This window comes from Paraburkholderia sp. UCT70 (assembly GCF_050434085.1).
GTDB classification, from domain to species: Bacteria; Pseudomonadota; Gammaproteobacteria; order Burkholderiales; family Burkholderiaceae; genus Paraburkholderia; species Paraburkholderia tuberum.
Map to the genome: position 1 here is coordinate 3,266,889 of NZ_JBNPVZ010000002.1, position 57,493 is coordinate 3,324,381.

Annotated in this window: 50 protein-coding genes and 2 pseudogenes; 26 read left to right on the forward strand and 26 right to left on the reverse strand. The window is 61.8% G+C overall.

Features of this window, described 5'->3' with window-relative positions:
* Positions 1–1,386, reverse strand: coding sequence for a sensor histidine kinase (locus tag OKW41_RS17395; protein WP_429444292.1), 1,386 nt, complete (start codon positions 1,384–1,386; stop codon positions 1–3).
* Between the two features lie 2 nt (positions 1,387–1,388).
* Positions 1,389–2,066, reverse strand: a complete 678-nt coding sequence (locus tag OKW41_RS17400) for a response regulator (protein ID WP_018423692.1) — start codon at positions 2,064–2,066, stop codon at positions 1,389–1,391.
* 268 nt (positions 2,067–2,334) lie between these two features.
* Here OKW41_RS17400 and OKW41_RS17405 point away from each other — a divergent pair, with 268 nt between their 5' ends.
* From OKW41_RS17405 to OKW41_RS17435, 7 genes and pseudogenes are all read left to right on the forward strand, one after another.
* A complete protein-coding gene (locus OKW41_RS17405) occupies positions 2,335–3,354 on the forward strand; it encodes an ABC transporter substrate-binding protein (RefSeq protein ID WP_018423693.1) in 1,020 nt (339 codons plus the stop codon).
* Positions 3,355–3,393: 39 nt separating this feature from the next.
* Positions 3,394–4,188, forward strand: coding sequence for an ABC transporter ATP-binding protein (locus tag OKW41_RS17410; RefSeq protein WP_026226392.1), 795 nt, complete (start codon positions 3,394–3,396; stop codon positions 4,186–4,188).
* A gap of 16 nt (positions 4,189–4,204) precedes the next feature.
* Positions 4,205–5,068: an ABC transporter permease gene (locus OKW41_RS17415; protein WP_429444293.1), complete on the forward strand. Its 864-nt coding sequence runs from the start codon at positions 4,205–4,207 to the stop codon at positions 5,066–5,068.
* Between the two features lie 285 nt (positions 5,069–5,353).
* Positions 5,354–6,829 (forward strand): tetratricopeptide repeat protein, encoded by a 1,476-nt coding sequence (locus tag OKW41_RS17420; protein WP_429573289.1) that lies wholly within the window; start codon positions 5,354–5,356, stop codon positions 6,827–6,829.
* A 54-nt stretch (positions 6,830–6,883) separates the two neighbouring features.
* Positions 6,884–7,367: pseudogene (locus OKW41_RS17425) on the forward strand (glycoside hydrolase family 108 protein).
* Complete coding sequence (locus OKW41_RS17430) at positions 7,367–8,059, forward strand: hypothetical protein (protein WP_429573432.1); 693 nt, start codon at positions 7,367–7,369, stop codon at positions 8,057–8,059. Before OKW41_RS17425 ends, OKW41_RS17430 begins: the two are co-directional and overlap by 1 nt.
* A 152-nt stretch (positions 8,060–8,211) precedes the next feature.
* Entirely contained in the window at positions 8,212–9,756 is a 1,545-nt protein-coding gene (locus OKW41_RS17435; protein ID WP_429573290.1) for an alkaline phosphatase family protein, read from the forward strand.
* 1,201 nt (positions 9,757–10,957) lie between these two features.
* Here OKW41_RS17435 and OKW41_RS17440 read toward each other — a convergent pair.
* Together OKW41_RS17440 and OKW41_RS17445 are read right to left on the reverse strand one after the other, a co-directional pair.
* Positions 10,958–13,906 (reverse strand): bifunctional diguanylate cyclase/phosphodiesterase, encoded by a 2,949-nt coding sequence (locus OKW41_RS17440; protein ID WP_429573291.1) that lies wholly within the window; start codon positions 13,904–13,906, stop codon positions 10,958–10,960.
* Positions 13,903–15,138 (reverse strand): ABC transporter substrate-binding protein, encoded by a 1,236-nt coding sequence (locus OKW41_RS17445; RefSeq protein WP_429573433.1) that lies wholly within the window; start codon positions 15,136–15,138, stop codon positions 13,903–13,905. The genes OKW41_RS17440 and OKW41_RS17445 overlap by 4 nt, the downstream gene beginning before the upstream one ends.
* 737 nt (positions 15,139–15,875) lie before the next feature.
* On the opposite strand from OKW41_RS17445, the gene OKW41_RS17450 reads away from it, so the two are divergent.
* Entirely contained in the window at positions 15,876–16,190 is a 315-nt protein-coding gene (locus OKW41_RS17450) for a DUF4148 domain-containing protein (RefSeq protein ID WP_184024579.1), read from the forward strand.
* Positions 16,191–16,464: 274 nt separating this feature from the next.
* On the opposite strand, the gene OKW41_RS17455 is transcribed toward OKW41_RS17450, so the two are convergent.
* Positions 16,465–16,713, reverse strand: coding sequence for a hypothetical protein (locus tag OKW41_RS17455; protein ID WP_129961873.1), 249 nt, complete (start codon positions 16,711–16,713; stop codon positions 16,465–16,467).
* 184 nt (positions 16,714–16,897) lie between these two features.
* On the reverse strand, positions 16,898–17,944 hold the full coding sequence (locus OKW41_RS17460) for a phytoene/squalene synthase family protein (RefSeq protein ID WP_429573292.1): 1,047 nt from the start codon (positions 17,942–17,944) through the stop codon (positions 16,898–16,900).
* A 507-nt stretch (positions 17,945–18,451) separates the two neighbouring features.
* Here OKW41_RS17460 and OKW41_RS17465 point away from each other — a divergent pair.
* The 3 genes from OKW41_RS17465 to tehA all read left to right on the forward strand — a co-directional run bounded on the left by OKW41_RS17465 (position 18,452) and on the right by tehA (position 21,532).
* Positions 18,452–19,972, forward strand: coding sequence for an RAD55 family ATPase (locus OKW41_RS17465; RefSeq protein ID WP_429573293.1), 1,521 nt, complete (start codon positions 18,452–18,454; stop codon positions 19,970–19,972).
* A gap of 6 nt (positions 19,973–19,978) precedes the next feature.
* Entirely contained in the window at positions 19,979–20,329 is a 351-nt protein-coding gene (locus OKW41_RS17470) for a response regulator (RefSeq protein ID WP_429573294.1), read from the forward strand.
* A 180-nt stretch (positions 20,330–20,509) separates the two neighbouring features.
* Positions 20,510–21,532 (forward strand): dicarboxylate transporter/tellurite-resistance protein TehA, encoded by a 1,023-nt coding sequence (gene tehA, locus OKW41_RS17475; protein WP_429573295.1) that lies wholly within the window; start codon positions 20,510–20,512, stop codon positions 21,530–21,532.
* Between the two features lie 65 nt (positions 21,533–21,597).
* Here tehA and OKW41_RS17480 read toward each other — a convergent pair whose 3' ends face one another.
* The gene (locus OKW41_RS17480) at positions 21,598–22,089 is read right to left on the reverse strand and encodes a DUF4126 domain-containing protein (RefSeq protein ID WP_429404199.1); all 492 of its coding nucleotides are present in this window, start codon (positions 22,087–22,089) and stop codon (positions 21,598–21,600) included.
* A 340-nt stretch (positions 22,090–22,429) separates the two neighbouring features.
* Here OKW41_RS17480 and OKW41_RS17485 point away from each other — a divergent pair, with 340 nt between their 5' ends.
* Entirely contained in the window at positions 22,430–23,308 is an 879-nt protein-coding gene (locus tag OKW41_RS17485; RefSeq protein WP_429444301.1) for a LysR family transcriptional regulator, read from the forward strand.
* A 4-nt stretch (positions 23,309–23,312) separates the two neighbouring features.
* On the opposite strand, the gene OKW41_RS17490 is transcribed toward OKW41_RS17485, so the two are convergent.
* From OKW41_RS17490 to OKW41_RS17500, 3 genes are all read right to left on the reverse strand, one after another.
* Positions 23,313–23,564 (reverse strand): hypothetical protein, encoded by a 252-nt coding sequence (locus tag OKW41_RS17490; RefSeq protein WP_429573296.1) that lies wholly within the window; start codon positions 23,562–23,564, stop codon positions 23,313–23,315.
* Between the two features lie 40 nt (positions 23,565–23,604).
* The gene (locus OKW41_RS17495) at positions 23,605–24,129 is read right to left on the reverse strand and encodes a lecithin retinol acyltransferase family protein (protein WP_429573297.1); all 525 of its coding nucleotides are present in this window, start codon (positions 24,127–24,129) and stop codon (positions 23,605–23,607) included.
* A 246-nt stretch (positions 24,130–24,375) separates the two neighbouring features.
* On the reverse strand, positions 24,376–24,507 hold the full coding sequence (locus OKW41_RS17500; protein WP_429573298.1) for a hypothetical protein: 132 nt from the start codon (positions 24,505–24,507) through the stop codon (positions 24,376–24,378).
* A gap of 71 nt (positions 24,508–24,578) precedes the next feature.
* On the opposite strand from OKW41_RS17500, the gene OKW41_RS17505 reads away from it, so the two are divergent.
* Both OKW41_RS17505 and OKW41_RS17510 read left to right on the forward strand, forming a co-directional pair.
* On the forward strand, positions 24,579–24,866 hold the full coding sequence (locus OKW41_RS17505) for a hypothetical protein (RefSeq protein WP_090807566.1): 288 nt from the start codon (positions 24,579–24,581) through the stop codon (positions 24,864–24,866).
* Between the two features lie 5 nt (positions 24,867–24,871).
* Complete coding sequence (locus tag OKW41_RS17510; protein ID WP_184005175.1) at positions 24,872–25,642, forward strand: PP2C family protein-serine/threonine phosphatase; 771 nt, start codon at positions 24,872–24,874, stop codon at positions 25,640–25,642.
* 45 nt (positions 25,643–25,687) lie between these two features.
* Here OKW41_RS17510 and OKW41_RS17515 read toward each other — a convergent pair whose 3' ends face one another.
* The 9 genes from OKW41_RS17515 to OKW41_RS17555 form a co-directional block, all read right to left on the reverse strand.
* Positions 25,688–27,043: a sigma-54 interaction domain-containing protein gene (locus OKW41_RS17515; RefSeq protein WP_429573299.1), complete on the reverse strand. Its 1,356-nt coding sequence runs from the start codon at positions 27,041–27,043 to the stop codon at positions 25,688–25,690.
* Positions 27,040–30,108, reverse strand: a complete 3,069-nt coding sequence (locus OKW41_RS17520) for a peptidase domain-containing ABC transporter (RefSeq protein ID WP_429573300.1) — start codon at positions 30,106–30,108, stop codon at positions 27,040–27,042. The genes OKW41_RS17515 and OKW41_RS17520 overlap by 4 nt, the downstream gene beginning before the upstream one ends.
* A 39-nt stretch (positions 30,109–30,147) precedes the next feature.
* Positions 30,148–30,900, reverse strand: coding sequence for a peptidylprolyl isomerase (locus OKW41_RS17525; RefSeq protein ID WP_429573301.1), 753 nt, complete (start codon positions 30,898–30,900; stop codon positions 30,148–30,150).
* Between the two features lie 37 nt (positions 30,901–30,937).
* Positions 30,938–32,311, reverse strand: a complete 1,374-nt coding sequence (locus OKW41_RS17530) for an HlyD family efflux transporter periplasmic adaptor subunit (protein ID WP_429444307.1) — start codon at positions 32,309–32,311, stop codon at positions 30,938–30,940.
* The gene (locus OKW41_RS17535; protein ID WP_429573302.1) at positions 32,289–34,901 is read right to left on the reverse strand and encodes an FHA domain-containing protein; all 2,613 of its coding nucleotides are present in this window, start codon (positions 34,899–34,901) and stop codon (positions 32,289–32,291) included. The genes OKW41_RS17530 and OKW41_RS17535 overlap by 23 nt, the downstream gene beginning before the upstream one ends.
* A 239-nt stretch (positions 34,902–35,140) precedes the next feature.
* The gene (locus tag OKW41_RS17540) at positions 35,141–36,517 is read right to left on the reverse strand and encodes an efflux transporter outer membrane subunit (protein WP_429573303.1); all 1,377 of its coding nucleotides are present in this window, start codon (positions 36,515–36,517) and stop codon (positions 35,141–35,143) included.
* 349 nt (positions 36,518–36,866) lie between these two features.
* Positions 36,867–37,148 (reverse strand): hypothetical protein, encoded by a 282-nt coding sequence (locus OKW41_RS17545; protein ID WP_429444309.1) that lies wholly within the window; start codon positions 37,146–37,148, stop codon positions 36,867–36,869.
* 251 nt (positions 37,149–37,399) lie between these two features.
* Entirely contained in the window at positions 37,400–37,837 is a 438-nt protein-coding gene (locus tag OKW41_RS17550) for a DUF4399 domain-containing protein (protein ID WP_429444310.1), read from the reverse strand.
* Between the two features lie 46 nt (positions 37,838–37,883).
* Complete coding sequence (locus OKW41_RS17555) at positions 37,884–38,387, reverse strand: DUF4399 domain-containing protein (protein WP_429444311.1); 504 nt, start codon at positions 38,385–38,387, stop codon at positions 37,884–37,886.
* A gap of 311 nt (positions 38,388–38,698) precedes the next feature.
* Here OKW41_RS17555 and OKW41_RS17560 point away from each other — a divergent pair, with 311 nt between their 5' ends.
* Positions 38,699–40,741, forward strand: coding sequence for an SUMF1/EgtB/PvdO family nonheme iron enzyme (locus tag OKW41_RS17560; RefSeq protein WP_429573304.1), 2,043 nt, complete (start codon positions 38,699–38,701; stop codon positions 40,739–40,741).
* Between the two features lie 28 nt (positions 40,742–40,769).
* Here the strand turns inward: OKW41_RS17560 and OKW41_RS17565 are convergent, their stop codons facing one another.
* Positions 40,770–42,959, reverse strand: coding sequence for a protein kinase domain-containing protein (locus tag OKW41_RS17565; protein ID WP_429573305.1), 2,190 nt, complete (start codon positions 42,957–42,959; stop codon positions 40,770–40,772).
* A 433-nt stretch (positions 42,960–43,392) separates the two neighbouring features.
* Between OKW41_RS17565 and OKW41_RS17570 the strand changes: the two genes are divergently transcribed.
* The 6 genes and pseudogenes from OKW41_RS17570 to OKW41_RS17595 all read left to right on the forward strand — a co-directional run.
* Positions 43,393–43,659: a hypothetical protein gene (locus OKW41_RS17570; protein WP_429444313.1), complete on the forward strand. Its 267-nt coding sequence runs from the start codon at positions 43,393–43,395 to the stop codon at positions 43,657–43,659.
* 91 nt (positions 43,660–43,750) lie between these two features.
* Positions 43,751–44,053, forward strand: a complete 303-nt coding sequence (locus OKW41_RS17575) for a hypothetical protein (protein ID WP_090807592.1) — start codon at positions 43,751–43,753, stop codon at positions 44,051–44,053.
* 195 nt (positions 44,054–44,248) lie between these two features.
* The gene (locus tag OKW41_RS17580) at positions 44,249–44,467 is read left to right on the forward strand and encodes a hypothetical protein (protein WP_429573306.1); all 219 of its coding nucleotides are present in this window, start codon (positions 44,249–44,251) and stop codon (positions 44,465–44,467) included.
* A 346-nt stretch (positions 44,468–44,813) separates the two neighbouring features.
* Positions 44,814–45,020 (forward strand): hypothetical protein, encoded by a 207-nt coding sequence (locus OKW41_RS17585; protein ID WP_429573307.1) that lies wholly within the window; start codon positions 44,814–44,816, stop codon positions 45,018–45,020.
* Positions 45,021–45,244: 224 nt separating this feature from the next.
* Entirely contained in the window at positions 45,245–45,400 is a 156-nt protein-coding gene (locus OKW41_RS17590; RefSeq protein WP_429444316.1) for a DUF3309 family protein, read from the forward strand.
* 105 nt (positions 45,401–45,505) lie between these two features.
* Positions 45,506–45,730 (forward strand): annotated as a pseudogene (locus tag OKW41_RS17595) (SDR family NAD(P)-dependent oxidoreductase); the annotation flags it as partial.
* 219 nt (positions 45,731–45,949) lie between these two features.
* On the opposite strand, the gene OKW41_RS17600 reads toward OKW41_RS17595, so the two are convergent.
* The 4 genes from OKW41_RS17600 to OKW41_RS17615 all read right to left on the reverse strand — a co-directional run bounded on the left by OKW41_RS17600 (position 45,950) and on the right by OKW41_RS17615 (position 49,222).
* Positions 45,950–46,663, reverse strand: coding sequence for a LysE family translocator (locus OKW41_RS17600; RefSeq protein WP_429573434.1), 714 nt, complete (start codon positions 46,661–46,663; stop codon positions 45,950–45,952).
* A 403-nt stretch (positions 46,664–47,066) separates the two neighbouring features.
* Positions 47,067–47,414, reverse strand: coding sequence for a DUF4148 domain-containing protein (locus OKW41_RS17605; RefSeq protein WP_429444317.1), 348 nt, complete (start codon positions 47,412–47,414; stop codon positions 47,067–47,069).
* Positions 47,415–47,454: 40 nt separating this feature from the next.
* A complete protein-coding gene (locus tag OKW41_RS17610; protein ID WP_429573308.1) occupies positions 47,455–47,802 on the reverse strand; it encodes a DUF4148 domain-containing protein in 348 nt (115 codons plus the stop codon).
* A 376-nt stretch (positions 47,803–48,178) separates the two neighbouring features.
* Positions 48,179–49,222 carry an alpha/beta fold hydrolase gene (locus tag OKW41_RS17615; RefSeq protein WP_429573309.1) on the reverse strand — a complete coding sequence of 348 codons (1,044 nt, stop codon included), beginning with the start codon at positions 49,220–49,222 and terminating at the stop codon, positions 48,179–48,181.
* Between the two features lie 302 nt (positions 49,223–49,524).
* On the opposite strand from OKW41_RS17615, the gene OKW41_RS17620 reads away from it, so the two are divergent.
* The 3 genes from OKW41_RS17620 to OKW41_RS17630 all read left to right on the forward strand — a co-directional run bounded on the left by OKW41_RS17620 (position 49,525) and on the right by OKW41_RS17630 (position 51,934).
* On the forward strand, positions 49,525–50,496 hold the full coding sequence (locus tag OKW41_RS17620) for a LysR family transcriptional regulator (RefSeq protein WP_429573310.1): 972 nt from the start codon (positions 49,525–49,527) through the stop codon (positions 50,494–50,496).
* Between the two features lie 180 nt (positions 50,497–50,676).
* Positions 50,677–51,393, forward strand: a complete 717-nt coding sequence (locus tag OKW41_RS17625; protein ID WP_018423741.1) for a cytochrome c biogenesis CcdA family protein — start codon at positions 50,677–50,679, stop codon at positions 51,391–51,393.
* 1 nt (position 51,394) lies between these two features.
* On the forward strand, positions 51,395–51,934 hold the full coding sequence (locus OKW41_RS17630; protein ID WP_018423742.1) for a thioredoxin family protein: 540 nt from the start codon (positions 51,395–51,397) through the stop codon (positions 51,932–51,934).
* An 84-nt stretch (positions 51,935–52,018) separates the two neighbouring features.
* On the opposite strand, the gene OKW41_RS17635 is transcribed toward OKW41_RS17630, so the two are convergent.
* A complete protein-coding gene (locus OKW41_RS17635; protein WP_429573311.1) occupies positions 52,019–52,885 on the reverse strand; it encodes a MipA/OmpV family protein in 867 nt (288 codons plus the stop codon).
* A 510-nt stretch (positions 52,886–53,395) separates the two neighbouring features.
* Between OKW41_RS17635 and OKW41_RS17640 the strand changes: the two genes are divergently transcribed.
* Both OKW41_RS17640 and OKW41_RS17645 read left to right on the forward strand, forming a co-directional pair.
* Positions 53,396–54,628 carry an amidohydrolase family protein gene (locus tag OKW41_RS17640; protein WP_429573312.1) on the forward strand — a complete coding sequence of 411 codons (1,233 nt, stop codon included), beginning with the start codon at positions 53,396–53,398 and terminating at the stop codon, positions 54,626–54,628.
* Positions 54,600–54,863: a hypothetical protein gene (locus tag OKW41_RS17645; RefSeq protein WP_429573313.1), complete on the forward strand. Its 264-nt coding sequence runs from the start codon at positions 54,600–54,602 to the stop codon at positions 54,861–54,863. Before OKW41_RS17640 ends, OKW41_RS17645 begins: the two co-directional genes overlap by 29 nt.
* A gap of 60 nt (positions 54,864–54,923) precedes the next feature.
* On the opposite strand, the gene OKW41_RS17650 is transcribed toward OKW41_RS17645, so the two are convergent.
* Positions 54,924–57,140, reverse strand: a complete 2,217-nt coding sequence (locus OKW41_RS17650; RefSeq protein WP_429573314.1) for a beta-glucosidase — start codon at positions 57,138–57,140, stop codon at positions 54,924–54,926.
* Positions 57,141–57,493 lie beyond the last annotated feature (353 nt).

Genomic DNA, 57,493 nt, shown 5'->3' on the forward strand with positions numbered 1-57,493 from the left:
TCACTTCGGCGTCGCGCGCGGAAACGTCACGGCGATATGCACACCCTTGCCGCCCTCGCCCGCCTTCAGCGTGATCTCGCCGTGATGGGAGTCCGCGATTTCGCGCACGATCGCAAGACCGAGGCCCGTGCCCTCGGTATCCGTCGACGCACGAAAGAACGGCTCGAACACGCGGCCGCGCGATTCGGCCGGAATGCCGGGGCCGTTGTCGGTCACGCTGACCGTCACCGCATTGGCCGCGGTATCAGCGTTCACGGCGACCGTCACGTGACCACCGCTGCCCGTATAGCGAATCGCGTTCTCGGCGAGATTCGCGATCAGTGCCTGCAACAAGCCGCGATGTCCGAGCACCGGCGCCGCGCCGTGCAATTCCGCGCCCAGATCGATTTCACGTGCCTGCGCGAGCAGGCCGAGATCTTCGACGACCTCCATCGCGAGCGGCACCAGATCGACGCGTTCCATTGCAAGTTGCGAGTTGTCGGCGGCCTCGGCCTGCGCGAGCAAAAGCAGCTTGTTGGTGAGCCCGACCATCGAGCGGTTGCTTCGATGCATCGCGGCAAGCGCTTCGTCGAGCGCGGGATTGAGGCCTTCCTGCTGCCGCGCGAATTGCAGTTGCGTGCCGAGCAGCGTGAGCGGCGTGCGCAACTGATGCGCGGCGTCGGCGATAAAGCGCCGCTGCGCCGCCACCTGCACGCCGAGCCGCGCGATGCACTGGTTGATCGCATCGACGATGGGCCGCAGTTCCGTATGCAGACGCTCGACGCGAATCGGTTCGAGCTGCATCGGATCGCGGTCGGCCACCTCGTCTTTCACCTTCATCAACGGCCGCAACTCGAACGTGAGCCCGATGCAAACGAGCGCCACCGCCAGAGCGATCATTTCGAGCTGGCGCACGAGTTGCGGCCGCCACAGCTGTTGCGTCATCGCATCGCGCGAGCGCACGGTCTTGCCGACCGTCACGCGCACGGGCCGCGTCGCGCCGTTGTCGTACATAAGCCGCACGATGTCGACAGCGCGCACCTGCTGGCCGTGCAACTGCGTGTAGTACGAATCCGGCACGTCGGGCGCCCGCAGCGGACGCGGCGGAAAATCAGGCGTACCCGCGAGCAGCCGCCCATCGTCGACACGCACGCTATAGAACACCTGGTCGCGATATGGCGATGCGAAGATCTCGAGCGCGGCGGGCGGCACATCGACACGCAGAAAGCCGTCGCTCCATTCGACCTCGCCCGCGATCATCCGCGCCGACGCGACCAGCTGATTGTCCTGCACCAGATTCGCGGTGTGCCGCGCGTTGTCGTACTCGGTCTTGCCGGTCACGAACACGTAAAGCGCAAGCGGTACGAGCAGCCACCACAGCAGGCGTATGCGTAGGCTATTGGCCATCGTTACTGGTCGTCTTCCCGCTTGCGCAGCAGATAGCCGAGCCCGCGAAGCGTGACGATCGCGGCCGAGCTGCCATCGAGCTTCTTGCGCAGACGCGAAATGTAGATCTCGACCGCATCCTCGCTCGGCTCGTCGGCGAGCGTGAAGATCGCATCGACGAGCGCCGGCTTCGTCACCGTCTTGCCGAGGCGCAGGATCAGCGCTTCGAGCACCGAACGCTCGCGCGGCGTCACGTTCAGCGGCGCGCCCTTCAGCGTGAACTGGCGCGTGTCGATGTCGAACGACAGATCGCCGCACACCACCTCGCCCGCTTTCGACGGCGACTGCCGCCGAATCGCCACCTTGATGCGCGCGATCAGCTCGCGCACTTCGAACGGCTTCACCAGATAGTCGTCGGCGCCGGCGCCGAGCAGCTCCACCTTCTCGTCGATCGAGCCGCTCGCGGTGAGGATCAGCACCGGCGTCGCGTCGCCACGCTGACGCAGCCGGCGCAGCACGTTCTTGCCCGACAGCTTCGGCAGGTTCAGGTCGAGCAGGATCACGTCGTAGTGATTGGTGCGCAGCAGGCGGTCCGCTTCATCGCCGTCCTGCACGGCGTCGAGCGCGAAGGCTTCCTGCTCCAGCATCTTCGCGAGCCAGTGCGCAAGCGTGGGGTTGTCTTCGATCAGCAGCAGCTTCATGGCGGCAACGGCAAAAGTCAGGTCGTCGATTGTGCCTTAAAACAAGGGGGCTGCGCGCATACCGTGTGGTTTGCCGCATACGTCCAGTGCCCGCCACGAGCGCAGTGCCGATCCGCGCGCAATTTCGGCGCATTTTCGGGTTAACACCCATGTTTTGCGCCAAACCCCGAAAGCTGGCAGAAGGTTTAGCGTTTCTATAATCACCCCCATTGACCCAGAAAAGCGCCGCGCACCACGGTCGCGGCGACCCACCTAAGGAGACTGCTTCATGCGTACCTTGCGCCAGATTGCCGCTGTATCAGGAGTTGCGTTCGCCCTTGCCGCCGCTTCGGCCGCCGCTCACGCCGAGAAGATCACGATCATGGTCGGCGGCGCCACCAAGATCATCTATCTGCCGGCCAAGCTCACCGAGCAGCTCGGTTACTTCAAGGACGAAGGCCTCGACGTCGAGATCCTGTCGCAGCCGGCCGGTGTCGATGCGGAGAACGAACTGCTCGCGGGCGCGGTGCAAGGCGTGGTCGGCTTCTACGATCATACGATAGACCTGCAGAGCAAGGGCAAGGAAGTGCAGGCGCTCGTCGTCTTCGGGCAAGTGCCGGGCGAAGTAGAAATGGTCTCGACGAAGGCGGCCGATTCGCTGAAGAGCATGGCCGACGTCAAAGGCAAGACGCTCGGCGTGACCGGCCTCGGTTCGTCGACCAGCTTCCTCACGCAGTACCTCGCGCAGCGCGCGGGCGTGCCGTCGACGCAATACACGATGTTGCCGGTCGGCGCGGACAACAGCTTCATCGCCGCCGTCAAGCAAGGCCGCATCGACGCCGGCATGACCACCGAGCCGACCGTCTCGCAACTGCTGAAGACCGGCGACGCGAAGGTTCTGGTCGACATGCGCAACGTGGACGGCACCCGCGCCGCGCTCGGCGGCACCTACCCCGCTTCGAGTTTCTACGTGCAGCGCGCGTGGGCCGAAGCGCACAAGGACGAGGCCGCGAAGCTCTCGCATGCGTTCGCGAAGACGCTGAACTACATCGCGACGCATAGCGCCGAGGACATCGCCGCGCAGATGCCGAAAGACTACTACGGCAACAACAAGGACCTGTACGTGAACGCGCTGAAGGCGTCGCTGCCGATGTTCACGAAGGACGGCAAGATGCCCGCCGACGGCCCGGATACGGTGCTGAAGGTGCTGTCAGCATTCAATCCGTCGGTGAAGGGCAAGCATATCGATCTCGCCAAGACCTACACCAACGACTACGTGTCGGCGCCGGTCAAGACCGCGTCGAAGTAACGCTTCTTTCATATTCACAGAACTGCGAGGCACCCGCCGATGAATCAACCTATGTCACGCGAGACGCCAGCGATCGAAATGCGCAAAGTGTCGTGCCGTTTCATTTCCCCGGACGGCAAGGCCACGATCGCGCTGCGCGACTTCAGCATGTCGGTGGCACGCGGCGAATTCGTCGCGGTGGTCGGCCCGACCGGCTGCGGCAAGTCCACCACGCTCAGCATGATCACCGGCTTGCTGAAGCCAACCACCGGCGAAGTGCGCGTGATGGGCGCGCCGGTGGACGGCATCGATCCGCGCATCGGTTTCGTGTTTCAGGCCGATGCGGTGTTTCCGTGGCGCTCGGTGCTCGACAACGTCGCGGCGGGTCCGCTGTATCGCGGCCGCTCGAAATCGGCCGCTTACGACGAAGCGAACGAATGGCTGCGCCGCGTGGGCCTCGACAAGTTCGGCAAGCACTATCCGCATCAACTGTCCGGCGGCATGCGCAAGCGCGTCGCGCTTGCACAGACTTTCATCAACAAGCCGGAAATCCTGCTGATGGACGAGCCGTTCTCGGCGCTCGACATGCAGACGCGCACATTGATGCAGGACGAGTTGCTGCAATTGTGGGGCGGCGCCGGCTCGGTCGTGTTCGTCACGCACGACCTCGAAGAAGCGATTGCGCTCGCCGACCGCGTGTTCGTGCTAACTGCCCGCCCCGCCACGCTGAAGAAAGTCTACGAAATCGATCTGCCGCGACCGCGCGTCACATCGGAGGTCCGCTACGACTCACGCTTCATCGAAATTTCGCGCGATATCTGGCATGACCTGCGCGAAGAAGTGCAGATCGGTTAATCAAGGAACGGCAAACATGTCTACAACCTCTCAACAGATGATGCCCTCGGGCATCGACGCCGCGTCGCTCGCTCACGTCGAGCGTATTGCGCAGAAGAAGATCCGCCAGCGCCAGGTTCTGGTGATCTCGCTGCGCATTCTCCTGCTCGTGGTCGTGCTCGGCGGCTGGGAACTGTCCGCGCGCCTGAAGTGGATCGACCCTTTCTTTTTCTCGATGCCGAGCGAGATCTTCGCGCAGATCGTCGACTGGTTCGTGAACGGTACCTCGCAAGGACCGCTGCTCACGCAGGTGTGGGTCACGCTCGAGGAAACGGGGCTCGGCTTCATCATCGGTTCGATCGGGGGCATCTTCTGCGGCATCGTGCTCGGCCGCAACAAGCTGCTCTCCGACGTGTTCAGTCTCTACATCAAGATCGCCAACTCGATCCCGCGCGTCGTGCTCGGCTCGGTGTTCGTGATCGCGCTCGGGCTCGGCATGGCATCGAAAGTCGCGCTCGCGGTCGTGATGGTGTTTTTCGTCGTGTTCGCCAACGCGTTCCAGGGTGTGCGCGAAGCGGATCGCTACATGATCGCGAATGCGCAGATTCTCGGCGCGTCGCGCCGTCAGGTGACGACTTCGGTCGTGATTCCGTCGGCGCTCAGCTGGATTCTCGCGAGCCTGCACGTGAGCTTCGGCTTTGCGCTGGTCGGTGCGGTGGTCGGCGAGTTTCTCGGCTCGAAGCAGGGCATCGGCTTGCTGATCTCCACCGCGCAGGGCGCGTTCAATGCGGCCGGCGTGTTCGCGGCGATGATTGTGCTGGCGGTGGTCGCGCTTGCCGCCGACTACCTGCTGACCGCGGTGGAGAATCGATTGTTGAAGTGGCGGCCGAGTTCGGTTTAAGCCACGGCAGCGCAGAGACCACAAACAGTAGTTCGCTTCACCGATGCCGCTCAGTCTTGTGGACTGAGCGGCATTTTTATTTGCTAACGCACATCCTGTCTCCCGCCAGCGAACTGTTTTTCGCAATACGTTGGCCACCTCGCAACACTTTCTTCTTTCAATCCCCCACCAGAAGCCAACATCCGGCTGCCAGCCCGTTCCATGCGCTATGGCACGCTCGATGCATACCCACCGCGCAAGTCAGGCGATTGCCAACATCGAACGCGGATCGAAGCGAGGTGAGTCATGTCGAGTGCACAGAGTCAACGCCGGTCAACCAACGGGTACGGCGGCCCGTTCATGCGCGCCAACACCGCGAATCGCCGCGATCGTCGTCATTCGAGCGGATTCGTGCTGTTCGGCTTGCACACCGCCGGCGTGATCGGTCGCGGACCGAAACGCCTCTGGCCGTATGTCCTGCCCTGGTTGTTCATCCTACTGACGATCGGTTCCATCTGCCTCGTCGTGCGCGGCGTGCTTACGCGTCAATTGCTGGTACCGCCGGTGGAGACACCGCAAACGCTGACCGAGCGCGGCTATACGGCGAACTTTCTCGCCGAGCGGATCATGTCGGCGATGAAGGAAATCGGCCAGGATGCCGAATCGATTCCGCACGACACGATGACCAGCAACGACGCGCAGCAGGACATCCAGATTCCGGGTCAGGAAATGTCGTATGCGACGACGGTGCGCTTCATCAAAGGCGTGCTCCAACGCGACGATGTCGCCGTGCACATCGGCATCACGAAGACGAATAGCAGCGCGGATTCATACGTCGCGCACGTGCAGATAGAACACGGACCGTTCAACGGCCGCGAAAGCACGGTGCCGTTCGAAGGGCGCGACCTCGAAAAGCTCGTGCGCGACATCGCAATCACGGCGATGCGCCTCGCCGAACCTAACATCCTCGCCAGTCATCTGTTCACGCAGGTGCAAAAGACCAAATGCTCACTCGCGCAATGCGACTATCGCGAGATCGTCGGGATCTATGACGAAGTCCTCGCGTTGCCCTCATCCGAGCAAGCCCAATGGGCAGTGGCGGGCAAGGCGTGGTTGCTCGACAGTCAGCAGCGCTCGACAGAAGCCGAGCAGCAGATCCGTGAAGCATTGACCCAATACAAGCACTCGGCGGTGCTGCGCGCGAGTCTCGGCATTGCGCTCGAACAGCAGAACCGCATCGACGATGCGCTAAAGGAACTGCGGGCCGGCGCGAAGGAAAAGTCGCGCACCGCTGAAAACCTGCGACTGCTCGGCGACGTGCTGTTGCATTCGAAGAAGCACGATCGCGAAGCACTCGAAGCATTCAGGCAGGCTGCCAAGATGAACCCCGACTCCGTCGACACGCTGCACGACTGGGCCGAGGCGCTCGTCAAAACCGGCCACGACGACGAAGCAATCGACAAGCTGTCGCACGCCGTCGCGTTGCGTCCCGATCTCGCGCCGTCCTATGTGGAATGGGGCCACGCGCTGGAACACAAAGGCGCCCTGCGCGAGGCCGCGCGCAAGTATGCACAGGCATTGCAGCTCGACGCCGGCACGTTGTCGGCGCGCGAACGCGAGCTGGCGCTCTCGACGGACTCACCGCCCGACGAAGCCGACACCCGGACATCGAGGCCTGACCTGCGCGTCAAGCCCGTTTCGAATCCCATGACGTCGTACCCGCTTCGGGCATCGCTCGATACGGTACGCGACGCCGTAGGACGGGCGATGCGAGCGGCCTGAGCCGCCCGCATTCGCCATTTGAGTTGGCAACACAGCCGAACAGGAGACAGTTCGATGGACAGCTTCGAAGATGCATTCAAATGCCTTGATCGGAAACGAAGGCGGGTACAGTTTCAATCCGGCCGATCCCGGCGGCGAAACGATGTGGGGTGTGACAGCGCGCGTCGCGCGCAGTGAGGGCTATAACGGCGCGATGAAAGACCTCCCGCTCGATACCGCCCATCAGATCGCCAAGCGCAGGTACTGGGACCCGTTGCATCTCGACGAACTCGATCCGAGCGTGGCTTTCCAGATTTTCGATGCGAACTACAACGGCGGCCTCGTCGTGCTGTGGATGCAGAAAGCGTCCGGCGCCAGGGAAGACGGCAAGTTCGGCCCCGACACGCTCGATGCGGTCAAGAACGCCGATCCGATGAAGTTCGTGATGCGCTTCGCCGCGTATCGTCTGCGGTACCTGCGGAACCTGCATTCGTGGCCGAATTTCAGCCGCGGCTGGACCGAACGCATGGCAGCCAATCTTCTCCTGGGAGCAGCATGATGGACTGGTCTAAAGTAGCGACGAACATCAACAGCACCGCCCCGCTTCTCGCCGGGCTCGTGGGGGGGCCGGTCGGCCTCGGCGTGACCGCTGCCGCCGCGATCATCTCGCACGCGCTCGGCACGCCGAGCGACCCGGCCTTCGTGGAACCCGCGTTGAACGACCCCGGCGCACTCGAAAAACTTCGCCAGGCCGAAAGCGCGAACTCGCTGCAATTGCAGCAGTTGATGGTGACGGCCGCGCAGTCGAGCCTCGCGCACGACGCCGACATGGCCCGCATCGCCACGAGCGACGCCGCGAATGCACGCGCGATGGGTGTCGCCAATCGCGACTGGGTTCCGAAGGTGCTCGCGATGGCCGTCACCACCGGCTTCTTCGGCATTTTGCTGCTGATGGCGTTCCAGCCTTTGCCGGGTACCAACAAGGATCTCGTCAACGTGATCGTCGGCGCGTTGGGAACCGCGTGGATCAGCATCATCGGCTATGACTTCGGCACGTCGGTCGGCTCGATGCGCAAGACCGAGCTGCTCGCGAAGCCGAGCGTGCCGATCACGGCCGATAGCGCGTTGACGTTGCGCGAACCGGCGTCGCAGTCGGGAGCGCACGCACCGGCGGCGGCCGCGCCGTCCGGCGACCACTTCCCATCGTTCGCGCCGGGCGGACAAGGTCCGATCTTCTCGGGCGGCAGTTGAGTCGATGCTACGTTAAGCGAATCATGCACGCGACGAAGTACATTGACCGTCGCCTGCATGTCCGTATCAAAGCAGGGCTCTTTCGCCAGCGCGCGTTTTGCGCTAAGTTGGCAACGCGAAAGTCCATCCCGTCCCGAGTGGAGCGATAAAAGATGAGTGACGTCGAGCAGAACGCGCAGAACGATCCGATCGAACACGTCGTGCTACTGTTGATGGAGAATCACTCGTTCGACCAGATGCTCGGCTGCCTCGACGCCGTGCACGACGAACTGGACGGCGTGCGCAACGCGGCCGGCAAATCGAACGCCGATGGTCAAGGCCACACCTTCTATCCGCGTGAAACGCGCGAGCGGCAGATGAAGCACGACCCGAATCACGAGCACAAGGCCGTGATGGAACAGATCGCCGCCGACAACAGCGGTTTCGTGCGTACGTTCGTGAACGACTACCCGAAGAGCAGCCTCGCCGCGCGGCAAGACGTGATGGGCTATTACCCGCTCGGCTTTCTGCCCGCGCTGCACACGCTCGGTTCGCAATTCACCGTGTGCGACCGGTGGTTCTCGTCATTACCGGGGCCGACGTGGCCCAACCGTTTTTTCGCGCTGACGGGTACGTCGAAAGGCGAGATCGAAATGCCTTCGGGACTCGACGGGCTCAATCCGCACTGGTACACCGAGCAGGATCAGGACACGATTTTCGATCGGCTGAACGCCGCGCGCAAAACGTGGAGCGTCTATTTCTACGACTTCCCCGCCTCGTTGCTGCTGAAGAACCAGCGACGCGCGGAAAACCTCGCGAATTACCGCTCTTTCGATAAATTCTTCGAGGACGCAGCGGGACCCGCCAATCAGTTTCCGCAATTCGTACTGATCGAGCCGAAGTACTTCGGCGAAGCGCAGAACGACGATCATCCGCCGCACAACATCATGAAGGCAGAGAAGCTGATCGCGGATACCTACAATGCGCTGCGCTCGAATCAGGCGCTGTGGGAGCGCACGTTACTGGTGGTCCTCTACGATGAGCACGGCGGGTTCTACGACCACGTATCACCGCCGGCCGACGTGCTCGCACCCGACGACCACACCGCGAGCTTCGATTTCAAACGACTCGGCGTGCGTGTTCCCGCCATCCTGGTGTCACCGTGGTGCGAAGCCGGCGTGTGCAACGAACGATTCGATCATTGCAGCCTGCTGAAGTACCTGTGCGACAAGTGGCAAATGCCACCGCTCGGCAAGCGCACCGAGGCGTCCGCGAACCTCGGTGTGGCGATTCGACGTGGCGGCGGCGCGCGCACCGATACGCCGCCGTTTATTCGCGTGCCCAATCAATCGCTGATTGCGCAGCACGTCGAACTGGAGCGCAAATCGTCGAATGGCAATCAGCATGGCCTGCATCATTTCGCCGACTATCTGCACGCGGAACTGGATCGGCTCGCCGCCGAGGCGGTCGAGGCGGCCGCGCAACTGGCACGCACCGGCAACGCATGGGTGCGCTTTAAGAGCGCGTTGGGCTCGCTGATGATGAGTCTCGGCCAGTGGCTCAGCAAGGACTTCTACGACGCACGCGACCAACGCGATGCACGCACGAGCCAGGCGTTCACGCGCTTGCGGCAATCGGTCCGTGAGGCGACGCCGGGCATTGCGCGAAACGATGCGGAAGAAACGGCCTCGTCCGTCAATCCGGTCTCGGAGAAATAGCACGCCGCAAAGCGGTGGTAGTGCGGAACGTTGCCGGATGCCAGAGTTCGTGAAATCGGGGACCTTGGATTTCTTCGACGATTTCAATAGTCTTAACGCAGTGGCCGATTGGCAGTGACGGTATCAGTGAAGCCGACGGCGAATCGTGCCACAGAAACCGAGAAATTCGGTTCGGGACCGCCGCGGCGCAGCGCCGCCGGCTATATTCCCGGCGACAAGCGCCATCGTGCGGACATCGGCCAGCTACGGATGTTGGTCGGCACCTTCGCGCGGACGTTCCGACGTCTGCTACCCCGCAGTACCCGCCGCTCGGGCAGGCCGGCTCCGTCTTGTTGTACTGCGATATGTTTGTTCGACGCCCGGCCCGCTTCATCGTCTCGATGATATACACGAGTATAAGAGCTCGACGCTCACGTACGACTGCGGCAACCGTTCGTAGAATGGCCGTCTTGGGACCATCCGCATATCATGGTTCCATGGACGGTGCGATTGTTATTTAGGAGGCGAGGATCGAATCGGCAGGCCTTAGTTTGGACGCTTGTGAACTGTTGTAGGACATCACCCGGCCAACGCGTTGACACAATGAGTCTCCTCAGGTTCCTACCTCCCCACCCCTGGGAAAAACGGAACCTCCTTCGAAGCCGGCTTCCGCCGGCTTTTTTTACCGAGCGGTCAGCGAGCGGCGGAAAGCGCCTGCCACCGGTAGACAGGCGCAGACCCCGGCCAGGTACGGCGCGTCGACCTCGACCTCGGGCCGAGGTTTCAACGTCGGCTGAGGTACAAGCCGTTGATTTGTTGCACATCGACGACGGCCAGAGCCAGGTACTGGCCGGCCAGGAATGCCCAATGAAGTTCGGGCTGCGGGGCATAAGGAGAGGAATACGATGAAAAAGTTTGGATACCCCCGCTTCACCGCCATCGAGCTGTGGGTCCTCGCCGTCTCCATCGTCATCGCAGTCGGAGTACAGATATGAGTGTAGCGCCCACGCCAGCGCATCGCTCGTGCCTCCCTCCGAACGACTTTTCCGACTGTCTGCTCCGCCCGGCCTTTGCGGCCGTTGGCGCCCCGTCCGATCGCAGCCTGTCCAATGGCTGCTCCCGAAAACTCGGAGGACTGAGGTCGAACTGTTTTCGACCGTTCGAGACTACCGTGACCGGGGTTCGTTTCTCGATACCTGGCATACACTCGTTCGGCGATAGCTCACGATTCGTCGCGCACCTCCTGGTGAGCCGCCTCCCTGGCTGTCGGCCACACCCGCTCCTCAAATTGATCAGACGGAACCGGCTCCGAATACAAAAAGCCTTGCGCAAAGTCACAACCCACGGCGGCGAGAAAATCACGTTGATCCGTCGTCTCGACCCCCTCGGCAATAACCTGCAATCCCAACTTGTGAGCGAGCATGACCATTGCTTCGCAGAGCGCCTGATTGCCGCCGTCGAAGCCGAGGTTCTGTACGAATGAACGGTCGATCTTGAGATAATCGATGTCGAAGCGCTTCAGATAGGCTAAGGACGAGTAACCGGTCCCGAAGTCGTCGATCGAAATCCCGATTCCTGCCTCCCGGAAACTCAGCAACTTCTCGTTCAATTCGGCGTCCAGTAATAGCCCTTCGGTTATTTCAATTGCCACGCTCTGTCTAGGCATGCCTTGCCGAATGAGGTATTCCGACCATTGGATACACACCAGATTGTCCTGGCGAATCTGCACCGGTGAAATGTTGACACTGATCTGAAACGATGGATGGAATCGTCGGCGCCATTGATGCGCCTGACGCACGGCCTGTTTGAACACCCAATCGCCGATCGGAACGATGAGCCCCGTGTCTTCGGCCAATGCGATGAAATCCAATGGACTGATCGTGCCGCGCACAGGGTGCAGCCAGCGAATTAGCGCTTCAGCTTTGTAAATTTCGCCAGTCGCCAGATTGACGATAGGCTGGTAATAAACACGGAACTGTTCGGCTTGCAGGGCGGTACGTAGATCGCTCGTGAGACGCCGGCGCTTTTCTGCCGCCACTTGCAACGCGGGCGTAAAGTAGTGGAAACAGTTGCGCCCCGCGGCTTTGGCCGCGTACATGGCCTGGTCGGCATTCTTGAAGAGAACATCCAGTTCTGTCCCGTCGTTAGGGTAAAGCGTGACTCCGACACTCGCAGAAATGAAAGCCTCGTCCGGACCAAGCTTGAAGGGTTGGGCGAGCGTGGCGATGATCGTCTTCGCGATCTGTTCGATGCTCCCGGTGTCGTCCAACTCGGGCAGAATCACCGTGAACTCGTCACCGCCAAGTCGAGCGACCGTATCGAATTCACGCACACACGAGGTAATGCGCCTCGCGGCCTCGATCAGCAGGATGTCGCCCATATCGTGTCCGAGCGAGTCGTTGACCTCCTTGAAGCGGTCGAGATCGATCAGCATCAAGGCCACCGGCCGCCCGGAGCGATGGGACACGCCGGCTTCATGCTCGAGACGGGCATGAAACATCTGGCGGTTCGGGAGATGGGTCAGCGCATCGTAATTAGCCTGTTTCCATATCGTTGCCTCGAATGCCATCCGGTCCGACAAATCACGACCGACCGCCAACACGGAGTTCACCTCGCCCGACGCGTCGATCTCGGGAGTGAGCCTGATATGGCTGCACTGTTCCTGTCCGTCCTTACTGAGCCATCTCAGTTCGAATTGGCGACTTTTCCCGGTTGTAATGGTTTCGCTGATCTTCTTCTCGTAAGCCAGCGCGTTAGCACCGCCCGGTATCTCTGAGGGCCGTTTGCCGAGCGATTCGCGAAGGCTGCGGGCCGCCGAGACACAGAAAGCCGGATTGGCGTAGGTGCGGCGCAGCTCCCGGTCGTAGCGCGTGATCGTATCAGGTGAATTCTCGATCAACGTGCGCGACTCCTGCTCTTTGGCGACGAGCTCGGCCGTTCGCTCGATGACCGTCTGTTCCAAAGAAGCGTTGATCTCGTTGATCTTCTGGATCTTCTGCCCGATCGCCGCACTCATTCGTTCGAACCTGTGCGCCAATCTGCCCAATTCATCCTTTACGCCAATCTCACTGCGCGTGTCCACCGATGCCTCCGCCTCTGCGCCCGCATCGCTACCGGTGTCGTCCATCCTTCGCACCAGATCTTTGAGCGGTACAGAGATGCTGTGTGAAATGAAGTTGGCGAGGAAGATCGAAAGCAGAAACCCCGAAATGCCCACCAGTATGATCTGATCGCGTACGGACTGTGCCTCCGCCGTCAACTTCTTCTCCGGGATCGTACTGACCACAAACCATTTTGTGCCGGCGATACCCGTGTATGCAGCGAGATATCGGCCGCCATTCTTGCCATGGAAGTCGACGAAGCCATTTGGCTCGCCGTGCGGATCGGCGTTTGTGATTCTTTCGAGCAGACCCGGTTCAGCCTTTCCGCCGGTGCTCATTGAAGAGCCATCGGCACGAACAATCAGCTTGTCGCTGCTGGCGTCAAGTACATAGATCTCTGTTCCACTGCCCACGGCGACGTCATTGAAAATCGTTGAGAAATACTCGGGGCGAATCACTAGAACCAGATTACCGATCTGCCGATTGTCGCTCTTGCCGATGATGGCGCGCACCATCCCGAGATCTTGCTGACCGGCCCCGTTGTCATAGCTACCCCAGTAAGGCCGGCCATTTCGATCGGGAGCCTGCTGGACCAGATGCACCACACTCCGCGTCAATTGCGCGAACGCCTGGGTGTCCGTGATCCGGTTGTCCTTGTCGAGCAAATATTTCTGGTTGATGAAATCAACCGCGCCGTAGTGCTCCAGGAGCAGTCGGGTCAGATCCTGGCGAGCTTCGCTCTGCTCCTTTTCATTGCCGTGTGCGACGCGGGTCAGCGCATCTTGAACCTGATCGGAGAGCACCAGAAGGCTGCTCTCCGTCTCGATCTGCTCCATCCGCAACGAGATGTTTTTGGATACCTGTTTGACTACCTCTTTGGAAAATATCTCCGCTTTCTGCTTGAACTCTGCTGTTGACTCCACATACGATATGTAGCTGGAGACAAGTATCGGTATCAGCGAAAGCAGGATAAACGCGGTTACCAGCCGGTAGCGAATTTCGACCCGGCGCAGCAGATCCAACGAGAAGTAGGCGAATGCGCTTCGCAGCCAGGCGATCAGTGGGCTCATTTGTAGTGCATCTTCGCTTCATTCTTAACAGACTCGTCCAGGAGTTTTGCAGCCTGCATTGGCGTGATTTTCCTGAACAGCACATCCTGCATCAATCGATGCAAGCGCTCGATGGAATTGGAGGGTAGAAACGAATAGTACGGGCTGCCGGTCACAGCATAGCGACTGACCATGTTTGTGTAGTCAACAATCTTCTGATCGCTCACCACCGTCCCCGGGAACTGCTTGAATGGGGAAATGTTCTGGCGCTTAGTCTGGAGGATGGAAAACCCCTGCCCAGCGACGAACTCGAGAAAACGCATTGCCGCGGCCTTGTTGGGCGTTTCCGACACCGCAAACCCGGTTTCGCTGCCGATCACGGGCACCACCTGCTCGCCTGGCGCGTTCCAAGGCGGGATGAGCACGCCAACTTCAAACGGATTGCCGTGCAGCAACAGACCGGCTGCCCAGCTACCGTGAAAAGCCATCGCGACTTTGCCCTCCTTGAATAGCCGTATGCCATCATCGTAGCCAGTTGTCGTGAACGATTCCTGTACGAAACCCCGTTCCGGCATCAGCCTGATCCTGGCGAAAATATCCGCTACCTGGGGGGTGTTCAAATCCAGCGTGCCATCGCTGATTTTGTCCTTCCAGTCTGGCTCGCGCGCAACCACATTGTTAGCAAAGCCTGAACTGAAGGGGCCGTTGCCGAGCATATTTGGGAAGCCGCCGTTCCACATTATTGGCGTATAGCCCGCACGTTTGAGCTCTTCGCAAACCGCCAGAAATTCGTTGAAATTGGTCGGCAGTTCCCTGATCCCCGCCTTCGCAAACATGTCCTGGTTGTAATAGATCAAAGTCGTAGCCATTCCCCCCGCTATTCCAAAGTGCCTGGATTGGCGACTGGTCCAGTCCTTTTTGAGAGGATCGAGCATGTTGTTCCAGGCGGATGTCTTGCTAACGTCGGCGAGGAGCCCTTGATCGGCCAGGTCGGCCGCGTAGGCATTCGGGTTGATACTCACCAGATCGGGCAAGTTGCCGGAGGCGATCCGCGGCTTGATATTTTCTTCCACCGAATTGCCAATCATGAACTGCACATCCACGTGTATGTCCGGATTCAGCTTGCTGAATTCGGCAGCAATCTGAAGCATTTCCTCCGGCCAGTCAGGAGCCCAGACCAAGGCGGTGATGGTGGTACTGGCCGGTCCGCTCGTGCTCGAAGAATCGTGGTCTCGCTGATGGCAACCGCACAACGAGAAAAGAATGAAACAGGCCAGGACCGACAGCAAGGAGCCAAACTCGGTTTGTCGCACGTGGGGTTCACTTTTTCAGGTTCGGCATGGATTGGGCGGCCCTCGGCAGAGGCTATGGGCGCATTCGATGGCAAACCGGTGAAACTTTCATCGCGGTCGAATCACTTGCATAACCATGGCGGCGTCCCTGCAGCGGTAAGTTGTGACGAAGCCCGGCATGCCGCTGCGCATTTCATCACAAATCTTTCTCGCTGCCGGCCAATCTTTTGTCATCGACGACGCCTATCGATCGGCACCGGAATGCATATAAAACAGGACTGCTTGGAGCTCTTGACGGGTCGGCGCTCACACGGCATATCGGCAACAGACGCAGATACTTTAACTGCAGGGTGCCCGAATCTCGCCGGCATGACGGGAAGTCGCCGATACGAGGGGAGCGGCTCAGACGTCACGTCGTCGATGACGCGATTTGGATTTGCCCCTGTACTCGACCGCCCGGATCAATCACGAACTGTGGCAGCAGTCGTTCACCGACCTCGCATAGTTTTCATGTCCTGTGACACCGGACACACGTTTACGTGTTAACCCTAAAAGCTCCGTCGCTTTATATCAATTTTCGCAACAACATTACCTATCTCACGACTTACTCTGTCCAGTTCGCCAAATTACAATGCAATCACTGACTACGAACAAGCAAGTTCGCAGCAAGATAAAACCCTGAACTGGAGGTAAGTATCATGAAATCGCTGATTCAAGCCGTTGTCATCGCCGTCGCTGTCGCCGCTCCGGTCGCCGCGTTCGCGCAAGCCAACCAGCCCGTGACCCGCGCTCAAGTACGCGCCGAGCTGATCCAACTGGAAAAGGCCGGCTATCAACCTGGTCACGCCGACCCGCACTACCCGGCTGACATCCAGGCTGCGCAAGCCCGCGTCGACGCGCAAAACGGCGTCGGTCAGGCCGCTACCGGCTTCGGTGGTGTGGTGAGCGGTACGTCGCAAACGAGCCATGCGGCTCCGACGAGTGGCCCGAAGTCGGTCTACTTCGGTCAGTAAGCGGTAGATGGCAGGCGGTTCGTCAAGCGCAGCTGTGTGGCCACGAAGCCCTGCGGCGAAACGAACCGCGAGCACTTCCAAATAGCGCGTCCTTGCGACGCGCACCCCGATTCAAATGAACTGGCCCGCGACTCGGGTATCTCCGAGCGCGGGCCAGTTCATATGTGGTTACCTCCGTCATCGGGCTCCCGATGACTTCGCCCAGGCCTTCACGGTCTGGGCGCTTTTTCGCGCCGCTCTGCATGCGCCGCGATGAATTCTCAGCTGCCCGCGCTCAGTCGCGTGCGATCAGATTGCCGACCTGGCCGCGCCCGGTCACGAGGCAACTCGACAGGAAGCTCTCGCTCTGCGCGCTCGCGCCAGCGTCACCAAAGCCCTTTTTCAACGCGTCCGATTTGACGAGCGCCGCGCCCTGGTGACACGTAATCGTGCCGACCTCGCCCGCCTGCGCACGCATCAACGCGCGATCCGCCATCAGATAGCCAAGCAAAAGCACCAACGCAATATTGAACGCTTGTCGCATGGGTCGCCTCCTTTTCGAAGAGACTAACGTGAAGCGCGAATGCAGTGGCCTGGGGCTTTCCCGATTGTTGAAGATTCAATGATCCAGAATAAATCGCGGCTACTGCCGGCGATTCGTAGTGCATTGAAGCGATTCAGTTTTATTCGATGCGCGTGACTGTGCGCGCAATCGTAGGCGTTTACGCCTACAGCCGAGTTTCGATCCGCGCGATGCGGCTATTGATCGCACGGCGCACCAGCGCATTCGACGGCACCAGCAGCAGCGATGACGCGATGATCCGATACACGTCATGGCGCGTCACCTTCGACACTTTCGCCGGATCGAGCCACGCGTCGTTATCCGCGAGCAGCAGTAAGGTGTCGAGGCCGATGAGGATCGGCCACAGGCAGGCGAGCCGCAAACGCACCGCGCTCACCGGAATCGCGAGCGTATAGTCGAGCGCCGCGCGGAAATGATCGAGCGTCTTGCGCAGCAGTTCGACGAGCAGCGGCCGCGCGCGCATCGAATTGGCCGGTTGCAGCAGATCGCGCGCGCTCAGACCGTGGCGCTCGAGCATGCTCTGCGGCAGATAGCAGCGGCCGATGCGCAAATCTTTTCCGCAATCGCGCAGCACGTTGGTCAGCTGCAATGCCTTGCCGAAACGCACGCCACGCGGCTTCATCGTGTCGGGCTGTTCTTTCAGCGTGCCCGGCATGTGCGCGTAAGTCATCGTGGTCCAGAACTCGCCGACGCAGCCCGCGACCAGATACGTATAGCGATCGAGTTCGTCGTATTCGCGCAGCGCCTCGAGCTGGCCGGAGCGTTCGTCGGGGAACGTGCGCAGATCGAATTCCATGCCCTCGGTCAGCGTCGTGACGATCGCGCGCACCGAGTGGCAGTCGGACTCGCTCAGTTGCGCGAGCACGTCGAGCGCGGGGCTCAACGATTCGAGCAGCAGCTTTTCATCCGACTGCGCCTGCTGACCCGCGACTTCCGCGGCGATGCGCTGGAACGGCGCGCTGTCGACGGCCACGCCATTGACCTGATCGCGCAACGCGAGCAGCAATTCGAGGCGTTGGCCCGGCGCGATCAGCGAAGTGTCCGCAATCGTATCGGCAGCGCGCGCGAGCAGATACGCAAGGCCGATCGGATCGCGCATGCCGATGGGCAGCACGCGCAGGGTCAGATAGAAGGAGCGTGAAACGCCTTTCAGGAGCGGGCCGAGAAGAAAGGCCCGGGTCGGATTCGGCATGGGTTGGATCGGTTGGCAAATAGGCGGGTGAAAGCCCGCTGGGATCAGGCGCTGCCGAATTGTATACGGCGAGGCGCGTCACCCGGTACACCATGAACGAGCATCAGAAGCCGTCCGCCGAAGCCGGCGCCATTCGCAGCCGCCGTTCGAACCTGCACCTGACCTATGTGATCGGCAGCCTCGACCGCATCCTGCGGCGCCGTATGAGCGAAGCGCTCGCCTTTCCGTTTCATTGCATCGGTTTGCAAGTTCGACCGGCCACCGCACTTCACTCCCCACTCATACCGCATCCACCGGGCCCCTCGCCGCCGGCCTTTTTCGCCCTCTCACGCGGCCCTGTCGAGCACACGCCGTTCGCCGGGCACGCGTTGCCGGATAGACTCCCCGCATTTCACGCCGCGGGACACTGTCGCTCGCGATCGGGAATGGGGATTGCTGCCACGACGGGGTTGAGCACAGGACGGTTACGACCAGGCCGTCGCTTGCACTTTGAACGACACATCGACAATGACTACCGACGCATCCAACACGTCTCGCCCGTCCGACGCGGCGCGACCTGACGCGGCCCGGCCTGACGCGGCGCGACGCAATGTCGAAACCGGCGTGCCCGGTTTCGACGAGATCCTCGGCGGCGGTCTGGTGAGCGGTGGCGTCTATCTACTGGAGGGCAGGGCCGGCGCCGGCAAGACGATCCTGTCGAGCCAGATCGGTTTTCATCGGGTGCGGCAAGGCGAGAAAGTGCTGTACATGACGCTGATCGCCGAATCGCACGACAAGCTGCTCGGTCACCTGAAAGGCCTGAGCTTTTTCGACGAAGCCGCGGTCGCGCAGCAGATGCTGTTCGTGTCCGGCTATCACGAGCTGATGCAGGACGGACTCGACGGTTTCCTGAAGCTGATCGCGTCGAGCATCTATGACTACCGGCCGAGCCTGATGATCATCGACGGCTTTCGCAGCGCGCGCGAATTCAGCGAAACTGAGCTGTCGCTGTCGAAGTTCATCCACGAGCTGAACGCGCTGGTCGCCGCGATGGACTGCACGACACTGCTGCTCGCGCCGCTGTCGGGCAACGAGTCGCATCCCGAGCACACGCTGGTGGATGGTCTGATCGAGCTGAACCGCTATCACGACGGCATGCGGCGCGCGCGCGAAATCGAAGTGCACAAGATGCGCGCGCGCGATCATCTGATGGGCAAGCACTTCTTCCGCATCGCCGGCAGCGGGCTGCTGATGTTCCCGCGCCTCGAAGCGCAGTGCGCGGAGCAAGCGGGCCCCGTCGATCTGAAAGCCCGGCTCGGCTTTGGCTTGCCGCATCTGGACAACCTGCTCGGCGGCGGCTTCGCGCAAGGCTCGACGACCACGCTGATCGGCCCGTCGGGCGTCGGCAAGACGCTGCTGTGCCTGCAGTTCCTCGCGGCCGGTCTCGCACGCGGCGAGCGTTGCGTGTATCTCGGCTTCTACGAGGGTCCGCAGAGACTCATCGGCAAGGCCGAAGCGGTGTCGATCGCGCTTGCCGATGCGTGGCAGGACGGTCGTCTGATGGTGCTTTGGCAGCCGGCGATCGAACTCGCGGTCGATGAAATCGCGTCGAAAGCGCTCGCCACCGTCAAGCAGACCGGCGCGACGCGCATCGTGATCGACGGCGTCGAGGGCTTTCGCGATTCGGCGTTGCGTACCGAGCGCTTCGGCCTGTTCCTGAACGCACTGCTGCATCAGTTGCGCGAAGCGGCCATCACGACGCTCGTCACGGAGGAGCTGCCGCTGTACAGCGATCCGGGTCACGCGAAGGCCGTGCGCGTGTCGGCGCTGACCGAAAACCTCGTGCTGCTGCGCTACGCCGAGACCGAAGGCGGACTGCGGCGCGTGATTTCGGTGGTGAAGCAACGCGAAAGCGCGCACGACACGTCACTGCGCGAACTGTCGATTTCGTCGCAAGGACTCGACGTGATCGACGGCTCGCCCGGCGCCGCGGGCATCCAATCGACGCCGGGCCTGTCGGCCACGCTGCAATTGCGGCGAAAAACCTAGCCGCCCATGAAAACCATTCTGGTGGTGGACGACGAGTTCGACATCCTCACGGTGTGGCGGCTGCTGCTGGAACGACACGGCTATGCGGTACGGACGGCGTCGAACGGCTCCGTCGCGCTCGAACTGGTCCGTTCGAGCCGGCCCGCTATCATCGTGTCCGATTGCATGATGCCGGTCATGTCGGGCATCCAGTTGTGCGCGGCGCTGTATGAGGACCCAGAGCTGCGCGACATTCCGATCATCCTGTGCAGTGCCGCATCGGACATTCCGGTGCAGCCGAATCCACATTTTGCCTACACGCGCAAGCCGCTTTCGTTCGACCAGCTGCTGGCCATGCTGGTGCGCATGGGTGGTTGACGGCCGCCCTTCCTGCCCCCGCCTTCTCTGCCCCTTCCCCCCGCTAAAACACAGCTTGAGACGCTCGCGCCATTTGTCGAGCGTTTGCAGCGTTCTGCGATTCTCCGTGGCCTTTTACAGTAGGCCATCGATCGCGCATGGCCAGCAACCCGCAGCGCGACGCAACTTTCGGAGGTCGTCATGAACAGCAATCGTGGTGCGGTTCCCGCTGGCTTCTTGAGCATCGCGGTGGGTTCGTTGGCGCTGGCCAACCTGTGGCGCGTAGCAATCCGCCTGTGGCACTTGCCGGCCGTCGCCGGCAGCGTGGTGACGATCGCGGCGCTCGCCGTCTGGGTCATCATTCTGTTCGCCTACGCGCACAAGTGGTTCGCACGGACCGCCGATGCACGCGCCGAACTGGACCATCCGGTGCAGTCTTCGTTCGTCGCGCTCGCGCCGATCTCCACGCTGCTTGCCGCGCAACTGCTGCAGCCGTACGCGCATACCCTCGCGCTGACGCTGTACTGCATCGCGGCGATCGCGCAACTTGGGCTCGGCGTCTATCTACAGGGCAAGCTGTGGCAAGGCGGCCGCAAGCCCGAACTGACCACGCCGGCGATCTATCTGCCGACGGTCGGAGCGGGCTTCGTCGCGGCGGCGAGCTCGGCCGCATTCGGCTTCCATCAACTGGGCGAGCTGTTTTTCGGCGGCGGCATGCTGGCGTGGCTCGCGCTCGAATCGATGATCCTGCATCGCGCCGCCGTGCATGAACCGCTGCCCGAAGCGCTGCGCCCGACCCTCGGCGTGCAACTCGCGCCGCCAGTCGTCGGTGGTGTCGCGTATTTGAGCCTCACCAGCGGCACGCCCGATCTGTTCGCCTACGCGCTGCTCGGCTACGGTCTCTATCAGGCGCTGATGCTGCTGCGTTTGCTGCCGTGGATCCGCCAACAGGCATTCGTGCCCGGCTACTGGGCGTTCAGCTTCGGCGTAGCGGCGTTGCCGACGATGGCGCTGCGTCTTGTCGAACGCGGCGCGACGGGTCCGATCGAATTCGCGGCACCGGTTCTGTTCGTGGTGGCGAACGCGATCATCGCGATTCTGGTCGTGAAGACGCTTCAGCTGCTCGTGCAAGGCAAGCTGATGCCGCCCGTGGCGGCGAGTTCGACGGCGGCGGCGCCGGTCACGCAAGTCACGACGGCCGCGCGAATCGCCCGGGTTCGATAAGCTGCGGGCAGCGACCGAACGCGGCGGCGACGCGCAAAGCGTCCCGCCGCGTTTTTGCGTTTATGTCAGAACCCGTGCAACGACACGACGATCAACGCAGCCGCGACGATCGCGACCACGTCCTCGATCAACGCCGCGGGCGCATCGCGCCCGAACATGCTGGCGAGCGAACTGCGCACCTTCGCCCCGCCGAGCGTGCCGATCACCGCGCCTACCGCGCCGACCACCGCGCCCACCACCCCGACGATCATGCCGCCCGCCAGGCCGCCATGCGCGCCGCTGATCGCCGCGCCGCTCAGCGCGCCGAGCACGATTCGCGCGCCGAACTGCAGCGGCACCTTGCGGCTCGGCGTTTCGGGCAATTGATCCGTGATCAGTTCGATGACCGCCAGCACGGTGAAGATATACGGCGTGGCCGCGAAGCCGAGGAACGCAAGCGATGTGCCTTGCAGCGGCAGCCATCCCAGACGCGCGGCCCAACTGACGGCGGTGGGGGCGATCATCGCGCGAAGGCCGGCGACGACGCCAATCAGCAAGGCCAGAACATACACGGACATAGCGGACTCCCGATCGAGGGCAATGATGCAAGGTTGCACGAGCCGACGGCTTACCTGGACGAACGTCGGCAGAACATGTCGAGCATTCCATCTGGACAGTCAACTTCTCACCACCTACATCGAGGCAATCCGTGGCGGCCGTTCACCGTTGCTCACAATTGCCGGCTCTTCATTGCCGACCCGCCATCGCACGTCTGGCGCGGCGCCGGGCATGCGATTGCCCCCGTCGATGTGGCCCTAGTGTCGCACAATTCGACTGGCGAATAACAGACAGGGAGTCGGCGAAGTGGGCCGATGGTGATAAGTTAGCCCACTCACAAGAAAATCTTGTATCTGCACCATGAGACCGTATCTTCCGCTGAACGCGCTGCGCGCGTTCGAATCGTCCGCGCGGCATCTGAGCTTCACGCGCGCGGCGCAAGAGCTGAACGTGACCCAAGCCGCGGTCAGCCAGCAGGTCCGCTCGCTGGAGGAGCGGCTCGGCACCGCGCTATTCAAGCGTTTGCCGCGCGGCCTCGCGATGACCGACGAAGGGCTCGCGCTGCGCCCCGTGCTGTCCGACGCGTTCGATCGTATCGAGGCGGTGCTCAAGCAGTTCGACGGCGGGCATTTTCACGAGGTGCTGACGGTCGGTGTGGTCGGCACGTTCGCGGTCGGCTGGCTGATGCCGCGCCTGAAGTCGTTTCGCGACGCGCATCCGTTCGTCGAGCTGCGGCTGCTGACCAATAACAACCTCGTCGACCTCGCGACCGAGGGCCTCGATTTCGCGATCCGTTTCGGCGACGGCACGTGGCCCGGCTCGCTCGCCACCAAACTGCTCGACGCGCCGCTCGCGCTGCTCTGCACGCCCGAGATCGCCGCGCGCCTCGCACGGCCCGACGATCTCGCCAACGAAACGCTGCTGCGCTCGTACCGCATGGACGACTGGATGAACTGGTTCGCGGCCGCGGGCATCGCGCCGCGGCCGGTGCGCGGACCGGTGTTCGATTCGTCGCGGTTGATGGTGGAAGCCGCGATACAGGGCGCGGGCATCGCGCTCGTGCCTGCGTTGATGTTCGAAAGGGAGATCAATACCGGGCGTCTGGTGCGCCCGTTCGACGTCGAGGTCAAGGCGGGCAGTTACTGGCTGACCTGCCTGAAGGGCAAGCCGATGACGCCGGCGATGTTGCTGTTCAGTCAGTGGCTCGCCAAGGAAGCGGCCGCGGCGGGTCACGCATGAGTTCCTACGCGGCTGTGCGGCAATACCCGTTCATCGCGGGCCGCTCGGCTTGCGGCGGGAACACGTTCCACGAACCGTCGCCGTGGCGGAAGAAGAAAATCGACAGCAATCCTTCCGGCTTCAACGCCTGCACACATACATAGCGTTGCTGTTGCGACGCGCGATGGCAGAACCGCACCACGCGCGCGGGCATCGACGGCGTGGGCGCGAGCCATTTGTCGACGACCCAGTGCAAGCTTTTTTCTGCGGCTATCATGATGTTCTCCTCGAATCGTCCCGTTCCTGACGCGCTGCGTTCACGCGACTTGCGCGAGTTGCGCCACGCGGTGTTCGTTTCTCGCCCCGCTCTCGACAAACGCCTTCACGAAGCACAGCAGTGCGCGCATGCCCGTGCTCGGATGGCGCAAGCAGCAATGCACCTGTTCGCTGCGGCTTTCGCCGAGCAGACACCACGCGCAGAAGTGTTCGCAGTTGTTGGTCAGCAGGCGATAGCGGTTTTCGCCGAGGCGGGAGCGCGCGCGGCGCACCGCATCGGTGCCGACGTAGATCGCGCTCGGCGTCGCGCGAACCGACAGCGAATGGCCGGCGGCGAAGCGCGCGAGTTCGACTTCCTCGACCGGTCCGCGATGCGCGGAGGCCGCAAAGCCCGAGTAGTGCACGACGCGGCCGTTGCCGACATAGATGCCGTGATGTTCGTAGCCGTTGCGTTGCGTGACCAGGTGCGCGCCGATCGGCAGATCGATCGTCGATGATGCGGTGGTGTCGCAAGCGGCTGCGGATTGCGGGTCGTCGTCGCGTGTATCGAGCGTTTGGGTGTTCATGGCTGGCCTCGTTCGCATTTCCAACACTGTTGCGACAGCTTTTGCATCATCCGGGCCAGGCGCCGGAAAACCCCTGTTTACAGGGTTGACGGCCGATTGAGCGGTTTTCTGAAGAGGTAGATGTCAGGACGGGACCAACAGAAATCGCGCTGCTCTGTTGGTGTGCGACGCTCATTTGCGAGCCGTGTCGCGGGTTGATTTCAACTGGATGGAGAACCCGTGGGACCCCGCTGAATGTGTTGGGTCTCACACCTGTTCGAACGTGGGCTTGTTGGCCGCGAGCCGACTGATCGTATCGACCGCGTTCGTGGTAAAGCCGCCAAGCCGCGCCAGTCCACGCGCCGCGGGCTTCGCGTCGAATCCGCCCCCGATTGGCATGGCGTTTGCACCGTGTGGTGCAGAGTCCATTCAGCCGCGCGCATTGCGCACGCGGCCAACCGGAGAACGATATGTCCTGCATCAAATTGAACGACCTCTCGCTGAACCTCGCGCTCGATCGCAAAGCGATGGCGGCGATTCGCGGCGGCGGCGGCGCACCATGGATCTATGGCTGGATTCAGCCGTACGTGCCGCAAACGCCGAGCATTGGGCCGGTGGTCAATTTGTACGAGGTCTCCAACAACTTCTATGCTAACCAGATGATCAACCAGTTCCAGTCGGTCGACGTACGCAACACCGGCGCGAACGCGAACCTCACCGTGTCTCCGGACGCACGCAACCGAAACGATATGGTGTAGCCGTTGTGACATGCGAGAGCCAATTTCGCTGGACGTCGTCCGCGCGTTCCGACACGGGACGGGTCCGCGAAATCAACGAAGATGCCTGCCTCGACGAGCCCGAAGCGGGACGCTGGGCTGTCGCCGATGGGATGGGCGGTCACGCGGTCGGCGACGTTGCCAGCCGCACCGTGATCGACGCGTTGACTCAACTGGCGGCGCCGCACGGCCTCAGAATGCTGATCGCCGATGTACGCGCGCGTCTGCAAACCGCGAACCGTCAATTGCGCGACGAAGCCGCGCGCCGCCAGGTGCAGCGCATCGGCAGCACCGTGGTCGTGCTGCTTGCATGCGATCGCTTCTGCGGCTACGTGTGGGCCGGCGACAGCCGCATCTACCTCTACCGCGCGGGGCAATTGCGGCAACTGACGCGCGATCACAGTCAGGTCGAGGAGCTGCGCTCGCTCGGCGTCATCACCGACGAAGAGGCGCGCCATCATCCCGCGCAACACATGATCACGCGCGCGGTCGGGGCAACGGATTCGCTCGAACTCGACGACGACGCGATCGAAGTCGCCGACGGCGACGTGTTCCTGTTGTGCAGCGACGGTCTCAGCAACGAACTGAGCGACGACGAGATCGCCGACGTGCTGACCACGGCGGAGCGCGAAAACGCATGTTGCGAACTCGTCGACCTCGCGCTCGCGCGCGGCGGGCGCGACAACATCACCGCAGTGGTCGTCGAAGCGCAGGACCCGAATGCGGCGGACAAGACCTTGCTGAACCCGGCGCCTTGATGATCTTCAGGCGCGCGTTTCACCGAGCGTTCAGTGGTCCTTCACTCAGCCTTCGTCGTCTTCCTCGTCGCGCTCGTTCGCACCGTTCTTCGTGGGCGGCGCATTGCGATTGCGGAAATCCTTCGAGTGCAGGCCGTGCTTTTTCAGCAGCATCTGCAAGTGCGAGCGATTCATATCGATGCGCCGCGCCAGTTCGGCGACGGTTCCGCTGACTTCACGCAGTCCGCGTTCGAGGAACGCTTTCTCGGCGTCGTCGCTAGCCGCCCGCTTCGCGTCGCTCAACGACATCAGATTCGCGACGCTGATCGGCTGCTCGCCGCTCGCCTGTCCGCCCTCCGCCTGCGCCGCCGCCGAACCGGGTGCGGCGGGTCGCATATCGAGCGGCAAATGCTCGACGTCGGCCATGTCTGCAGCCAGACATGAGATGCGGTACATCACGTTGCGCAATTCGCGAATGTTGCCCGGATACGCGTAGCTCAATAGAAAGTCCCGCAAACGCGGCGTCAACCTGACTGGCCGGCGTTTCAGCGTGCCCGCCGCTTCGTCGCCGAACCACGCAATCAGCAACGGAATTTCGTCGCGCCGTTCGCGCAGCGGCGGCAACGTCACGTGAATCACGCTGAGCCGGTAGAACAGATCCTCGCGAAACCGGCCTTCCTCGCTGAGCTTGCGCAGATTGCGATTGGTCGCCGCGACGATGCGCGTATCGACCGCGATCGTTTCGTCGGAGCCGACGCGTTGAATCTCGTGCGCCTCGAGCACACGCAGCAGCTTGACCTGGCCCGCGAGCGGCAACTCGCCGATTTCGTCGAGAAAGATCGTGCCCGTATGCGCGCTTTCGAATTTGCCCTTGCGGTCGTTCGACGCGCCGGTGAATGCGCCCTTGCGATGCCCGAATAGTTCGGATTCGAGCAGATTTTCCGGAATCGCGCCGCAGTTCACCGAAATGAACGGCTTGTCCGCACGCGCGCCATTCGCGTGAATCACTTTCGCCATCAGCTCCTTGCCGGTGCCGCTTTCTCCATCGATCAACACCGGCAAATCGGTTGGCGCCGCTTTTTCCGCGATTTCGAGCGATTCGAGCAAATGCGGGTTGTCGCCGAACGTGCCCTCGAAAATGAAGCTGCGTTCGAGTAGTGCCTTGCGGCGCGCACCGCGCGATTGCTCCGCGCTCGTCTGCGGCTCGCCCGCGGTGGCCGCCTGCACGAAGCGCTCCTTGTGCGAAAGCTGCATCACTTCGTCGCGCAACGACGTGGCCTGTCTCAGCAGCTTGTCGATATCAGCGCGTTCGAGCCGCGACGACCAGCGCAACGTGGAGCGCAGGATCTCGATCCGCTCGATCAGTCCCGCGTACGATATCGCGGGGCTCGCCTCTTCAATCTGGTCGAGTATCTTCATCATGATGCACTCAACTGTTTCTGCACGAGCTGATAGTACATGCCGCCGCGCTGGATCAGCTCCTCGTGACGGCCCTGTTCGACGATCGCGCCTTCATACAGCACGAGAATCTTGTCCGCGCGCATGATCGTGCTGAGCCGATGCGCGATGATCACCGCCGTGCGGCCCTTCAGGATGTCGTGCATATTGCCGAGAATATTGCTTTCCGATTGCGAGTCGAGCGCCGACGTCGCCTCGTCGAACACGAGCAGACGCGGATCGTGATACAGCGCACGCGCAATGCAAAGCCGCTGGATTTGACCGCCCGACAAACCGATGCCGCGCTCGCCGACGATCTGCTCATAACCGAGCGGCATCTTGCTGATGAAGCCGTGCGCGTCGGCCATTTTCGCGACTTCCTCGATGCGGCGGCGCTCCGGCGCGTCGTCCCCGCTTGCGATGTTCTCGGCGATCGTGCCCGAGAACAGCAGATTGCTTTGCATCACGTAGCCGATTTGCGCGCGGAAATAAGTCTTGTCGATCACGCCGGAGTCATAGCCGTCGATCGTCATTTTCCCTTCGCTCGGTTGATAGAAGCCAACCAGCAGCTTCGCGAGCGTGGTCTTTCCCGACCCGCTGCGCCCGACGATCGCGACCAGTTCACCCGGCTTGATATCGAAGCTGATGTTCTCCAGCACATAAGCGGAATCCTCTTCGCCATAGCGGAAGTACACGCCTTGCAGGCTGATTTCGCCTTGCAGCTCCGGCAGCATCACGCGCGAGGGCAAATCCTGCGGCTTCTGTTCGGGCTCGATATCGAGCACATCGCCGAGCCGTTCCATCGCGACACCCGCATCGTTGAGCATGCTCCACAAGCCGACGAGACCCATCAGCGGACTCAATACGCTGCCCATGAATGCATTGAACGCGATCAGCTGACCGATCGTCAACTCACGCGCGAGTACCAGATTCGCGCCGACCCAAAGAATCGCAATCGTCGTTGCCGCATTCAGCAATTGACTGCCAAAGCCGACCAGAATATTGAATGCGTGCGCGCGATACTGCAATTCGAGCGCCTTTGCGTATTTCTTCTCCCAGCGCAACCGTACCGGCCGCTCGATGCCCATGCCCTTGACGGTCTCGACGCCCGACAGAGCTTCCATCAGGAACGACTTCGCCTCGGTCGACGCCGTGAACACCTCGCGTGCGTAGCCCTTGATCTTCGGCGTCGCGATCACCGTGAGTCCCATGATCGGAATTACGAACGCGATCAACACCAGCGTCATCTTCACGTTGTACACGAACATGATCGTGAAGTAGATGAAGATCATCAGCAGATTCAGCGCGGTCGTCACGGTGGATTCGGTCAGGAACGCGCGGATCGTCTGGTTTTCCTGAAAGCGCGCGAAGATATCGCCGGTCTTGCGCTTCGCGAAGAACGAGAACGGCAGCGACAACGTATGCTTGAAGAACTGCGACATCATCGCGAAGTCCATGTTGCGAACCATGAAGTTCGCCAGATACGCGCGAATCGTCGACATCAACTGCGTGAAGACATTGGAGATGATGAGCCCGCCGATCAGCATATGCAACAGACTGACATTCTGATGCACGATCACGCCGTCCAGGATGTTCTGAATGATCAGCGGTGGAATCACGCCGAGCACCTGAATCACGAAGGTCGCCAGAAACAGATAGCCGAGTATCGTGCGGTACGGCTTCAGATAGCCGATAAAGCGAATCCACGGCGAGCGCTCGGCCGACATCTGCAGCAGCTGCGATCCGCCGGTAAACAATAGGCAGGTGCCGCTCCACCCGCGTTCGAAAGCTTCGACGCTCAGCTTTCTGAAACCGAGTGCCGGGTCCGCCACCCAGACATAGTCTTTCGACAGCCCGTACACGACCACATAGTGATAGCCCTCCCAATGCACGATGAACGGCAGATCGAAGCCGCGCAGCGAATCGAACGTGCATTGCACGCCGCGCGTCGTGAAGCCGAGCGACTCGCCCGCGCGCGCGAGGCTGTCGAGCGTCGCACCCTGCGTCGTCACGTTCGCGAGTTCGCGCAATTTGCCGAGCGTCATCGGAATGCCGTAATGGCGGCAGATCATCGCGAGACACGCGGCGCCGCAATCCATCTCCTCGGCCTGCTCGACGAGCGCGAAACGCCGGATGATCTTCTCGCCGAGTTCCGGCTTGCTCTGCAGGTCGAGCATCAACGGCAGCTTGCGTCGCTGTTCGAGCCGCTTTTGCCGCTGCAATTCGCGGTCGCCATAGCGGATGCGCTCGTCGAGCACTTCTCGCAGTTTCGGATTGCGCTCGAGAATGAAATGAACGGTGCGCTCGGGGATGACCAGCAGCCGCGTGTCGGTGGTCGCAACGACCGATGCCATCTGTTCCTGGCGCATCAGGCACGCCTTCTCGCCGAATATCTCCCCGTTGCCGAGCGTCGCGAGCGTATAGGCGTGGCCCTCCTCCTGCCGCACGATGCGCACCTGGCCTTGCCGCACCACATAAAGCCGCCTGTCGTCGCGGCCGTCCTGTTTCAGAATCTCCTTGCCGGCAGCGACCCGTTTTGCGCCGACGCTGCGCACGTACTCTTCGAGTTCCGCCTTGTTCAGCTTGCCGCGCAGATCGAACAATTGCGCGACGAAGCCCCCGGCCGAATTGATCGCCACATAGCTGGCGACGAACGCCAACGCGGCGGCGTTGCCCGCCATCACCGGTTCGATCGCGCTGCGCGGAATGAACAGCACTTCGGTCTTGCCCGACGAACGCACCGACGCTTCGTGAACGTACGAGCGCAACATCGCAATGTCGGCAAAGATCTCGCCCGATTTGCGCACGCCCATGCTGGTTTCCTTGCCGTGCTCCTCGGTGAAGATACGTACGGTGCCCGAGCGGATCACATAGAGACCTTCGGCCACTTCACCGGCCGAGCACACCGTTTCGCCAAACGAAAAGAACTTTGCCTGCGCGTACTCGGCAAGCCGCTCGATTTCGTCGCGCGAGAACGGCGACAGGATCTCCACCGAAGCGAGAAATTCGGCGGTGGAAGGCGCGGATGGCGCGGTCGGGAGGGCGTCCATGTATCGGTGAGCCTCGCTTTATCGGGCGCTGGTCGGGCACTAGCGCGCTTCGATCACGTGTTCCTGGGCGCGGGCAATGAGCCAGCTCTCGCGCAGCAAACGGCGGATTTCGGTGGCGACGTCGGCATCGAGCGTGGCCGGATATTTGGCCGTGACCGCGAAGATCTCGAAACACGAACGGTCGGCCGACGGAAACGGCCCAAGCAGATCGCCCACCGCCGCATTGAAGATCTTCGCCTCGATATCGGGCTTCAGCGAACCGCGCAGTACCTTGCCGATCACGCCGCCCGACTCGCGCGTATCGGCAATCGAATGCTCGCGCGCCATCTCGCCGAAGGCGTCGGGGTCGTCGTGCAGGTACGAGATCATTTCCTTAGCCTTGCCTTCGCTATCGAGCACGATATGGCTGACTTCGATCGCGTCGAACTTCGGTGAATTCAGCGCGAAGTAATCATGGATCGCCGCGTCGTTACCGATGTCGTCGAGCATCTTCTCCTGATAAAGCCCGTCGGTAATGAACGCCTCGAATTCGTCGAGGCTCACGTGCAGCGCGTCGAGATAATGATTCATGTCCGCCGCGCGATGCAGCCCGCGCACGCGGCGAAACTGGTCCGCGCGCTGCTGGATTTCGTCGGCGCTGACGGCGACGCCCTGATTCTTCGCCGCATGGACGGTAAGCTTGTCGCGCACGATCTGCTCGATCAGGCTCTCGAACTGGCCGGTCAGTTTCAGAAGACGAATGAACTCGTCCACGTCCACGACTTCGTCATCGATACGCACTATCGCGGTCATTTGCCCGGCTCCTTCCGTGGATGTTTGATTCGCGCGCTCAACCCGCCACCTCTCTGAACGGATCGAGACCGAGGTCGATCAGGCGCCGCTCGCGCACGACGATTTCCGCATTGGCGGTCATGCCGTAACGCAGCGGATAACGCGTGCCGGCCACCTGGTAGTAGTCCTTGTCCAGCGTGACACGGCCTTCGTAGACCGGTTGCTTGTCCTGCGCGGATGGCTTCGTGGCCGGCGAGATATATGCGAGCGTGCCGCTGATCAACCCGTAGCGCTGGTAAGGAAACGCGTTGAACTTCAATTTGACGGGCAGGCCCACGTGCAGAAAGGCGCGGTCGTGTTCGGAGATTTCGATCTTCAGCACGGGCCGCGCGTCTTTTGGCGCAATGCCGCCGAGCGGTGCATTCGCCTGAATCTTGTCGCCGCGCTGCGTCGACGTGACGTCGGTGATCACGCCTGAAACCGGCGCGAGAATCAGCAAGAAATTGTCTTTATCGATGTTCTCGAAACGCACCCGCGCGGCGGCATCGGCTTCGAGGCGCGCGCTTTGCAGTTGCACGCGCAATTTGTCTTCCGCATCGGTGATGTCGCGCACCGCCTGATCGTATTGCAGCTGCAGATCGGTGCTTTGCTGGCCGCTCGTCGCCAGTTGCGCATTGGCCTGCGCGTATTCATGGCTCAGACGAAAGTCGAGCTCGGCCAGCTTCGACTGCGCGACACGGTAAGCGTTATCCGCTTCGAGCGCGGCCGTGCGTTTCTGCTCGACCTGTAATTCGGCAATGCCACCGCCGCCCGGCTGCGCGAACAGCCGCGAATAGCGATCGAGTTCCTGATTCGCCGCTTCGCGCGTGCGGCGCGCGTTGTCGAGCGAGCTGCGCGCTTCGTCGAGTTCGGCCTTCTGCCCTTCGGCAAGCTTCGTCGTGCCTTCTGAAACGCGATTCTCGTGCAAGCGCTCCTCGACTTCGAGTTGCGCCTTCAACGACGCGGCCTTGCGTTCCATCAACTCCTTCTTCTCCGGGAACTGCTTCCATTCGCGTTCGGCGTCTTCGAGTTTCAGTTGTGCCTGTAACGCGTTGCTCGCTGCCTCGATCACACCGCGCGCATTGAGCCGCGCGAGCACGTCGCCTTTCGACACCGGCTGCCCCTCGGCGATATACAGATCCGCGAGTTCGCCGTCGATTGGCGTATAGATGCGCCGCACCTCCGATTCCGGCGACAAGGTGCCGGGCGCACTAACGATCACATCCGCGCGGCCGACGAACGACCACAGCAAACCCGACACGACGAGCGCGACCATCGCCCAGATCAGCGCGCGCGCAATCCGCACCGGCTCGGACGTCAGAATCGCAATGCCTTCGACGCTATGATCTTCGAGCGCCTCCGACAACGGTCTAGGGTGAGGATCGCGTTTCACTCTGATCGCCTCCAATCAACGCGAGCTTCGCTTTCAGCAGCCCAGGGTCCAGCACCATGCGCAACTCGGTCAACGAGCGGCGCTGCAAACTCGCTTCGGCTTCGATATCCGCGAGCAGGCGATCGAAGTCGGCGGGATGATCGGCCTTCAACTGCGTATAGATGCGCATGCCCTGGCGTGCCGCTGTCTGCGCGTCGCTCAGCAGACGCGCCTCGTTGCGAAAGCCCGGCGAGATGCCGGCTTCGAGCCGCTGCGTGCCGCCGATCGGGCCGTTCGCGCGGTACTCTTTCCACAGGCTTTGCGCGCGCACCAGCAGATCTTGCGCATGCGCGAGTGCCTTGTCATGCAATGCGGCCACGTCTTTCTGGATCGCCTGCACGAACCATGCGTCGGTCCGCGGATCGAGGCTCGCGTAGAACGACAGCAGACGCTGGTCGTAATCTTTCCCGCCACGCGTTTTCCGCAGATCGTTGTATTGATCGGACAACGCCTTCTTGTGCGTCGCTTCGGCCGCGAGCACATCGGACCACGGGCTCGCCGGCATCGACTGCAAATCGTTCAGCGCCTGCTGCGCGTCGCCGCGCTGCCACGCGGCATCGACCGCGTCCTGCCGTTGAACGATGTCCGCCGACGGCAAGCGTGTAGACGCAAGCTGCTGGAATTGCGCCTGAAACGGCGGCGTGCTGAAGCGCACCGTTTTCATCATCGCCAGCAATGACGTCAATTGACGGCTCAACGCGGCATTCAGCAACCCGGTGTATTGGCGCAAGTCGTCGCGCACTCTATCGAGCCCCGCGAGCCGCGGATAACGCTGCGCGTAATCGTCGAGTACCGGCGGCAGCGCGTCGGGTTTGTCGCGCGAAAGTTCGGTATGAATTACGCCATTGAGCCGATCGATCGCGGCGACGTACACCGAATCGTCGCTTTCGAGCTTGCGCAGATGGCTGAGCGTGTGTGCGTAGGGCTCCGCGAAGACCGGCACGTAACTCGCAATCCGATCGAGCGCGCGCTGGTGACTCGTCGCGTCGTCGTCCCAGCGGTGCAGCAGTCCGTTGATCGTCGCTTCGTCCGTATACATGCGGATCGGCGCGTCGACGCCGCCACGCGCCGTGACGAAGCGTTCGAGATCGCCGACCCATTGCAATTCGCCGACCAGCGACGCGGCATCGGCGTCATTTCCGCTCAGCGCCCTCATGTTCTTCAGCAGCGTATCGGCCTGGTCGAACTGCGCTTTTTGCACGGCTTCGATCCAGCGCGGCAAGTTCGCTTTCAACAACGCCTCGCTCGCGAGCGCGCTGATTTTCGTGTCCGCCGGATGCGTGGCCAGATAGCCGCGCGCCATCGTGAGAGCGCTCGAGTAATCACCGCTCGCGAGCAGGCTCTTCAACTCCCGTTCCGATGAACCGTGCAGATAAAGGCCCACGCCAAGCGCAACCACGATCGCGATACCCGCTGCGCCCCGTGCCGCCGCGCGCCGCACGTTGGTGCGCTCGCCGTCCGCTAACGCCTTGTGGAGTTCGCCGGCGACCATCTTCCAGCGACGCGGCTTACCTCTTGCCGCGCTTTTAGCTTTGCCGCTTCTTTCGTTCGCGCCGTCTCTCGTATCGGCGGGATGCCCCGCCTGCGCACCTTTGGCGCCCTGCGCGCCATTTGCCGTCCCTACTCCGTCACGCTTCGCGCGCGCGGAGCCCGGCTGCGCCGCTTCATTCACTTCGTCTTCGCGTTGCAGCGCTGGATCGACGCAAAAGATGTCGAGAAACGAATGCGCAGTGCCGACGAAGGTTGTCTTGTCGGCATCGGCGGCACTGTCGACAGCGGGCTGAAGAGAGAGCTGGGTCACGGTGGGATCGACGTCGGCGGAGTTCTGTAGCGACACCCTGTAGACGAAGTGGTCGCCGCCAAATGCAACGACGTCGCCGTCCGCCAGTGCAAGCGCCGATTCGCCGATCCGCTGTCCATTCACGAACGTGCCGTTGGTGCTGCCGAGATCCTCGACATAGAGCTCGCCGCCCTTCAGAAACAGGTGCGCATGGCGCCGGGAAATGTAATTGACCTGGTGCGGGTAACGGTCTTTGTAGCGCGAGAAGACCTCGTCCGTCTTACTGACCAGAAATGGAAAAGCCAGCACGTCGACCGGTTGCAGACCCAGGTCATCGCGCTGCGGCACCAGCAATAGATGGATGAGGGGAGAAGCACTTCCACCCGTGACGACGCGCGCGCGCGGCTCGATGCCGACGCGATAGCGCAGTTCACCGCCAAAGCAGAGTTCATCGCCGGCGCGTACCCGCGCGGGGGTTTGTCGCACCGCGATGCCGTTGACCGTCGTGCCGTTCTTGCTGCCGAGATCGGCAACATAAATCGCGCCATGCTCGATGAAAATGCGCGCATGTCGGCGCGAGAGAGCGGCGGTCCATTGTGCGGGATAGTCGCTGAACGGCGCTTCGCTGCGGCCGATGGCGAACAGGTTGTCGACGATGCGAATGGTGTCGAGCGCGGGGCGCTGCGCGCAGGCAACCGGTGACAACACCACGTCGAAGGCAGCGTCCACTGTCACGCGCATTTCAGCAATCGGAGCTTCGCCGGTGGCCATTTTATCTGGATCGCTAAGCGTTTACCTGCCGCGGCGGGAACGCGGGGCGAACTGGACGAAGAACAACGGCGCAACGATATTGTCGTGAAGAGCCACGCAAACGCTGACCCCTAAAGGATTGTAAGTCACGCATCGAGAGTGTCAATTTGGATATCGCCGGATGAGAAGACCGCGGATAAGCCATCAGCCGACGAAATACCCGCGCGGTACGCCAACTCGTGGATTAGCTCAATGTTTCGTTACTTCTCTTTGACCTGCGCTTGCACGTCGACACCTGGCCATCCGCCGCCGAGCGCCTTATAAAGCGTTACCGTGTCGGACAGAATCAATTGGTGGTTTTCCAGCAACGCCTGTTGCGCCTCCAGCAAGGTCCGCTCGTCTTCGAATACTTCGAGTTGCGACACGACGCCAAGGCGCAGTTGCGACTGGATCTGATCAGCGACGATCTGCAGGCGCGACACCTGCTGCTGCAATTCCGCGTGCTGCGCCTTATGCGCACTCAGATTGACGAGCGCGTTCTCCACTTCCTCGAATGCGCCCATCACGGCCACGCGATATTGCTGCTCGGCGACTTTCGATTGCGCCTCGGTCACCTTCACATGTGCGCGCACGCCCGGATCGAACAGCGGAAAATTGATGCTCGGCATCAGGCCGAACGTGAACGACTTCAGCAGCTGGTTAAGCGCGTAACTTGCCGTGCCGCCTTGCGCGGTGAGGCCGATGCTCGGCAATTGCGCGAGCTTCGACTGACCGACGAGGTCATAGGCCTCGAGCACCCTGAATTCGGCCGCCACCACGTCGGGGCGGCGCGACAGCAATTGCGCGGGCAAACCATCTGGCACGCTCGGCAATTTCACGCGCTCCTGTAAATGCCCCTGCGGCACATGGAATTCGCCGGCCGGCACGCCGAGCAAGGTGCATAGCGCGTTGTCGGAGACCGCCCGCGATCGGCGCAGATCATAGAGATCGTTGGTGAGCCGGTTGATCTCCGCCTGCTGGCGCAATACCTGCGTTTGCGGCACGAGCCCATTGCGCGCCTGGCCTTCGTAGATCGCCAGGATTTGCCGGTTCGTGGCGATGGTCTTTTGCTGCTGTGCGATCTGGTCGTCGAATTGCAGGATCTGGAAATAGGTACTGGCCACATTCGCGACGAGTTCGAGATACCCCGCGCGCCAATCCGCCTCGCTCGCGTGGAATTCGGCCTTTTGCGCCTGCACGCCTTTTTCGACCTTGCCCCAGATGTCGATGTCCCAGTTCACCTGCAGCGCGAGGTTGTACGTCTTCGTCAAAGGCTGGCCGGTCGTCTTCGTGTAGTCGGCGCCGGCACCGAGGTCCACCGTCGGCAATGCGGCCGCGCCTGTCTCGCTGATCTGCGTGTGCGCGACTTCGATACGCGCGGCCAGCACCCGAATATCGAAGTTGCCGTCAATCGCCTTGTCGATCAGCGTATCGAGGTACGGGTCCTGGAAGCCCTTCCACCAGTCGCGCTCGATCGTCTCCGCGGCCGATACCGGCGCGCCATTGCGATCCGACCACGATGTCTTGGCCGGCGTGTCCGGGCGTTGATAAGCCGGCATGCTGACGTCGACGCACGCGCTCACTGCTAAAGCGCACATCGTTGCCGCGCAGATCCCGCTTAGCACACGGGCTATGCGGCGAGGCGTCCTGGCTTCAGCAGGAACCCGCTGAAGGTCCAGCGAATCACACGACGAAGCGAACGCTGATTCCGGCAATGCTGACACGGTGGTCTCCAGTTGCACCCGCCTGTTTCGCGCGAGATGCCCGGTTTTTCAGCCCGAGCCGCTTCCGCGCGGCTTCGGCAATGAAGCGGCGGAAAAGTCGAAGCGGGGAGCGGCGGATACGCGAAGGATGCGTGGAAAGGACGATTGGATTAGCGGTCTTTTTGAGCGACGCGCGTGTTGGGGCACGCACACGCGGCCGCCCGGGCCGCGCGTGCGCCGCTCACTACCCGTTGTTGACGTTGCTCGAGTAAATGGTCGGTTGGATGTAGGTGGTCGTACCGCTGACCAGCGCCGAGTTGTTGCCGTTCGCGCTCTGGATGTTCATTTCCGTGTTGATCATCTGCGTCGTGGAGACGTTCTTGATGCTGCTCGGCGCATAGACGGGCGCGTAGCTGAGGTACGACGGCATCGGGCAGTAGTAGCCGTTGCCACCGCGCACGGTGCTCATCGCCTTGCTGTCGAGTTGTTCGGTGTTGGACAGGTCCTTGATCATCAGCGTGTTCATGGCAAATCTCCTGGGAATCGGAAAGCGCATCGTTGTGCGTCGGGTTCGAGCAACTTGTCTGCTCGGGCGCTACTGATGCATGGGCTATGCCAGGAGTGCCTTGCTTTCGTCATTCGCGTCCTGAACGCCTTGTAGCAAAGGCCAGGAAGATCGCACCCGCTGTCCCGACGCTGACGAGCGGCGAAGCGAGACCAGTGAATGGTGGATCGGAGCCAACAGCGCACGCGACATTGTTGGCTGCGTGATGACAGTCAGCGCGCGATCACCGTGATCTTCTTCGAATACACCGGCGGGTTGTGCGGCATATGCATGTCGTCGCCCATCAACAGCTGCAACGTATGCTTGCCTGGCGGCAATTGAATCATCGTTTCCGTTTCGCCCGCGCCGAAATGCAAATGATGACGATCCGAGGGTATCTCCTGATCCATCGGCGGCAGATCGCTATCGATCAGAAGATGATGGTGGCCGGTGTTCGGGTACTTGACGCCTTTCGGCGCGACACCCATGAAACGCAGACCAAACCACACGCGAAACGGCTTATTGGCGGGCACCACCTGGCCATCATTCGGATAGCCGATGTACGCGTAGGCGCCGGGCGGCGACGGCGTCGCTGCCCACGCGCTCTGCGGCGCGGTCGATGTCGCCAACGCCGCTGCGACGAATGCCGCGGCCGCAATCATCTTATTCATCAGGACTCTCCGTTCCGGCTTGACCAGTTCTAACGAACGGATCGCGTTAGTCTTTTAGCACGGTGATGGTGATCTTCTTCGAATACACGGGCGGTACGTGCGGCACGTGATGATGGTCGCCGAGAATCAGCTGCAGCGTGTGCTTGCCGGGCGGCAACTCGATGCGCGCGTCGGTTTCGCCCGCGCCGAAATGCAGGTGCTGGCGATCCGATGGAATCTCCTGGTCGAGCGCGGGCAAATCCGTGTCGATCAGGAGATGATGGTGGCCGGTATTCGGAAACGCGACGCCCTTCGGACACACGCCCATATTGCGCAGCCCCATGCGCACCCACAGCTTGCCGCCGTGAATCACCGCGCCATCCGACGGCCAGATGATGTACTCCTCGGCCCCCGGCGGTGACGGCGTCTGCTCGGCGCGCGCAACGCCGCCAGTACCGATACCGAGGCAGACCGCGACGAGCGTCGCGCACACCGCCGCGCGTAATCCGCCGCAACGCGCTTGCGCCGGATCACGACTGCCGAAAAGAAAGGAAACACGGGTTCTTCGCATAGCGCACTCTCCCGAACAGGAGTCATGGCTGGGGCCCGGCTATCGATGACCTTCCGGGTGTTCGAGCGGCATGTCGCGGGTCGAAACCGGCAGGCAGCCACCTAGTTAAAACGGCCGTGTGACGTGAATTTGTGAATCAGCTTAGGACGTAACTTGCCAAAAAGATACGCCATGCTCGTTAACCGTATGACGCGTTAAGGACTCCCGGACAGTTGTGACGCAAAGCGCGTGCTATCGTTAATAAAGAGCGCAGGCAGGCGAGCGTGGTTCACGAATGCCTGAACTCTGTCCGGTACAAACAGGATATAAAGATGTGGAGACGATTCCTGCTGGTGTGCATGGTTGGGGCAATCCAGGCGCAGTGGGACAGTGCCGGTGCCGCGACGCAACGTGAAAACATCGAGCCGAGCCCGGCGTGGGTAGCGAGTCATCCGGCGCGGCCGGCGGACACCGCTTTGCTCCTTTCACCCTTTGCTTCGTCACGCGACGACACGCATTTACGGCGTGTCGCGCTCGTGATCGGAAATGGCGAGTACGGTGACGCCACTGACCCGATCCGCGCCAACGCGCCGCGCGACGCCGAATCAATCGGCGCTGCGCTCCGTGCGCGTGGCTTCGAAGTCATCATGCGCACGAATGCTACGCCCCCGCAAATGCGCGCGGCCATCGGCGAATTTCAACGACGATTGCGAACAGGCGATATCGGACTGTTCTATTTCGCCGGACACGGCATTCAGGTAGGCGCACAAACGCTGCTTTTGCCGGCGGGACTCAATGCGCGAGGCGATATCCGCGCGCCGGTGTCGCTACTGAATAACGGCGTCGATCTGAATACCGTTTTGCATGCGATGCAATCCGCCCGTGCCGGCCGGCTCAATCTCGTGATTCTCGATACCTGCCTCGACAATCCATTTGCCGCCGCCGCGGTTGCGATCGATAAACCGAAGTTCGCTGCCAACACCGTGATTGCCTATGCAACCGCACCGGGCGGTTTCGCGGCGGACGGTCCGCGGCATGGCGTCTATACCGATGCCTTGCTGCAAGCGCTCAACGACGCCGACGCATCGTCTCGATCGCTCGCCGCGCTGTTCCGACAGATCGGCGCCGAAGTACGCACCGCTACACGCGGAACGCAGCAACCGTGGCTCTCTGTCGCGCGTTCGTCCATTCCCACAAGTGGCGAAAGCGCTATCGAGTCGTCGAATACGTCAGAGCGTCGCGCCATCACGCCGCGCAGTCGCGGCATCATGCCCAAGGAAAGCGGCGAACAATACGAAATCACGTTCTGGGATTCGATCAAGGACAGCAACTACCCTGCCGATTACGAGGCTTATCTGAAGGCCTATCCGAATGGCCGCTTCGCCACACTCGCGCATGCGCGTATCGATCGATTGCGCGCGGCGGCATCGACTCCCGCGGTGAGTGCCGCGCCGGCTGCACCGCCAGCCGCGCCCGCGACGCAGAGCGGTCACGTCGCGCCACCCACGCCGCCTGCCCAGGTCACGCATCCCGCGACGCAAGCCAGCGCAGCCGCGCCGCCGCCGCCACCGCGCCCCGCTGCCGCGCCATCGCCAACGCCGCCCGCCACGGCCGCCGCGGCGCCATTCGCCGAAAAGACCGTCGCTCATCCCCCGACGGCCGGTGAAATCCGCGACTGCGCGGCCTGTCCGGTCATGGTCGCGGTACCCGCCGGCTCGTTCGCAATGGGCAGCAATACCGACGATCCGTCGGAAAAGCCCGTGCATCACGTGAGCATTGGCGCGCCCTTCGCGATCGGTAAATTCCCCGTGACGGTCGAGCAATGGAATGCGTGCGTCGCCGCCGGCGCCTGCCAGAAGCTGACGCCGGAGAGCAATAGCATCAAGACCGCACCCGCGCGTGATCTCAGTTGGGACGACGCGCAGCAGTACGTCAAGTGGCTCGCCAAAACGACCGGCAAACCGTACCGTCTGCCGACTGAAGCCGAATGGGAATACGCGGACCGCGCCGGCACCACGACCGCGTACTGGTGGGGCGAGCAGATGCGCAAGGGCAACGCCAATTGCAAGGACTGCGGCGACCCGTGGCACAAGGAAGGCCCGGAAAACGTCGGCACGTTCGCCGCGAATCCGCTGGGTCTGTACGACATGAACGGCGGCGTCTGGGAGTGGACCGCCGACTGCTGGCACAACACCTATCAGGGCGCGCCCGTCGATGGCCACGCGTGGGACTCGCCCGGCTGCGAGATGCGCGCGATTCGCGGCGGCTCATGGCGCGAAGGCGGCGACTACATGCTCAGCGCGACGCGCTTCAAATACAGCGCGGGCGTGCGCCAATCGCAGAACGGTTTTCGCGTCGTCAAGGATCTGCACTAAAAGCCGTGTCGATTGGCTCCCTGACGGATCATCGCGTCGCTGGTTTGGTCGTAATCGGGGCGAAGTCCGCCAACAGGCGATCCTGCCCGTATTGACCGCCAATCTGCTTGAGCCGGGTCTCGAGCGCGCGCAGATAATCGGCGCGCGCTTCGCTTTCCGGGCGCAGCTTGTCGAACAGCGGCACCGGCGTCACCATCAGCACCACCATTTCCGAGCCGAACGGCTTCGATACGGTCCAATCGCCCGCATTGCTGCCGATCGTGTACGGACCGCCGTTCGACTGCATCTGATTGTCCGGCCACAGACGACTGGGCACCATGTGCACGACGTGGCCGTCTAGCTGGTAGTAGTCGACGGTCGCAAAGGAATCGAACGGCGGCGCTTTCAGGTCGACCACCAGCGAGTCGTTCTCGGTCAGAAAACCGCTTGGCGGACGCATCTGCAGCGACGCCACGCGCCCCGCCTGCCAGTTGCGCACCAGAAACGGCGCGAGCGTTTTGACGAAGTCGCATTTATCGTCGGCGAGCGGCCGCACGTCTAGCGAAACCGTATCGACGCCAGGCAGCGCCGCCAACGTCTCCTTCAGATGCGCGGCACCGTATCGCTGCGACAGGAAACCGCGTACCGTCAGTGCGTGGTTCTGCACCGCGCCCGATAAAGCCGAACAAGGCACCTGGGCAAGCGTGGGCGTGATCGCGGCGAGCGTCAACGCGGGCTTCGGCGCGGGCGCCGGAGGAGGCGCTTGCGGCGACGAAACCGGCGGTGCCGGAGTTGCGGTTGCGGCCGCGCCACCCGTTGTAGTACTTCCTTCATGCGCGCCAGCCCAAGAAGGCGTTGTCTGCGCGACATTCGTTGCAGGCGCGACAGCGGACGCCCCACCCGCCCGATCGACCTGATCGCCCTGCGATCCCGCCGCCTCGGTTTGCGCGGCTTGCTGCCGGCTGGACCCCGAGCGAAAAGCGAACACGCCCACGATGACCGCGCACACGACGGCGAGGCCTGCGAGCCCGACCCACGCGAGCGTCCCGGACTTCTCCGCGCGCGCTTCATTGTCGAACTCGGCGATAAAGCGCACGACGCTCGGTACCCGCGTATTGCGATCGAACGACAACGCGGCACGCAACGCGCGCCACTGTCGCGCATCGAGATTCGCCGGACGCTGCGGCTTGAAATCGGCATTGCGCGCCTGCGTGGCCGACAGGCGATCGAACGGATGATGTCCCGTCAACAGCTCGTACGTGATGCAGCCAAGCGCGTAGATATCGTCGCGCGGGTCCGGCTCGCGATGCTCGATCATCTCCGGGCTCGCATAGGCCGGCGTCAACGCGCCCAGACTGCCGGGATCGAACACCGTCGCGTCGCTCTCCTCTTCAGGCCGCTGGAATACGCGCGCGATGCCGAAGTCGATCACTTTCACTTCGGCATTCGTGGTCAAAAACACGTTCGCGGGTTTGAAATCGCAATGGACGAAGCCGCGCTCGTGCGCGTACGCGAGCGCCGCGCACATGCCGCGCACGATCGGCAGCGCGGCCCGCACCGGCATACCCTGATAGCCCGGCGTGCGCAGCAGCTGGCTCAAGGGTTTGCCGCTCAGGTACTCCATCGTCAGATAGACGATCGGTCCGTCGCGGTCGAAGTCGTAGACGGTGATGATGTTGCGATGCGCGAGTACCTGCGCCTTGCGCGCCTCGCGCTGCAGCGCGACGAGCGAATTCGGATTGCCGCGAAACTGGACGTTCAGCACCTTGATCGCGAGATAGGGCTTGCGATCCGACGCTTCGAGCTTGCGCAGATCGAGCGCCTTGTACACGGTGCCCATGCCGCCCACGCCGAGGCACTCCTCGAGCACGAAGCGGTTGTTCAGCGTATCGCCGATGCCTTTGATGGTCTCGTGCGCGGCGCTTCCGGCAGTACTCGCGGCGCCCGCACTGCCAGCGCTCGACGAACGCCGCGACGGGGGATCGACCGTGGTCTGGATGCCGGTTTCCTCGCCACCCGCCGCGACGTTCGACACGCGCAGCAGCTCGATGCGCCGCCGCACTTCCAGATAGAGCTCGTCGGGCAACGGCGACCGATGATGCGCGGCGTACAGCATCTCCAGCAGCCGCGTCGGACCGAGTTGCTCGGTCGCCAACGCGCTGTCGAGCTGCGCGACGAACTCGTCACGCGATAGCTCGCCGCTCTGGAAGTCGAGAATCACACGCGCAAGGCTAGCCATTTGTGCGAAGCACCGCCGTTGCCGCTGGACCGTGTCGCATGCGACCGACGCCACGCGGGTCGATAGAAAACCTGTCGTATCCAGTTACATGTGCCGTTTCGATACTAGCTCCCGGTCCGCGCTTTCGCAAACCAGGCAAACCAGGCATGAGCCGCGCGCCGCGCCGCGTGCTGGCTCGCGCAATGTCGTGCGCCGTCCAACACGGTCCCCCGCGATGTCGGACGGCGGCCACCGCTCCGAGCGCGTCAGCGTGTTTCGACCTGACCGGCACGATGGTCCTTCCACGCGCAAAACCCTTATACGATAGGGCTTCGCCGATTTCCTCAGGATCCTTGATTAACACTGGCACAACCTGTGCGTTAGTGATGCCCGAGCAAACGAATTGCTCGAAACCACTCGCAACACTGCGAAAACTTCTTTCAGGAGACTCACCATGAAAACGCTGATGATCAAAGACCTGTCCGTCACCGAACAACTCGACAGCAAAGCCATGCAAGCCGTACGCGGCGGCTTCGGCGCGAGCAAGTACTATAGCTTCGCCCCGGTCTATGCGCCGACCAGCGTCAAGAACAGCACCACCACGCAACTGATCAGTAACGAACTGAACTTCCAGAACGCCAACGGCAACGATGTTGCACTCGCCACCGGCATCACGTCGGACTTCTCGCCGTATATCAATTCGAGCAACAGCAACCACTAATAGTGCGTGGTGCGGCGAGGCGCCCGCAGCCGCGGGCCGCTTCGCCGCTTGCCATTCGTGTCCGCTTTCCGTACGTTTTAGGAGAAACGCCATGTCATCCCTCATGATTCGCGATCTGTCCGGCACGCGCGAACTCGACCGCCGGGCCATGTCCGGGATCGCCGGCGGCACCGGCAGCAACGTGCCCATGCCATCGGGCCTTGGTGGTCTCGGCAGCCTTGCCGGCATCGCCAACGTCAACGTCAACGTCAACGTCACTCAGAATCTGGCTCAGCAGCAAATCGTCAACGTCGCAGCGCTCAATGACATCGGTTCGATCGGCCCGGGCGTCGTGCTGCCGCTGAAGCTGAAAGTCGACCCTATCCTGTCTGGCGCCAATTACTCCGCCGTGTAAGCCGGGGCAGCAGCGGGGGACCGGGGGTTCCTTCACTGCCGCGGCAACACCACGGCCATGCGCGCCGCGAATGGATTTCCTATACTGATAGTGCGTTGAGACCTCAGTACAACGAATGACACGCCGAACACATTCCGGGCACGGCGGCCGGCACCCGAACGGGTCTGGCCGCCGGAGCGTTTTTCTGGAGCCATCATGGCCAAGCTGAGCATCAAGGATCTGACCGAAAGCGTCGAACTGGACCGCGAGGCGATGGCCGCGATCGTCGGCGGCGCCCATGTCGGCGCGCGCTCGAGTCTCGCCGCGCCGCTGGTGCCGGCCGCGATGCGCGTCGTCGAATACCCGCCGGGCTTTCCGGCCGCGCAACTGCGTATCGCGGAAGCAGCCTCGCCGCTTAGACGCCAGCGCCGCTAGCATTCCTCGCCGGGGCGTTTCACCATCACGGCACGCGCATATGGCGCGTGCCGTTTCTGTTTGCGCTTGCGATTGAGTGTTGGACGCCTGAGTTCGCCACGCGCGACGCTGCGCTGCGCCCCAACCATTCGCGCGTGACTCGAGGGACGCGCGCAAACACTTCGACGCGCAATCGCGATCGTGTTCAGTGCGATTCAACGCGGCTATCGCGCGGATCCTTGCCAGGCTTCGCATAGCGGCCTCCGCTCCATGTTGCGGCGCACGTTCCCTCACATTGGCATAGGCCTTGCAGAAATCTATGCGGGCACCGCACTGTGCTCGCCTTTCCACGTCAAGGAGAAATGCCATGAAAGCCACTGTGATCATCAAAGACCTGCCGCCCGGCGCGGGCGAGCCATCCGACGAGAAAACGCTGACCGCCGAACAGATGAAGATGCTGCGCGGCGGCCGCTCAGTAGTCGTCAAGGTGGACGGTGGCGGCACGGGTAGCGTCGACAATTGGGACATCAACACCGCGATCTTCGAAGGCCGCATCAGCGGAACCTATCTATAGGACGCGCGACGTGTCCGCAATTGGAAAAACGGCACCCTGCTCAGGTTTTGAGCGCGACGGGTGGCGTTTCAATTGGCGCAAGAATTTCCGCGCGCGCCGCGCGCCGCCCCAGTGATCTGATTAAAGGATCGACCTTGGGCACAAGGTTTGCTCCTTGGGGATTACCCTGCGGCCTTGTGGCCAACTAGATAAAGCAGGTCTCTCAACCAGGCGGAGGTCACAACATGCTAGGAACCATTCTTCTAATCGTGCTGATTCTGCTGCTGATCGGCGCATTTCCAGCGTGGCCACACAGCCAATCGTGGGGCTATGGTCCGACCGGTGGACTCGGCATCGTACTGATCGTGGTGATCGTTCTGCTGGTTGCCGGTGTGATATAGACCACGCGTAGTGGACTGGAACATGAGGCGGGCCGCCGTCTATCCGCGCGATGTCGCGTGCCGGTAGATGGCGGCTTCGCTTTTTCGTCGTTGCCGGAGCACTCGATGGAAAAGTTACTGGCCAATCAGGTCGCGCTGATTACCGGCGCGGGTTCGGGAATCGGCTATGGCATCGATATCGTGGTCGCGAATGCCGGGCTACAGAAGGACGGCAAGTTCGCCGACATGACGCTCGACGATTGGCAGCACGTACTGTCGACGAATCTGACGGGCCAGTTTCTGACCTGCCAGGCCGCGGTAAAGGAATTGCGCCGACGCGGCCCGACGAGTCGATTCCATACGGACGGGTCGGCGCCGTGGAAGATATCGGCAAGGCGGCCGTATGTCTCTGGGCTTTTCGAACAATGGCTAAAGCCCGATACGCGGACCATCGGCGTTGCCGTCGATCGATTGCTCGAATAGAGCGACATCTTCGAGCCAGGCACGCTGCCTGCTGAAACTCCTGCGTATTCGAACTTCAATACGAAAGGAGATGACATCATGCCTTACCTACTTGGTTGGCTGCTCGGCGTTCCAGTGATCGTTCTGATCATCCTGTACCTCATTTTCCACTGATATCGCGAGGTACAGACGATAAGGATGACGTTGTTCCAGCGTGCCCATCCCTACCAGCAAGCTCCCCATCAGACGGTTCACGATGCGCAGCCGCGTCGGCCGCTGTAGAGCCGTACGCAGACGGTGCGGGAAGATTGCCGCCGACGCCACGCCCAACGCGAATATCAGCGCAAAAGTACTGCCCAGCAAAAGGTACTGATGATTGGCCGACCAATGCGCTTCATTCGACGAGGTACTGATGAACTGTGGAAAGAAAGACGGAAAGAACAAAAGCGTTTTCGGATTCAAGCCCGACGTCGCGAAGCCGCGCCAAAACAAACCGCGTTGTCCGGCGCTATCGGACAGAACCGGTGAAGCCGCAAACGTGCCGCATCTCCCTTGTCTGAAGCCCAGATAAACCAGATAAATCGCGCCGGCCCAGCGCAATACGATTAGCGCGCGCTCAACGATCAGCAACAACGAATTCAGACACAACGCCGTAAAGGCGAGTTGCAGCAATACCGCGCAGGTGCCTCCCCACACGCTGGGCAATGCCGCGCGCCATCCGGCGTTGAGCGCCCGGCTCATCGTCAGAACATTGACCGGGCCGGGCGAATAAACGAATACGGCGGAAGCGAGAAGAAACGAAACGTACGAGTGGATCGGTATCGGCAAATCAGCGAGCAAAAGAGGGTTGCGATAGACACATGTGGCGACATGCGTCCATGCCCGGCGAGCGCGCCTTCTGGCGTGGGTAACGCCGGAATTCGCCCGCGTGCCGCCTTCCCGTGAAGGCGGCGAGACACCGAAAAAGCGGCTTGTGGCCACGGAGGATCGCCGGAGCGAGGCCTGCGGTCCGGGCGGTTGTCCCGGGCATGAATGCACGCTGAAAATATACCGGGAGCCCGACTGGATAGGCTTCTTGAACGTGCCATCTTATGCGGCTCTATCGGAACGCTCTTCACCTATAATTGGCGTGGTCATCGTTTTTGTCCCGACAGGTTGAGTTAAATAAGGAGTCCGCGCGTCGACGTGAGCCGATGCACGCGGACCGCCTGCTCATTTGCATCGATCACGAATGCGCGTAGATGGAACCGAGGCCGACGATGCGGGAGCCGTCGTACACGCGATCCGCCGCCGCATGCTTCATCGGCACGTGCGAGCCCGAAGCGGAACTGCCGTCCGCGACGCCACCGTAGGCGGCCGCGTCATGGCCCGCGCTGATGCGCGCCTCGGCCGCTTCGATGTTCTGCGGGTATTGCGTGTTGTCGCTGGCCGGGTTGTAGCCGGCCTTTTCCAACTGGACCAGTTCCGCGCGGACTTCAGCACGTGTGAGTGCCTGTTGCGGTTGCGATTGCGCGAACGAAACGACGGGAACGGCAACGAGTGCGGCGACGATCAGCGATTGAACGAGTTTCATGAGTCTTCTCCGGGTATCAAAACATTCAGGGATCAACGAATCAGGAGTGCGCGTAGATCGCGCCGAGGCCGACGACGTTCGAGCCGTCGTTGGCGCCATTCGCGGCCGCACGCTTCATCGGCACATGCGAGCTGGAAGCCGAGCTGCCATTCGCGACACCGCCGTAGGCAGTAGCGTCGTTGCCGGCGCTGACGCGCGCTTCTGCCGCTTCGATGTTCCGCGGGTATTGCGTGTTGTCGCTGGACGGGCTATAGCCGGCCTTCTGCAACTGGACCACCTCCGCGCGGACTTCGGCACGCGTGAGCCCCTGTTGCAGCTGCGATTGCGCGAACGAAACGACGGGAACGGCGACGAGTGCGGCGACGATCAGCGATTGAACGAGTTTCATGAGTCTTCTCCGGGTATCGAACCATCAGGGATAAGGATTGAGCGGGACGCGAAGCCATCGATGCAGATATACACTGTGCCGTCCCGCCTGATTCACACGCAACGTTGTGAATCAACCTTGCGTGAAGACATTAGAACGCTCCAACGTATCTGCAATGTTTTCGTCACCCCCCATTTCTGCAAGCGTGTTTGTCTGCGTATGCCGTTGATACATTGCGATACAAAAACCCACTTCCGAACATGCCGTGCAGGGCCGGCATCGCATGTGTCGTGCGGGTTGCAGGAGTGTTGCAAATGGCCCGCTCATGAAAAAACCCCAGCAGCCGTACGTTCGACTGCTGGGGTTCCGTTCAGAAGAAGCCGGCGCGCCGGCTCCATCAAAGGCGGGTGACGTCGAGAATCGCATCCGCAAAGGCTTTAGGCGCTTCCTGCGGCAGGTTATGGCCGATGCCGCCGCTGATATTGCGGTGCTGATACTTGCCGGTAAACTTCTTCGCGTATGCTGCGGGCTCGGGATGCGCGGCGCCGTTCGCATCGCCTTCGAGTGTGATGGTCGGCACCGCGATCGTCGGTCCGGTGGCGAGGCGCTTTTCGAGTTCGTCGTATTGCGGCTCGCCCTGCGCGAGTCCCAGACGCCAGCGATAGTTGTGAATCACCACGGCAACATGGTCCGGGTTATTGAACGATTCGGCGGAGCGCTCGAACGTGGCGTCGTCGAAATTCCATTTCGGCGAGGCGGTATGCCAGATCAGCTTGTTGAAGTCATGACGGTTCGCTTCATAGCCCGCGCGGCCGCGCTCCGTGGCGAAATAGAACTGATACCACCACGCGAGCTCGGCCTTCGGCGGCAACGGCGCGCGGTTCGCGTCCTGGCTGCCGATCAGATAGCCGCTCACCGACACCATCGCCTTCACGCGTTGCGGCCACTGCGCGGCGATGATGTTCACCGTGCGCGCGCCCCAGTCGAAGCCGCCGAGCACGGCCTTGTCGATTTTCAGCGCGTCCATCAGGTTGATGATGTCGACCGCGACCACCGCCTGTTGACCGTTGCGCGGCGTATCCGCCGACAGAAAACGCGTGCCGCCGTAGCCACGCAGGTAAGGCACGATCACGCGGTAGCCGGCCGCCGTCAGCAACGGGGTCACTTCGGCGAAGCTGTAGATGTCGTAAGGCCAGCCATGCAGCAGAATGACCACCGGTCCGTTCTGCGGGCCCGCTTCCGCGTAGCTGACGTTCAGCGTGCCCGCATTGATCGAGCGAATGTTCTCGAACGACGCCACGCGCGCGCCCGCTTTCGCATTGCCGGCCGCATCGGCCGATTGCGCATGCGCGAGCCCGCTCAGTCCCAATTCGAGCAGGCTGATACCGGCAACCGCCGTTCCGAGAAAGCGGCGGCGGCGACTATTGATCTGATCCGACATGGTTGTTCTCCTTCAGGCAAAGGCTTTGATACGGAATTGATCGGGTCCGCTCGCGCGATATCGCACAGCCGCATGCGAACGCCGCGCAGGGAGAGCAGACTTCAATGGCAATCTGAAACGAATCGAACGAGACGGGTAGAACGAATCTGAAAACGAAGATGCCTTGACGACTGAACCACTGGCTTACCGCTGTCGCACCGCTTGAGATAGATAGTGACAGCGCAAGCGTTCATCAGCAAGAGCAACTAAGTTCACATATCGTTGCCTTGTAGGCAACACATTAATTGCAATCGACAAATCACATGCGCGAGATCAACCAGCAACGCCTTCGCTACTTCAACGAGGTGCTCACGCACGGCACCATCCGCGGCGCCGCCGAAAGCATCAATACGTCGCCCTCCGTGATCACGCGGCAGATCAAGCTGCTCGAGGACGAACTCGGCGCGGTGCTGTTCGAGCGGCAGCCGCGCGGAGTCAGGCCGACCGAAGCGGCCACGCATCTGCTCGAATTCTGGCGCGGCTACCGTTCGCAGCAGGAGAAGCTCGAAGATCAATTGCATGCGTTGAAAGGCCTGCAGCGAGGGCAGATCCGGCTCGCGGTCAGCGAAGGCTTCGTCGATACGCTGGTCGACAATGTGCTCGCGCCATTCTGCGTCCAATATCCAGAACTCGAAATCGGCCTCGATATGCTCGCGGTCGACGCGATCCAGGAAGAAGTCGCCGAAAGTCGTGCGCATATCGGGCTTGCGTACAATCCGCCGCCTCATGCGCGCCTCGAGCATCGCGCGAGTTCGCCGCAGCCGGTCGTGTTGTTGCTAAGAAGCGACCATCCGCTCGCGAAGCGCAAGCGACCCGCGACCCTCGACGACCTGCGCGCGTGGCCGCTCGCGTTGATGCCACCGACCTTTGGGATCGGTCATGTCGTCAAGATGACGGAACTCGCCGAAAACGTGTCGATTCCCGCGACGCTGACCACCAACTCACTGAGCGCATTGAAGCGCTTCGTCACGGTCGACAACTTCATGACACTGATCGGCGAATTCGCTGCCTACCGCGAAATCGCGAGCGGCGAATTGACGACGATACCGATCGCGCATCCGCTGTTTTCCGGCGCGCAGGCGCGTGTGCTCGTCAAGACCGGCCGGCCGCTCGCACCGGGACCTCTCGAATTGCTGCGCTGGATCGAGGAGCGTATGCCGATGTTCTCCACGTCCAGTGCAAATAGCGTCGCAGCCGCGACCGGAACCGCTGTGCGTAAGCGCAGGGCGCGCTGAGCCAGCGTTCGGCTACCGCCGCCGCGCCCCCCGCGCGCATCGGTTCCTCAACCGATTTGTGTCGCAATGTATCCGCGCCATACGCAGACACACTACATTGCAAGCGCGCCTGATCCCCGACATAAACCAGATACGTGCGGGCGTTCCAATACGGCCATCCCAGCCAACGGAACGCCCATCATGCACAGTACTCTCGAAACTCCGCTCGCCCTGCTCGCCGGGCTGCTGACGATTGCCTCTCCCTGCGTGCTGCCGGTGATGCCGATCCTGCTCGGCACTTCCGTCGAACGACCGAGCCGCACGCGGCCACTGTTCATCGTCGCCGGCTTCATTCTGACTTTCGCGTCTTTCGCGCTGCTATTGGGCGCGGTGTCGAGCACCGTGCACGTCGCGCAACAGGTACTGCGCAATACCGGCATTGCGTTGCTCGCACTGTCCGGGCTTCTGCGTATCTGGCCGCGACCTTACGACTGGCTCGTCGCGCAACTGCAAGGGCCGCTCGACCGCATCGGCGCGGCCATTGCGCCAGGGACGCAACCCGGCAGCGGCAACGCGGGCGGCTTCGTGCTCGGCATGTCGCTAGGCGCGGTATGGACGCCCTGCGCCGGCCCCGTGCTCGCGTCGATTCTGGTGCTCGTCGTGAAGGCTCAGGATCTCGGTTGGTCGGCTCTGCTGCTCACGCTGTATGCGATCGGCGCGGCGATTCCGATGCTCGCGATCATCTACGGCGGCCATTACGTGACGCGTCATGTACGTGTGGTCTCACGTCACGCGGAGCGCCTGCAACAGGTATTCGGCGTACTGGTGATGCTGACCGCCCTCGCCATCTATTTGCAGTACGACGTGCTGCTGTACGCGCGGCTCGCCGGTCTTTTCCCCTCACTCAAAGGACTTTGACATGACTACCCGCTTGAAAACCTTCGCACTGTCCACCGCGTTTGCCGCCTGCGCGTTGATCGCGACGAGTACGGTCGCCATCGCCGCGCCGCAGGAAAGCGGTTCGCCCGCACCCGAGCTCACAGGCATCACGCAATGGCTCAATAGCGAGCCGCTCAAATTGCAGCAATTGCGCGGCAAAGTGGTACTCGTCGACTTCTGGACCTATAGCTGCATCAATTGCGCCAACACGCTGCCTTACGTAAAAAGCTGGAACCAGAAGTACAAGGATCAGGGGCTCACGGTGATCGGCGTGCATACGCCGGAATATCCGTTCGAACGCGACACCGGCAACGTGAAGACCGCGCTGAAACGGCTCGGTATCAGCTATCCGGTTGCGCAGGACAACCAGTACGCCACCTGGAATGCCTATAACAATCAGTACTGGCCCGCGTTCTATCTGATCGACAAGCAAGGTCATATCGTCTACACACACTTTGGAGAAGGCGACTATGCGCAGACCGAAGCCAGGATTCAGGCGCTGCTCGCGCAGAAGAATTGACGAAGCGTTTGCTGACTCGTAGAACGGGAGAGCCCGCTACACCCACGCGATCGGGTGCAGCGGGTCTTCGTTTTTGGCGGACGACTAAAAGAGGTAATTGGCGAAAAGGCCGTACGTAATCTGACTCGTCTTTTCGGTGATGGGACTGTCGGTCGCGTCGCCGCGCAGCCACGCGAACGACACGCTCGCGCCGACGTTCCAACGCGTCGCGATCCGGTAAGCCCCGTTGACTGAGAAGCGCAACTGGTTCACACCGGAGCTGGCCGAGTAGGTCGGCAATCCCGAGCGCGCGCTCGGCCCGGAATTCACGCCAAAATAGGTTTCGTTGTACTTGTCGCTTCCCCACGTCAGGCCCGGGCCTGCGCTGAGCGTCAGTTGCGGAATGGGTTGATAGCGTCCCAACAGATCGAAAGTCGCGACGGTGCCACGATCGTTGCCGGCAATATCGGTCAAAACGCTCGCGCGTGCCGTGACGAAATCCCACGTATAAACACCGAACAGCTCCGCGTGCGCGGTGCGTTTGACGTCGCCGAGTCCGTGCAGCCGCGAGTCGTCGGACTCGCTGCGCGGTTCGATGAAATCGTAGGTCACCGCCGCGCCGACGCGCCAGTTACTATCACGGTACAGATATGCGCCCAGCGATAGCACCGACCCCGCGTCTGGATTCGCGCCGATAAAGAAGCGGTCGTAATTCACGCTCACCGACGGCACCACCTCCCATTTCGTGCCACTCGCGCCCGGAAATTTCGGCATGCTCACGACCCCTGCGCCAACCGCAAAGCGCCACGGGCTCGCGCTCGCGCCAGGCGCCTGCGTCACTTCCGGCGCGCCGATGGAGAACAGGCTTTCCGACAAACCGAGCGTATCGTCGGCCATCGCGGTGACGGCAAACAGCGACAAACCAGCCCCCGCTAGCACCTTGAGCATACGCGGCTTTGACACATCGATCATTTCTGTTTCTCCGTGAAAAAATTAAAAAAGACTGAATGCGATTTTTCCGATCCCGGCATTCATGGAGTGGCGACGAAATTGTGAAATAGTTGAGTTTCTAATTGCAGCGGCGTTAAAAGAATGACCGGTCGCCTCGCTCGATAATGGCGATGATAGAAGATACGTTTGTAATAGCCGATGCATCCGCTTTATTGGGACGTTGGTTTGGCACGTCTCTCCCCCCAAGCAGGGTAGGGAATCGCGCCTTATTTCGGGGGATTCACTTACAGAATACGTGGCGTGAGCATAGCCCGTTCTTTTCGCCCGTCGCAAGCATATTTTTCTAATTACATGCTGCGACCGCGTAATCGAGTAATAGATGCAATTTCAATGCTTGTATCAAGCGGCGCGGAATTTGCCATCCTCGTTCGCAGGCGATAATCTGTGCGGGCTTGACTTTCGCGTCGCCAAGTGTGAAATGTAGTTAGATGGCGGCTTTCGATGCACGGTGATCTACGTTACGGGTGAGCTATGCCTTCAGGAAAGTACATCGGCAATAAAACAGTCAGTCCATCGTTTTCATGTCTTTGTGACAAGTCTCAAGCGCAGTATGCCAACCGCCGTATCAGTGCCGATCTGTCGCGGCGCGGCTTCGTCACCGGTCTCGCCGCTTCGATGCTGAGCCTGGTTCTGCCCGGTCTTGGCAATGCTCAAACCACCCAACCGCCAGCACCGCCGGCCAAGCCGGTGCTGTTCACGAACTTCCGCTTGTTCGATGGCAAATCGTCGACGTTGCGTGAAGGTCTCTATATGGTTGTCGAGGGTGACAGCATCAGCCAGTTGGGTCGGGGTCAACCGGCTTCGATCGACGGCAAAACGCTCGTCGATTGCGGTGGCAAGGTGATGATGCCCGGCATGATCGACATGCACTGGCACGCGCTGCTCGCGGCAGTGCCGATTCAGGTGATCCTTCAATCCGACATTGCATTCGTTCATCTTGCGGCAAGCGCTGAAGCCGAACGTACACTACTGCGCGGCTTCACAACGATACGCGACGCGGGCGGCCCGTCATTCGCCCTGAAGCAGGCGATCGATAGCGGCATGATTTCAGGGCCACGAATCTATCCGTCCGGCGCGATGATCACGACCACCGGCGGTCACGGCGATTTTCGTGCGCTGAGCGATCTGCCGCGCACCGGCAGCCAGGTCACCCAACTGGAACGGGACGGTGGCTTCGCGATCGCCGACACCGAAGACGAAATCCGCTTGCGGGTGCGCGAGCAGTTCATTCAGGGCGCGACGCAGATCAAGCTGGTCGGAGCCGGTGGGGTATCGACGCCGCGCAGCCCGCTCGACATGCTCACGTTTACCGAAAAGCAGTTGCGCGCGGCCGTCGAAACAGCGGCCGACTGGGGCACCTATATCCTCTCGCATGCGTACACCCCCGAAGCGGTTCAGCGCTCCGTTGCGGCAGGCGTGCAGTGCATCGAGCACGGTCATCTGATGGACGACAGGACCGCGGCGTTGATGGCGAAGAACGGCACGTGGTTGAGCACGCAGCCGTTCGTCAACGAAGACGACGCGGGTCCGCTCGCCCCACCGATCCGCGAAAAATTTCTTCAAGTGATCGCGGGCACCGACAGGGTTTTCAAACTCGCGCGCAAGCATGGCATCAAGGTCGCGTTCGGCACGGATCTGATCTTTTCGCAGCGCCGTGGCCGCACGGCAAGGCACGATGCTCACGCATATGAAGGGGTGGTATAGCGCAGCCGAAGCATTGGGCATCGCAACGGGCACCAATGGCCAACTACTCGCGCTGTCCGGGCACCGCAATCCGTACCCGCGCAAGCTCGGTGTACTCGAGGAAGGTGCGTACGCCGATCTGCTGCTCGTCGACGGCAATCCGCTCGAGAATCTCGACCTGATCGCGAACCCGGAGCAGAACCTGCGCATCGTGATGAAGGATGGAAAGTTCTACAAGAACACGCTGAAAGCGTAATCAGCAATACAGGCGGGCGCGCAACCTGGCGCGCCCGCATTCGCTACACCGTCACACTATTTAGCCGTGCCCCTGCAGACGGATGTCGCGCGACGATGCGCCGACGTACACCGAGCTGCCCGGCACATAGAGCCAACGGTTGCTCGTCGTATCCCACACGCTCTGCATGCGCTGCGTCACGACAACGTGCACACGACGCGATTCGCCCGGGTTCAGACCCACCTTGTCCCAGCCGACGAGACGCCGCGGCGGTTCACCCTGATACGGCACGCCGAGGTACACCTGCGGCACTTCCGCACCGGCGACGCGACCATCGTTACGCACGTTGAACGACACGTCGATCAGGCCGCCCGGCAGATGCTGAACCGACAGACCCGAGTATGCGAAGTGCGTGTACGACAGGCCATAGCCAAACTCGAACATCGGCGTGATGTTCTGCGAGTCGTACCAGCGATAGCCCATATCGAGCTTCTCGGCGTACACCGGGTTCGCCGCAAACGCGCCATTCGTACCCCACGTCGGCGTATCCTGGTCGCGCACCGGGAACGTGACGGGCAGCTTGCCGGAAGGATTGACCTTGCCGAACAGCACGTTCGCAATCGCGTTGCCGCCGCCTTCGCCCGGATACCACGCTTCGATGATCGCCGACACGCTATCCTTCCACGGCATCAGCACCGGGTTGCCGCTTTCGACGACGACGATCGTGTGCGGATTGGCCGCCGCAACCGCTTCGACGAGTGCATCCTGGTTGGTCGGATTCGCGAGGCCCAGGCTCGGCAGATCGCCGATGTCCTCGCCGGCCGGCTGCGCGACCACGACGATCGCTACGTCGGAGTTGGCCGCCAGCGTGGCCGCCTGGGTGATCTGCTGCTGCGTGTAGGCGGCAAACGGCGACTGCTGATCGCTGTTGCCGGCGAAGGTCACGGTGGCCTGCGGCGCGAGCGCCTTGATTGCCGACACGATCGGCGTATTCAATTTCAGCCACGGGTTGGTCCACCAGCTGCAGCCCGTCTCCGTGCCGAACGTCAAGCCGCCGCAACCGGCGAACGCGCCCGTCACCGGATCGCGCGTGTTGCCTGAACCGCCGCCCGTCAGCACCGCCGCATCGGCATGGCCGCCGATCACCGCGATACGCGACAGCGAACCAGCGGCGAGCGGCAGCTGATTGCTGGCGTTCTTCAGCAGTACCATCGATTGCTCTTCGACCGACTGCGTGAAGGCTCTCGCGGCCGAGAAGTCGATGGTCGCGCCACCCTTCGGCGGATCGTCCATCACGCCCGTGCGGATCATCACATACAGCTTGCGCTCGACCATGTCGTCGAGGCGCGCGGTCGACACCGAGCCGTTCGCGATCGCCTGTTTGACCAGCGTGGGCGTCAGATAGACGGTCGAACCGACGTCTTCCTCCTCGTCGAGACCCGCATTGATCGCCGGTGCCGTGCTATGCGTCGCGCCCCAGTCCGACTGCACCTGACCTTCGAAGTACCAGTCGTTCTTCAGCACGTCGTTGAGAATGTGCGGGTTCTCGCAGGCCTGGATGCCGTTGACCTCGTTGTAGCTGCACATCACGCTGCCGGGCTGCGCGCGGCGCGCGGCGATTTCGAACGGCAGCAGATAGAGCTCGCGCATCGTGCGCTCGTCGATCTGGCTATTGCCGCCGCCGCGGTTATGTTCCTGCTCGTTGCCCATGTAGTGCTTGATCGTCGCGATGACCTTCTGGCTTTGCGTGCCGTCGGTGCGCTCGGCGAGCATCTCGCCGGCAAGCACCGGATCTTCGCCGAGATACTCGAAGAGCCGGCCACCGCGTGGCTCACGCGCGAGGTTGGTGCCACCGCCGAGCCCCATGCCGAAGCCCTGCTGACGCAACTGGATCGCGATCTGCTTGCCGAAGTTCCACGACAGCGCGCGGTCCCAGCTCGCCGCTACCGCGAGCGTCGCCGGGAAGGTCGTCGATGGCTGGTTGGTGCTGCCCGAACCCGTGGCCGAGTCGACCATGTTCAGGTCGGGAATGCCGAGACGCGGCACGCCCTGAATGTAGCCCGCGCCGCCGCCCGGCACGGCGGACATCGCGTACTGCGAGTGAATGAACTGCAGCTTTTCGTCGATCGTCATCTGGTTGACGAGCGTTTCCGCGCGCCGATGCGCCGCAGCCGACGCGAACGCGTTCAGCACCGTCGACATGGGCGCGAAGTCGAGACCGGGAGTGGGTATTTCCGCGTGCGCAGCGGCGCTCACGGCCGCCGCATTCGCGACGGCCGGCCATAGTTTCTTCTGCATAGGTGTCTCTCCGAAATTGTGCTTTTCTGGGGCAACGGAGCGCGTCGGGGGGTGGGAAACGGACGCGAAAACAGGCATGCAGCGATGACTGCAAACGTTTGCCTGTGGGAAGAAGAATCGGCGCAACTGGATGGGCTGTAGCGACTCTCCGTGGTGAGTAATGTAGGAATGTAGTCTGACTACAGCATCGGTATTTATACCAATACGTGTAATTTTATGCGTAATGGGGCGTAAGGCTTTTCCGACACAGGCTAATTGAAAGTTATCGAATCAAGGCGAATAAAGAGTCGGAAATTTTGTGCGGGTTTTTATTCAAATTGGTGAGTGGGCATTTGCGCATTGACAACAAAAAA

Excerpts from the sequence above, each read along its gene's own strand:
- OKW41_RS17395 (WP_429444292.1), bottom strand. The coding sequence starts at position 1,386 with ATGGCCAATAGCCTACGCATACGCCTGCTGTGGTGGCTGCTCGTACCG.
- OKW41_RS17400 (WP_018423692.1), bottom strand. The coding sequence starts at position 2,066 with ATGAAGCTGCTGCTGATCGAAGACAACCCCACGCTTGCGCACTGGCTC.
- OKW41_RS17405 (WP_018423693.1), top strand. The coding sequence starts at position 2,335 with ATGCGTACCTTGCGCCAGATTGCCGCTGTATCAGGAGTTGCGTTCGCC.
- OKW41_RS17410 (WP_026226392.1), top strand. The coding sequence starts at position 3,394 with ATGAATCAACCTATGTCACGCGAGACGCCAGCGATCGAAATGCGCAAA.
- OKW41_RS17415 (WP_429444293.1), top strand. The coding sequence starts at position 4,205 with ATGTCTACAACCTCTCAACAGATGATGCCCTCGGGCATCGACGCCGCG.
- OKW41_RS17420 (WP_429573289.1), top strand. The coding sequence starts at position 5,354 with ATGTCGAGTGCACAGAGTCAACGCCGGTCAACCAACGGGTACGGCGGC.
- OKW41_RS17430 (WP_429573432.1), top strand. The coding sequence starts at position 7,367 with ATGGACTGGTCTAAAGTAGCGACGAACATCAACAGCACCGCCCCGCTT.
- OKW41_RS17435 (WP_429573290.1), top strand. The coding sequence starts at position 8,212 with ATGAGTGACGTCGAGCAGAACGCGCAGAACGATCCGATCGAACACGTC.
- OKW41_RS17440 (WP_429573291.1), bottom strand. The coding sequence starts at position 13,906 with ATGAGCCCACTGATCGCCTGGCTGCGAAGCGCATTCGCCTACTTCTCG.
- OKW41_RS17450 (WP_184024579.1), top strand. The coding sequence starts at position 15,876 with ATGAAATCGCTGATTCAAGCCGTTGTCATCGCCGTCGCTGTCGCCGCT.
- OKW41_RS17455 (WP_129961873.1), bottom strand. The coding sequence starts at position 16,713 with ATGCGACAAGCGTTCAATATTGCGTTGGTGCTTTTGCTTGGCTATCTG.
- OKW41_RS17460 (WP_429573292.1), bottom strand. The coding sequence starts at position 17,944 with ATGCCGAATCCGACCCGGGCCTTTCTTCTCGGCCCGCTCCTGAAAGGC.
- OKW41_RS17465 (WP_429573293.1), top strand. The coding sequence starts at position 18,452 with ATGACTACCGACGCATCCAACACGTCTCGCCCGTCCGACGCGGCGCGA.
- OKW41_RS17470 (WP_429573294.1), top strand. The coding sequence starts at position 19,979 with ATGAAAACCATTCTGGTGGTGGACGACGAGTTCGACATCCTCACGGTG.
- tehA (WP_429573295.1), top strand. The coding sequence starts at position 20,510 with ATGAACAGCAATCGTGGTGCGGTTCCCGCTGGCTTCTTGAGCATCGCG.
- OKW41_RS17480 (WP_429404199.1), bottom strand. The coding sequence starts at position 22,089 with ATGTCCGTGTATGTTCTGGCCTTGCTGATTGGCGTCGTCGCCGGCCTT.
- OKW41_RS17485 (WP_429444301.1), top strand. The coding sequence starts at position 22,430 with ATGAGACCGTATCTTCCGCTGAACGCGCTGCGCGCGTTCGAATCGTCC.
- OKW41_RS17490 (WP_429573296.1), bottom strand. The coding sequence starts at position 23,564 with ATGATAGCCGCAGAAAAAAGCTTGCACTGGGTCGTCGACAAATGGCTC.
- OKW41_RS17495 (WP_429573297.1), bottom strand. The coding sequence starts at position 24,129 with ATGAACACCCAAACGCTCGATACACGCGACGACGACCCGCAATCCGCA.
- OKW41_RS17500 (WP_429573298.1), bottom strand. The coding sequence starts at position 24,507 with ATGCCAATCGGGGGCGGATTCGACGCGAAGCCCGCGGCGCGTGGACTG.
- OKW41_RS17505 (WP_090807566.1), top strand. The coding sequence starts at position 24,579 with ATGTCCTGCATCAAATTGAACGACCTCTCGCTGAACCTCGCGCTCGAT.
- OKW41_RS17515 (WP_429573299.1), bottom strand. The coding sequence starts at position 27,043 with ATGATGAAGATACTCGACCAGATTGAAGAGGCGAGCCCCGCGATATCG.
- OKW41_RS17520 (WP_429573300.1), bottom strand. The coding sequence starts at position 30,108 with ATGGACGCCCTCCCGACCGCGCCATCCGCGCCTTCCACCGCCGAATTT.
- OKW41_RS17525 (WP_429573301.1), bottom strand. The coding sequence starts at position 30,900 with ATGACCGCGATAGTGCGTATCGATGACGAAGTCGTGGACGTGGACGAG.
- OKW41_RS17535 (WP_429573302.1), bottom strand. The coding sequence starts at position 34,901 with ATGGCCACCGGCGAAGCTCCGATTGCTGAAATGCGCGTGACAGTGGAC.
- OKW41_RS17540 (WP_429573303.1), bottom strand. The coding sequence starts at position 36,517 with ATGTGCGCTTTAGCAGTGAGCGCGTGCGTCGACGTCAGCATGCCGGCT.
- OKW41_RS17545 (WP_429444309.1), bottom strand. The coding sequence starts at position 37,148 with ATGAACACGCTGATGATCAAGGACCTGTCCAACACCGAACAACTCGAC.
- OKW41_RS17550 (WP_429444310.1), bottom strand. The coding sequence starts at position 37,837 with ATGAATAAGATGATTGCGGCCGCGGCATTCGTCGCAGCGGCGTTGGCG.
- OKW41_RS17555 (WP_429444311.1), bottom strand. The coding sequence starts at position 38,387 with ATGCGAAGAACCCGTGTTTCCTTTCTTTTCGGCAGTCGTGATCCGGCG.
- OKW41_RS17560 (WP_429573304.1), top strand. The coding sequence starts at position 38,699 with ATGTGGAGACGATTCCTGCTGGTGTGCATGGTTGGGGCAATCCAGGCG.
- OKW41_RS17565 (WP_429573305.1), bottom strand. The coding sequence starts at position 42,959 with ATGGCTAGCCTTGCGCGTGTGATTCTCGACTTCCAGAGCGGCGAGCTA.
- OKW41_RS17570 (WP_429444313.1), top strand. The coding sequence starts at position 43,393 with ATGAAAACGCTGATGATCAAAGACCTGTCCGTCACCGAACAACTCGAC.
- OKW41_RS17575 (WP_090807592.1), top strand. The coding sequence starts at position 43,751 with ATGTCATCCCTCATGATTCGCGATCTGTCCGGCACGCGCGAACTCGAC.
- OKW41_RS17580 (WP_429573306.1), top strand. The coding sequence starts at position 44,249 with ATGGCCAAGCTGAGCATCAAGGATCTGACCGAAAGCGTCGAACTGGAC.
- OKW41_RS17585 (WP_429573307.1), top strand. The coding sequence starts at position 44,814 with ATGAAAGCCACTGTGATCATCAAAGACCTGCCGCCCGGCGCGGGCGAG.
- OKW41_RS17590 (WP_429444316.1), top strand. The coding sequence starts at position 45,245 with ATGCTAGGAACCATTCTTCTAATCGTGCTGATTCTGCTGCTGATCGGC.
- OKW41_RS17605 (WP_429444317.1), bottom strand. The coding sequence starts at position 47,414 with ATGAAACTCGTTCAATCGCTGATCGTCGCCGCACTCGTTGCCGTTCCC.
- OKW41_RS17610 (WP_429573308.1), bottom strand. The coding sequence starts at position 47,802 with ATGAAACTCGTTCAATCGCTGATCGTCGCCGCACTCGTCGCCGTTCCC.
- OKW41_RS17615 (WP_429573309.1), bottom strand. The coding sequence starts at position 49,222 with ATGTCGGATCAGATCAATAGTCGCCGCCGCCGCTTTCTCGGAACGGCG.
- OKW41_RS17620 (WP_429573310.1), top strand. The coding sequence starts at position 49,525 with ATGCGCGAGATCAACCAGCAACGCCTTCGCTACTTCAACGAGGTGCTC.
- OKW41_RS17625 (WP_018423741.1), top strand. The coding sequence starts at position 50,677 with ATGCACAGTACTCTCGAAACTCCGCTCGCCCTGCTCGCCGGGCTGCTG.
- OKW41_RS17630 (WP_018423742.1), top strand. The coding sequence starts at position 51,395 with ATGACTACCCGCTTGAAAACCTTCGCACTGTCCACCGCGTTTGCCGCC.
- OKW41_RS17635 (WP_429573311.1), bottom strand. The coding sequence starts at position 52,885 with ATGATCGATGTGTCAAAGCCGCGTATGCTCAAGGTGCTAGCGGGGGCT.
- OKW41_RS17640 (WP_429573312.1), top strand. The coding sequence starts at position 53,396 with ATGCCTTCAGGAAAGTACATCGGCAATAAAACAGTCAGTCCATCGTTT.
- OKW41_RS17645 (WP_429573313.1), top strand. The coding sequence starts at position 54,600 with ATGCTCACGCATATGAAGGGGTGGTATAGCGCAGCCGAAGCATTGGGC.
- OKW41_RS17650 (WP_429573314.1), bottom strand. The coding sequence starts at position 57,140 with ATGCAGAAGAAACTATGGCCGGCCGTCGCGAATGCGGCGGCCGTGAGC.